This window comes from Cytobacillus firmus (genome assembly GCF_023715565.1).
GTDB lineage: Bacteria > Bacillota > Bacilli > Bacillales > Cytobacillaceae > Cytobacillus > Cytobacillus firmus_C.
In genome coordinates this window covers 1-47324 of record NZ_JAMBOJ010000036.1, presented here as the reverse complement: position 1 = coordinate 47324, position 47324 = coordinate 1, and the positions used below count along the sequence as shown (strand labels likewise).

Below are 47324 nucleotides of genomic sequence, written 5' to 3'. Positions count from 1 at the left end.
CGGTAATCATGACGGCTAGCTGTTCGCTCATAAGGATATGTATTCAGATGATGATCACGTTCTTTTTCCATGAACTCATTTAATACCAGGACAATAGAAGCCTTTATCACTGAGTCGATGTTTGAATCCATGACGGATTCTTTTAAATTGTCAAGATTTAGGTTGAACTGTAATTGAGTCATAATTAATTCCTCCAACTTGTTTTTCGTAGCTGATAACATTGTTGACCAAAGGAATTAATTTGACTCATTTTCTTTTTACACAATTATATGGGCTTGACCAACATTTTCACCTTCCTGTGTCAGAACCGGAGCCAACTTCTGACTTAAACCAAACCTTTTCACCTTCCTGTGTCGGAACCCAACTATCTGGCTACACAAAAAAACACTAACAAACGAATACATTTGTTAGTGTTTCCCATTCTACTATGACGCTTGTTGTTCATATCTTTCTTCTGCTGGAGGGTTGAATTGCCCTTCCCATTTCGCAATAACAATTGCCGCCAGTGAGTTCCCCACCACGTTAACTGCTGTACGTCCCATGTCAAGGATACGGTCGATGCCGGCAATAAAGGCAAGTCCTTCTGCAGGCAATCCAATGGTGCTGAATGTCGCCAGCAGCACAACAAAAGATACGCCCGGTACGCCAGCCATTCCTTTCGATGTAACCATCAACACTAACATTAGCGTAATTTGCTGTCCGATGCTCAATTCAATCCCAAACATCTGGGCAATAAATAAAGAGGCAATCGCCTGATATAAAACAGATCCGTCCAGGTTAAAAGAGTAACCTGTCGGAATAACGAATGAAGCAATATGTTTCGGACTTCCCGCTTTCTCCATTTTGTCCATAATTCTAGGAAGAACTGTCTCCGAGCTTGCTGTTGAAAAGGCCAAAATTAATTCCTCTTTGATCATCTTCAATAATTTAAAGATACTGAACCCGACAATTTTTGCCATGATTCCCAGAATAACAAGAACAAAGAAAATCATGGATCCATATACAGTAAGCGCCAGCTTGCCTAATGGAATCAATGAGGCGAAACCATACTTGGAAATCGTAACACCAATTAAAGCAAACACCCCGATCGGCGCGTATTTCATAAACAGGTTCGTTACATAGAACATCGCCTTGGCCGTACCTTCGAAAAATCTAAGAACCGGTTTTCCTACATCTCCGATTGCTGCGATTCCGAGTCCAAATACAACAGCAAAGAAGATAATGGCCAGCATATCTCCTTCAACCATGGCTTGTACCGGATTAGTAGGCACAATATGTAAGAACGTATCAGCTACCGACTTGCCTTCCTGTTCTTTATTAGTTTCGACATAATTTGAAATGTCACTTTGCTGCAGGCTGTCCATATTCAGGCCGGAACCTGGCTGAAAAACATTCCCGGCAACTAACCCAACCACAATGGCAACCAATGTCATGCCGATAAAATAAGCCAATGATTTACCGCCAAGCTTACCAACGGATTTTATATCTCCTACACCAGCAATAGCAACGATAATCGTGGATAATACAATAGGAACCACAATCATTTTAATTAAACGGATGAACACATCACCAAAGGGCTGTAAGAGACTTTGCGCTGATTCATTACCGTAAAAAATTCCGCCAACCACAATACCCAAAACAAGGCCAATAAAAATTTGAGTGGCTAAACTTATTTTAATTCTTTTCATAAATTACCCTACCTTCTTGTTTAGTTTTAACGTGCTGCTCAGGCAAGGGAAACAAAGCTGTCTCAAAAAAAAGAAAATCGACAATTGTCAATTCACTCTGATTCATATTCTCTTATGTTTCCTTAAACGCTGACGAGGTTAGCTTTCGGGTTAGGACTATGGAAACGTTAAGCCCTTCCATTTCACTGGATTCACCCCGTGCGGAAACTCCGCCGTAAATAATGGGTCCCCCGTTCTTAAAATAAGATTAAGCATAGAACACTAAATCATTATATTATCCCAAGATAATTTTTGTAAATAGTTAAGTATTCCCGGTATAAAGTGAACCTTCAATCAGTGTGGGGGGGGTTCATTATCCCCATTGATGTTAGTATCCTAAAAAGCAACTGATTTACCAATATGCTCCACCAATTCTGCTTAAGCATCCCCTCTATTTACCTTATTCCTCTCAAAACCTAAAAACCGGGTCCCCTGAAAGTTTAATATTCCAATATCACCTTCTGAAAGCAAACCATACTTATCCCCAGAAATATGGAACTCCAAACGATCGCCGCTTTCGAACTCGAAAGTAACCCAATACCTTGTGTGGGTACTTGAAGAATGGTGGTGATGGTTATCATGATGATGAATATTTGAGCTTCTGGAAACATCTGCTCGTTTTGAAGAAACAATAGCCGGAACTTTTAGATTTGGTAACTGCTCATTTTTTCTCCACTGTCCAATCCCTTTAAAAATGGAAAATATAAAACCGCCAATGACAATAATGAAAATAATGCCAACAAAAATGGGAACAACTTGAAACATAACATCTCCCACAAAAAATGGATCAGACATACAACATCCCGCCTTATAATCTTTTTATCTTATACGAACAAAGATATGCAAGAGTTTCATAAAGTTGATGCTTCCAAAATTGACTATGAAATAGAAATGGTTAGAAGAATATTATGCAAAATGAATGGCTGGAATGAAAAGGATCACGAATTGCGCGGGCAAACAATCATCGCTTGTCCCAAACAAATTGGTTAACATATGCTCCAAGTCCAGCGAAACATAAACCAAATTAAAAAGACAGTCTCGTCCAGGGACAAAACTGCCTTATAAAATTATACACAAGCTTCATATTCCCTTTTGATGTTATGAATAATCGTCTGAACAGGCAGAATCTCGTTAATTTCATGGACTCTTGCCCCCGCAAATACGAGACCATTCTCGCAGTCCCCCTCCATGGATGTGAACAGGGAATCCAATGTGCAAAATCGGTAGGAGCAGTTTTTCAGGCAATCGATGCATTTCTTTATTTTTACCTTTTTATTGTCAGAAATTTGTTCAGTAAAGTTATTCTTAATGGCACGGCCTTCCAATCCTACGGTGGTTTTCACCATAACGATATCTTCCTGTTTGGCATGAACGTATTTTTCTTTGAAGGATAATGGTGCATCACATTCATGACTTGCGACAAACCTTGTTCCCATCTGAACACCGGAAGCGCCTACGCGAACGGCATGCGCGATATCTTCTCCTGTCAAGATTCCCCCAGCTGCAATGACAGGGATTTTAACAGCTTCCACTACTTCCGGTAAAATATCGAATAAGGGCCTTTCGGTGCCTAAATGTCCTCCTGCCTCATTGCCTTCAACGACAACAGCAGAAGCACCCAGCCTTTCTGACATTTTGGCCAGCCTTGCAGATGACACAATTGAAATGACCGGTGTGCCAGATTCTTTGCCCCAATTGTACATATCCCTTGATATTCCGGCACCTGAAATAATGAAATCCACCTTTTCCTCAATGGCAGCCTTCATCTTTTCAGCGAAATCATTCATGGCAAATAGAACATTCACCCCAATATAGCCCTTACCCTTGATAGATGCCCTGGCCTTTCGTATATGCTGCCTTAACTCTTCTATGCTAATGCCTGTTCCTGAAATAATGCCAATCCCGCCTGCATTCGCAACAGCGGATGCCAGTCCGCTTAACGAAATCCCTACGCCCATCCCACCTTGTATAATGGGTAACTCGGGGGTCATATGACCGATTTTTAATTGTGGAAATTTCAAAAGAACTACCCCATTTCATCGCCAATTTATTTCTTCTCCATTATTGTGCGAATGGGGTTAATTGAATAGTGACAAACATAATACCTGGTACTAAAATCAGGTGGTATTTTCCTGGTATTCACAGAATGTTCAAGAATTGCTATTCGTTGAGACTTATCGAATATCGGCAAGAACTCCCTGCGGACTAGCTATTAAAATAAATAAAAGAAAAACCAATGGTCTTCTTTTATTTATTTTTATGGAAGTTGAACCATTAAAATAATATGAACTTTTATTCTTTAAACTTTGATTAAAATTTTACCTTCATAATTACGGCTTTCAATTAATTTGTGAGCAAGTTTCACATCATGCAAATTGAAGATTTGAGCAATAGGAAGGGTCAATTGTTTAGAAGCAAACAGCTCTAAAATTTTTTCAGCGACAGGTGCCAATCGCTCTGGACAATGTTTTCTCGTCGTCCCTAAGCTAAAACCTTTAATGTTTCTGCAACTACTATGGACATCGCTTGTTTTAAATGTACCAGGTTTCCCACCACTATTGCCAAATTGAACAAGTGTTCCATACAGCCCTAAACATTCAAAGCTCTTACTTGATACATCGCCAGCAACCGAATCAAAGATAATATTAGCTCCAAAGTTATGGGTTTCCTTTAATACCTTATCAACAAATGTATCGTAAGTACAAACGATATCAGCCCCTAATGTTTTCACATAATTTTCTTTAGCTAAATTACCCACAGTTCCTATAATCTTTTGAACACCAGCTAATTTTGCTAATTGTACAAGCGTTGAGCCTACACCACCTGCTGCACTATGTATCACAATCGTATCAGTTTCTTTGACTTGACCGATATCGTGTAGAAGCATATAGGATAAAATAGCAACGGTGGGCATTGATGCGGCTTGTTCAAATGGTAGACTATCTGGAATTTTAAATACTAGTTGCTCATTTGCTACAACATACTCTGCATAGGAACCAGACTTCGGGAAGGCTATAACCCGTTCTCCCTTTGAAAATTTAGATGCAGGAGATACTTCTTCAATTGTCCCCGAAACATCCAATCCAAGCGTTAAAGGAAAACTACCTTTTCCTTTATTTCCTTTACGTTTTTTTATATCTGCATAATTAACACTTGTATAAGCCACTTTTATCAAAACTTCATTTTCACCTATTGTAGGTAAATCAACATCTGAGTAAGTAAGGACACTAGCATCACCAAATTCATTTTGAATTATAGCTTTCATTTCTTTCCCCTATCCAAATCGTTATTAGAATTTCAAATTTCCACCTGCAAAAATTAAGTTCATTTAATTGAAGGTTATAAGTTTATTCAATCTATTGTTAGTTGCCGGTTGTTCCATCCCTGCTTATGAAAACATTAGCCTGAGTACGCTATGCTTTCCGTTTATTCTTCCGCCAACTTTCACTTATAAAGCCTTTTGATTAATCAAAACCGGACACTACACTTCAATAGCGGATTTGTATCTTCTCTCCTCCCCCATCCAATCACTTGCATCCCGCCATTTAACCTTTTTAGCAGCAATCCATGTAACCTCTCCATTAAGGCCATTAGGTGTCAATCAGCGGAATTTGCCAATAAAAGGTATTCTCTCTCAGCATTAGGACAGCATCATAGATAATGGAATCATCGTTTTCAGCCCTTGGCTTAAGCTGAAAATGTGTTACTTCTTCAAACAATAATTCTATTGCCGACGGGTTAAGAAACTGTCTCTGAAAAAGCATTTGTATTTTAGTATCAAGCCCGTCCCCAACCCGCATTGACCTGCTATGATCTACATAACTTTCAGTCCACATCATCAGCTCTTTTAAACAGCTATCGTGAAAATGACCATACCTATCTAAAACATCTTTGATATCGTCATTACCTTTTATTTCAACCCACTCCATATTGGCCTCCTAGAACAAACTCATAAACTTAAGAAGATTTGTCATACATTTCAAATTCCTTCTTTAACTAAATGCTACCCGGATTGGCAGCTGTGTTTGTTATTCACTTTCCTTCGTTGAAAACAAATAAAATTGCAATGATAACAGCAATAATAGAAGTGATTACAGAATATCGAAAAATAGTAAAAAAGAACTCAGGAAATGGTGTAATAATACTTGAAGTCATACCATCAACATCTGTTGTGCTTTCGATTCGCTTCATAAAGGCGACCAATAAGAAAAAGGAAAAAGGAAATGAATAGATGCTGTATCCTAATTCATATACTTCGCAACTAACAAATAACACCTTTCTCTTGTCAGACTTGCCAGAGTAGCCACATATTCCAATTGTTCCATAGAACCCCCTTTGTATTTTAGGGAAGAATCTTTAGCCGCTTCATCTCTTTGCTGGATCCATTTCCGCTGTTCTTCTCTTAGTTGGTTCATCTGATCATTTTCAAGCTGTTCTTCCAGCAACCCATAGATTTTGTTTAACTCATCATCCCACGTTCTATATCTTTCTTCCTCCTGTTTCACCATTTTTGCGGTCGTTGTCTTGGCTTCTGCGTTTCTGTCCGCTTCTTCCATTTGATTTAGCTTCTTAAGATATGTATCTTTATTGCTTTCGGGGTTTTTATTTTCATCAACTGCATCAACATCATTTGAAGCTTCAACTGAATTGTCTTTGTCATTGGACTGTGCAGTATTACTGCTGCCGTTAGATTTTTCTTCTTCCATTCCCTGTGATCCTTCAGGCTCAATTTCCGTAGTGTCGATATCTTCTTCTTGAACAGAACTGTTACCGGTTGGCTCACCGCTCGATTCCTCAGATGAGTTCCCACAAGCAGCCAATACTCCTGACATGGCTATTGATAACAGTACCGCCAAAAACCTTTTATTGTTTTTCAATGTTCTAACTCCTTTCTCTTTTTGACAAAATGTTTCTATTCATTCCTCCAAACCAATTTTATCTTTATTTATAGAAAATTATCCCAATTCGAGATTAAGGACGAAAAAAGGAGCTCCTCTTCGGAACTCCTTTCTAGATAGATTGAACATAATCCTTAATCACTCTTTGATCGGGAGGATTAATATTCGAGGGAATCTCCTGAACATGAAAAAATCGCAATCGCTCACCTCATCCTCGCCAATATTCAGTTCCCCATCAAAGTTATTGCAAATATAAGCTGCAACGACATTATATACTTCATCACCGTGAGGGTATTTATAGTAAAACTCTTCACCTGAATAAATATTAAAAAGCGAAAGATCATTCGCTGTTAACCCTGTTTCTTCAAGCATCTCTCTCTTTGCCACGTCTTCCAGTGCTTCACCGGGCTCCAGAGAACCTCCCGCCAGCTCCCAGCAATTATTATCCTCCTTAATTGTAATAAAAGCCGATTATTCTCATCCGAAATGATGACAGCTGCTCCAGTAATTACAAGAGGACGGCTTCCAACTATCTTTCTTAAATCCATTACATAACCCATAGTAATCTCCTGTTTTTAAGACTTTCTCCCTAACACTATTCGCCAATTTGGAACAGGGAGAATGGAAAAATAAAAACCGAAAAGGGAAAAGACGAGAAATTAGATATTTATCTTTTTTGCCTTAAGGATAAGTTCAGTAATTGTGGAGTAAAATTTGAAAAAAATCCTCAAAAGGTAGGATATTTTGAATTACATACAAAAGATGGCCGTGTAAAAAAGTTTGCAGTTAATACTGCAAATGAATAATCTTATACAGATACTTATATAGCTAAAACTGCTGCCTTTTAATGAGCTAACAGTGATAAAAATAGAAACGGAGAAGATTTATTTTAGGATCAGCTGCTACAAGAGCCTTAAAGGTTAAAATTATGAAGAATTTTTTTAGCTTGAAAGACCGTTATCATCTAATACTTTGGATTTTGATCATTTCTAAGTATGAAATTGGGGCTCTAATGTTAATACCAAAAATTTCAGCTTACCTATAAGAATCATGTATCGGTTGAAACAATTCTTCCGATGCTTTTCTGACAACTGCAAAATGTTCCACATTGTAATGGCCGTGAAGTGTTTCATTATGATGCTTAATAATTTGCTCAGCAGATAAAGCATCGCTGTCCGTTGTTGAATGCCCATCACCTACTAATGTAACATCCAATCCGCTAATCGTTGCCGTTCTAACAGCACTGTCTATACAATGCTGGGTTTTACAGCCCATTATAACAACATGCTTGATCTTTTGAGATTTCAGGTGATCCAGCAGTCCTGTTCCATGAAAAGAATTGGTTGCCTTTTTATCAAAGCACTTTGCTTCTGCAGGCAATTTTATATCTTCGTGAACCTGAAATCCCTTTCCTTTCCCTTCCGCAACATCCAGATCCCTAACAGCGACAACTGGAACACCTGATTGTTTTGCTTTTTCAATCACTAAATTGATATTCTCAATAAGGTGCTCTTTATTTAAAACAGCACTCTCTTCCTGGTTCCCATCAATTAACTCCTGCTGGGCATCAATAATTAATAAGGTTTGATTCAATTCACTTTCCCCTTTCAACGCCTTTAAATTTTTCTTAGAAATATTCTCCTAGTGTTTTCTCGCCAATATATTTATTAGTCATATTACCTTCCTCCTTAATACAACTTTAATTATCTAAATTTTTAGATATATATGATTATAACAGAATATCCAAAGCAAAAAAGTAAATTTCGTAAGCTTTGAAGCAATAAGAAATAGCCGCCTCAAGTAAGGCGGCCTTAACATTAATATTCCAATTCCCAGCTTAGTAAGCCCGGGCAAACCATACTGTATGCTTCGCTTCTTTTCCACAGTGGATGCATGTATCTTTCGTTGACGGCGGGTTGAACGGAATGTTTCGTGTCGTGAATTTTGTTTTTTCTTTTACACTTTCTTCACAGGCGTCATCACCGCACCATCCGGCTAAGATCCAGCCTGGGATGGCATCTTTTTGCTCAGATTGGGCAATGTGCTGTTCTAATTGCTCGATTGTATCGATATGTGTGTGCGAATGCTCTGCACGGAATGCTTTTGCTTTTTCAAATAGACGAGTCTGCATGGTTTCAAGCTCTTTTTTGATGCTTTCGATAACCGAGTCAAGCTGTACAGCCACTTTGTCCCCAAGATCACGTGCCTTCATTAAGCATTGATTTTGGTCTAAATCACGAGGACCAAGCTCTATGCGGACAGGTACGCCTTTTAGCTCCCACTCATTAAATTTATAGCCTGGTGACTGATTGGAATCATCAAGGCGTACGCGAATTCCTTCGGCCTTTAATGCAGCAAAGACTTCATCTAATTTCTCCATAATCGCAGGGTTCTTTTTCCATGGGCCTACAGGAATCAGCACCACTTGAGTTGGTGCTACTCTTGGAGGCAGCACAAGGCCTTGTTCATCACCATGAACCATGATGACAGAGCCAATCAACCGTGTCGATGTACCCCATGATGTTGTATGGACAAAAGTATGTTTATTTTCTTTGTTCAAATATTTGATATCAAAGGCTTCCGCAAACTTCGTGCCCAGGTAATGGGACGTTCCCGCCTGTACTGCTTTTCCATCCTTCATCATTGCTTCAATGCTAAACGTATCAACCGCACCTGCAAAGCGCTCGGATGGAGTTTTTTGCCCATCATAAACCGGAATCGCAAGCAAGCCTTCAACCACTTCTTTATAGATTTCAAGCATCTGCATTGTTTCCTTGCGTGCATCTTCTTCGTCCACATGTGCTGTATGGCCTTCCTGCCATAAAAATTCCGATGTGCGGATGAAAGGAAGAGTTTTCTTCTCCCAGCGGAATACATTCGCCCATTGATTGATTAAGACCGGCAGATCCCGGTAGCTTTTAATCCAATCGGAATATAAATGTCCAATCATCGTTTCAGAAGTTGGACGCAGTGCCAGGCGCTCCTCAAGCTTCTCTCCTGCCGCTTCTGTGATCCAAGGAAGCTCCGGCGAGAACCCTTCAATATGATCCTTTTCCTTTTGAAAAAAGTTCTCCGGAATCAGCATCGGAAAATAGGCATTGCGGTGGCCGGTTTCCTTAAAACGCTTATCCATCTCTGCCTGAATATGCTCCCAAATTTCATAGCCATCAGGCTTAAAGGCGATACACCCGCGAACAGGGGTGTAATCAAATAAATCTGCTTTTTGTATCGTATCCAGATACCATTTTGTAAAATTGTTGGTGTTTTGAGACATCTTCTTTTCCTCCTGAAAATATTTTTAAAACAAAAAAAGCATAAAGAGTCCTTCAAAAGGACGTCTTTATGCTGATAGACGCGGTACCACCTTAGTTCGGCTTTACAAAATCTAAAGCCCTCTAATCGTTAATAACGAAACGACCCGGTTAGCTTTTTCCTAACATCTCCGTGGCAGGTTTCAATAAGGAGGGGTGATATAGCTCTCAGCCCAGGCTATATTTTCTGTTTCACAATCCTTATTTACTTGATCACATCATTGATTACATATATATGATAATATACCAACTTGTGATGAGTAATTCAATACAGGCAGAAATAAATTCCTGACTGACCGTCCCATCCATCTATTTTCCCTCAGATCTTCTCTCTATCTTAGACGTCTTCAGGAAAAATAATTCATACACAACAGGAACAATAATTAATGTCAGCAGTGTAGATGATGTTAAACCGCCAATAACCGTTACCGCAAGGCCCTTTGAAGTAAGGGTTCCTGATGAGGTGGTCAGTGCCAGCGGGATTCATAGACAAAATCCTTTCAAGTAAGCGGAACCTATCACTTGATAAGATTATAAAAACCGGAATGAAATACGTCAACAAACAATGTGCTCACAATCATTGTTCATAAAGTCAATCAGCCAAAAATAATTTGATATGATAATATAAAAATATGTTAACCTTCTAAAAATTGAAGTTAACATTTATTTCTACTTGAAACAATGGGGGGATTTTATGTATAAGCTGCGAGGCCATCATCTCTTCTGTCTTCTGGGCTATCGGGGAATGGGCTATTCCCGGGAATACGCGGAAAATATGACGCGTATTCATCAAACCTTGAGAGACAATCCCAGGACATGGATACAGCTAGTAATAGGGCCAGATCATTTGTGTGAAAAGTATCCCAACTCAGGTGAATACCATTGTGAACACAATGATATTTACGAAAGAGATGCTGTTATTCTGGAGAAATTAGGACTTCATATCGGACAAATTCTGTACTGGCAGGACATTGAGTCAAACATCCGGAAGCATGCTCTTCCAACAGATATACAGACTGTCTGCGAAACTTGTTCCTGGCGCTCTTATGGCGTCTGCGAAGAAGGCATTCGGGATATTCTTGAAGGGCAGCGCTTACGGGAAGTAAAGTAAGCTTCTATTAGAATGCCATTCTTAAAAATGTCAGCATTCATTTATTTATCCCTCCATTAAGGCACTAGTCCATTCATTCCGGAATATAGGTATAAAAAAAGAATATATGGAGGAATGTTCGTGGCATTTGCGCCAATTTTGACAGTTGGTCAGCTAAAGTATCCAGAAGAACACCCTGCCTCAAGGGAGTTCTTTATAGCAGGAAATCAAGTTATGAGAGAGGCCGCTAAAACCGGGCAGCTTATAAAAGAATTCAATCCTAATAGAGTAAAACTCCCTGAAGAAAAAATTAAAGGCAATGGAACTCCTGTCCTTACCTTAACTGTATGGCAAGACCTGCAATCCTTATACCGGTTTACCTATTCAGGTCGCCATAGGCAAGCATTGCAGGACAGGAATAAGTGGTTTGGTCCTCTTCCGGAGAGGCAGCCTAATTATGTGGTATGGTGGACAGATAAGTTATCGGATGTTTCCTGGAAGGAAGCCTTCAAAAGATATAATACTTATATCCAGCATGGACCTGATTCCTTCGCATTTGACTTTAAGCATCCGTTCAATGAACTTGGGGAGCCGGTCTCTCTAAAATAGCTATAACAGTGAGTTACTTTTTCTTTTTATTCAATTCTATTAAATAACACATTTGCGAAATTATTAATGACAGCATTAAGACGATAATTGTTCCGAATGTGTATACCGCTTCTTCTGCCGGATCGCCTCCGACCATATATACTGAACCCAATATAATAAAGAGCAAGGCACTTGCCAGTACAGATAAGAAGAAAATACTAATATATTTTGACATGGAATCCCCCGCTATTCCGATATTTCTTCACGAGTATATTGTTTCGTTTCTTTTTGTGCTTTTCCTTTCTTTTTTAGCCCTTTAGTTTAAGAAGAGGGATTTCCCTTACTCCAGGAGATTAAGCCCTGAATGTCTTCCCAAGATGTCCGCCCAGTCCGTAATAATGTCTGAAATTATAAATAAGCGGACTCCATTCATAGGGGTTCACATGTTGATCATCCATAATGATGGATGTATGTGCATGAACTTTTAATGCCTTTGCTTCTACGATAGCAAAGCTTGGGTCATGCTCCGGCATCCTGATGTGTTCCACCCTGCTCTCAATTTGCAGGGGACATTCCAGAATTCTAAGCGGCTCCACTATTTCTGCTTCCTGCTTTGTAAGGGAGGCTGCCGAGAATTTATCCCTTTCAAAACGAAATGAATTATCCCGCTTGTATTCCGGCACTGGATTCTTGCCTGTCAGCGGTGCCAAAGCCTCTACATTCTTCCAGAGGCCGGGGCCTGGAACGTTCACCACGCACTCCGGATGATTACGAAGGTTTTCCAATGCCTTTCCCCCTTCTCCAATTCCCAGAACAATACATTCCCCTAAAGCCCATGACGAGGATAACGGGCTGATGTTGGAAGACCCATCTTCATTAAGTGTTGTTAACAAGACCACTGGTGTTCCATAGTATAAAATTTTTGGCTGAATGGGTTTAGTTCTTATTTCTTTCTTTTTCATATCTTGTTCCTCCTGAATATTTTTTCAATTATTATTGTAAGGGCTGATTATTTCAATTATCATCGAAATATGGATTACATGGAGGAATGGGATATGACAGTGAATTCTAACGTTGCAAAAGTTGCTTCTTTAATCAGTGAACCAAGTCGGGCAGCCATACTGACCGCCTTATTGGATGGCCGATTTCATACTGTAAACGAGCTCGCCCATATGGCACGGGTTAAACCGCAAACGGCCAGCTTCCACCTCAAAAAAATGCTGGATGCTCAAGTAGTGACAGCAGAAAAACAGGGAAGGCACCGGTATTATGGCATCATGAATCAAGAAGTTGCCAGAGTGATGGAATCCTTTCTATCCATTGCCCCTGCTGCAGAAATTAAATCTTTTAAACATGCCTCTGAAGATAAAGCAATCCGCTCTGCCAGAACATGCTATGATCATCTCGCTGGAAATTTAGGAGTGCAAATAACTGAATCACTAACTAAAAGAGGGTTTATCGCTGAAGAAAAGGACACATTCAGTGTTACGGAAGATGGAAAAGCATTTTTCCACTCCATGCAAATAGACCTTACCTCATTGAAGAAGAAACGCCGCTCTTTTTCCCATAAATGTCTGGACTGGAGCGAAAGACGCCATCATCTTGCAGGCGCACTGGGGAATGCAATCCTGGAGAAACTCCTGGAACGAAATTGGATCCAGCGCATCCCCAAAACCCGGGCTATCAAAATAACCCCTTCTGGATTAAAGGGACTTAAGGATACCTTTGCGATTGATATGGATAGAGAATAAAAATGGTACCCTCACTTCCCGGGTGCGGGTACCACTAGAATTCTTATTACCGTCTAATCTGCCGAACTATGATTTCTATCCAAGCCACTGAAAATTGTAAGCTAAAATTCCTAAGGTTGCCCCCACACCTGCTCCAAATCCTAACCCAAACAATGACCATACAGCTTTTCTATTCACTTGATTTTTATTTTTTACACCCAAGATCAGTACCTCCCTATAGAATGGACAGTAGCTTTCATAACAAAAAATACTGCTTTAAATTTCATGCGACTGAAAAAAAGTGTATGAATGCACCATTAAACTATTCTATGCTTAATTGGAAATTCCTTCTATAAAAACAAAAGGACAAGCTCTGAATATATCGATCAAAGCTTGTCCCCTATTTATGCTACATCTCTAAATCCGTAAATGCATAAGGCAATAAATCCTTTAATGTAAGTTCCAATATTTCTTTCTTCTCATTTGTTAAGTAGACTGGCATATCAGGCAAACAAAACTCTGCTAACACCTGCCTGCAAATGCTGCACGGCGGAAGAAAATCTGCCGTATCACCAGCTACACCTATAGCTTGAAAATCACTTTTTATGTAACCGTTAGCAATTGCAGTAAAAATAGCGGTTCGCTCGGCGCAATTTGTTGCACCTAACGAGACATTTTCCACTTTCACTCCATTAATGACAGTACCGTCTTTCAGTAATAAAGCAGCTCCAACTGGAAACTTGGAATAGGGAGCATAAGCTCTCTCCTTTATACTGCGTGCACTTTCCATCAATTTCTCTTTATTCATCTTTACCCATCCTTTACAAAGATGAATGAACTTCCCACAGTCCCCTTAGGCCAATGTGAGAATTGGCAGGAATTTCATCATATTTTTTTGAAAAGTTTGTCAATAAACTCACGCTGCAGTTTGCAGAAAAAATAAAAGCTTGATTACAAGTCTATAGTTGGTATTATTATCCTATGAAACTATCTATTGATTAAACACCATGGAGGAATGAATTTGCACTGGAGAAAATACTTTATTCTATTAATTCCAGCCCTTGTGATTTTTATAGCTTCGACCTTTATCATTCCATATAAGGAATTTTACTTAATTTATATAGTTCCCTTCCCTTTTTGGGTGATTTACTACTCTTGGGTTTATATAGAGAAGAGGAAAAAGAGGCAGTAGCTTCTTCCAGGTAACCCAAAGCCCGAATTAAATAAGAAATAAAATCGCAAGCACAAGCAGCTGATATTATAAATGCAGCAGCTCCATCCAGAATGCTTTAATATTAGACTCCATTTTCTCTTGAAAACATCTCCTATTGGCATTAAATACCAAATCTTTGTTTCCTTCGTTAACATCTCCAACTGCTATTAAAAAACTGTATTCTTAATTGTGTAATAGCATCAAATGCTGCCTTCCTGAAATACCAATCCATTTTACCCTCACCCAGTTTTTCTTCTCATCTATTCATTTCACATATAAATCCATATCCTTCACTTTTTAGCTTCGAATGTTATTGTCATGCCATTTGGTACTTAGCATTTGTATAGAGGTTGAATTGTTGTGTACACTGGGATTCTGAATATATTTAAACAATTATTCACAAAATCTATATGAAGACGAGCAGATAGGACTGAAAAGAATGTGGAAAATTTATAAGAATGATATTAGAAGTATTTTTACTAATTGGGTTGCGGCAGTATTAATTGGAGGCTTAACGCTGCTGCCTTCTTTATATGCCTGGTTTAACATTGTGGCTTCTTGGGATCCCTATAGTCAAACGGATCAGCTTCCAGTGGGAATCGTAAATGAAGATGCCGGAGCAGTGGTTCGTGATAAGAACATCCATATTGGGGATGATATCGTTAAGGAATTGAAGAAGAACGACGATATGGACTGGCACTTTGATGACCGCAAAGAAGCGATGGAAAAGGTAGAACACGGTGACTATTTTGCTGTCATCGTAATCCCGGAGAATTTTTCTCAGAAGCTGGGAACCGTCATTGAAGACAAGCCTGAAAAAGCGAAAATTGAGTATTATGTGAATGAAAAAATCAATGCCATTGCACCTAAGATTACAGATAAGGGCGCTGGCGGGATTGTCGATACGGTTACAAGCAATTTCATCTCATCCGTAAATGGCACTATTTTTGAGAAATTTAATGAATTGGGCCTGGAGATTGAAAAGGACCTTCCGGATATAAAGCGGTTCGAGGAGTATATTTTTCAAATAGAGGAAAAGCTTCCTGAAATTCATTCTTTATTAAGCAGCTCCCTTTCAGATGCAGAAAACGCTCAAAATATGATTGATAAAGCACAAGCACTCGTTCCTGATGCCAAACGTGCAACAGGCAACGGCCTGCAGACCATTAATGAAACGATGACATTCCTAAATGAGGCAGAGAATCGCCTAAATTCAATGGAACCCCAAATCCAGGAGAACCTGGAGAGTGTCCAGAATATGGCGATAAAAATAAACGATTTTGTCTCTTCGGTGCAATCCTCTGACTTGAACCTGGACCAGGGAAAGGAAATAAGCAATCAAATCAATGAGCAGATAGCGGGTTCTCTTCAGAGCCTCGAAACTATTGAATCAGCACTAAAGCAGCTGCAGGAAACCAATAAGGAACAAGAATCAAACCAAAATCAGGAGCAAATTAACAGGGCTCTGGAACAAGTCGCCTTGTTAAAACAGGAACTGCAGACGATCCAGGAAAACGGGCAAAAGGTCACTGTCTTTCTTTCAGACAAACAGCAGGAAGCAGATGAGTTCATCACCCGGCTTCAGGAACGTTCAGCTGCAACTGCAGACAGGATCGACACATTTGTGAAAGAATATAACGAAAGCATTCGGCCAGCCATCAAAAAAGAAGTGGCCAGCGCCAAGGACACATTAAACAACGCCCGGAATATCCTGACCGATATTCAATCCGCCATACCTGAGATTGAAAAAATCCTTGCTAATACGGAGGGGAACTTAGGTGAAGGAGAAAAAACGCTGAAGCACCTATTAGGAGAGTTTCCTTATGTAAACGAAAAGGTTAATCAATTAGCAGACAGGATTAGGGAAATCCAGGGTGAGACAGACATCAACGAGATCATTGAGCTGCTGCAAAATGATCCCGAGGCAGAGAAAGGTTTCTTCGAAGAACCTGTTCAGCTCAATAAAAACAGTCTATTTCCAATCCAAAATTATGGAACGGGTATGACTCCTTTCTATACCGTACTTTCGATCTGGGTAGGTGCTTTACTATTAATTTCTTTATTGGCTACAGATGTTCATCATTCTGAAGAATTTACGGAAAGACAAATCTATTTTGGCAAACTGCTCACCTTCCTTAGCATTGGGTTTGCACAGACCCTAATAGTGACTCTGGGTGATATCTTCTTGCTGGGAGTGGATGTGGCAGAACCAGTATGGTTTCTCTTGTTTGGACTGGTAAGCAGTTTAGTGTTTATATTAATTGTTTATACCTTAGTATCTGTATTTGGAGATGTAGGAAAAGCTATGGCTATTGTTTTGCTGGTGCTCCAAATTGCGGGTGCGGGCGGAACCTATCCGATTGCCCTGCTTCCTGAGTTTTTCCAAACCATTCATCCCTTCCTGCCATTCTCTTATGTAATTGACATTATGAGAGAAGCTGTAGGCGGCATAGTTTGGGAAAAAGTATACAGAGACCTCTTGGTTCTCATGATTTTTGGCATCATTGCGCTATTAGTTGGCACTTTCCTGAAGGAGCCATTGAGCAGAAAAACGAAAGCACTGATGAAGAAATCAAAGGAATCCGGTTTGTTTCATTAGAAACAGAGAGCACAATACTGTTGCAAGCTCTGAGATTTCCGCCTAGGATCATTCTAAATCGGGGAATCCTTCGGCAGCTAAACTATGGCCACACTTGTCCTTATGTTATGGGGGCGTGTGGTCGTTTTTATGTCTTTTTCATATAAACTTTTACTTTTCTATTACCAATGATAACCGACTAATTTCGCTCCAGGCTGGATAGATCCGCAAGGCAGACGTGAGCCTTCTCATAGACTTCAGCCTTAAAGTTAAGACCTCTGCTATCACTATTTTCCAATGAAGAGCCTTCCAATAAATCCCTCTCAGGTATCTTTGCATCCATATGTATGTTACAATGAAATGAGTATCACACCTTAGGGTCACCATGACTTTTCCTAGTCACCCCTTCGAAAGGGGATTAAAAAATGGAGAAAATAAGTGTCTTTCTTGATGATTATAGGCAAGCGCCGGATGGTCATGTATTAGTTGAGACCATTGATGAATGTATCGTTTTGCTTCAGACCTATGACATTGACCACTTGTCTTTAGACCATGATTTGGTAAGCAAATCAAGAAATGGTCTTATGCTTGTCCAAATGATGGTTCAAAAACAGTTATTCGCAGATCGCATAACTGTTCATTCAGCCAATTCAGGCGCCGGGAAAGCAATGTACCACTACCTAAAACAGGCACAGCGCGATTTTGAAATGCCCTCTGATATTAAAGTCCTTTTACGTCCATTACCTCTAGACTACATTCCGCCACGGTATCTGCAAAATTATTCATGATGATTTGCAGCCATCAATCAACCAATCTCCTTTGTCAAAGGAATTTTATAAATGACTTATATATAGGAAGCAGGCTCAATCGACTGCTTCCTTTTTTCGTGTCTTGTCTTCAAACAGAATAAATCCGCTCCTCTATTTCAGGGAGCGGATTGAACAGCTTTACGGCTTTTCATTAAAGTATGCCCAGGCATATTGTGCATATAGCTCTGCACCAGTTGATAAGGCGTCTTCATCAATATTAAATTTGCCGTGGTGATGTGCCCACTCTGTATCTTTCTCCGGATTGCCGCTGCCGACGAGGGCGAAGCTGCCAGGTGCCTGGTCCAGGTAAAAACTGAAATCTTCTGCCCCCATTGTGGGCTTTTCATTAAATAGCACATCTTTCCCGAAAGCTTCTGAGGCAACCTTTTGGACCAGCTGCGCACTCGATTCATCATTGATTACAGCCTGCGAACCCCGGATGTATTCCACTTCTGCTTTAGCACCGTATATAGCTGCCGTATTTTCAGCATACTGCTGCAGCTGTTTTTCAATATAATCTCTTGTTTCAGGATCAAAACAGCGCACTGTCCCTTCAATTTCTGCATTTTCAGCGATGATATTGAATCTTGTACCCACAATCATTTTCCCAATGGTTACTACTGCAGGCTGCTGGGCATCAATGGTTCTCGACACCACACTCTGCACATTCATAACAAAGGAAGAGGCGACAATAGCGGCATCAATGCAATCATGCGGCATTGCCCCATGCCCGGCTTTCCCTTTGAATGTCACTTTGAATATATCTGCTGATGCGAAGGACGGCCCGGGTGTACAGGATACTTTATGTGTCGGCATTTGCGACCAGATATGAATGCCAAAGACATTGTCCACACCCTCCATTGCACCCTGTTCCACCATCATCTTTGCCCCTTCCGCCACTTCTTCGGCTGGCTGGAACAGAAGACGGACATTCCCCGGAAGATCTTCTTTAATCTCATTTAATGCCTTGGCGGCAATCAGCAGCATGGCAGTATGAGCATCATGGCCGCATGCATGCATTTTGCCGTTTTCTGTGGATGCATAAGGAAGATCTTTATTTAATTCTTCCACCTGCAGCGCATCCATGTCTCCCCTTAAAGCTACAGTCTTTCCAGGCTTCCCTCCTGCAATTTCAGCAATGACACCGGTTGGTTCCGTTCTTCTATAATCGATGCCCAGTCCATCCAGGTACTCACAGATAAGTTGAGTGGTTTCAAATTCCTCCCATGATACTTCCGGTTTACGATGCAATGTTCTGCGCAGTTCTATTAATTCATCGCTATATGCCGCAATCATTTCTTTTAATCTGTTATGAATCATGACTTATTCCGCCTCCGTTAACTCTGCTGCTGCCTCAAAAAGAATCTGAACTGCTTCTGCAATATGCCGGGAATCTGACCATTCCTCCGGACAATGACTAAGTCCGTTTTTACTCGGAATAAACAGCATTCCTGTACTTGTGTAGTCAGCGAAAACCATGGCATCGTGTCCTGCACCGCTATTCATAAGGTATGAAGGGTATCCCAGTTTACTGCTTTTCTCTTTTAAAAGACTGACAATCTCTTTATTCATCTCTTTTGGCTGTATATATAAAGGCTGTTCAATGGTTATTTCAACACCGTTATCATGATAGGACTCGGCTAATTCCTTTACTTTCCGTATGACATTCAGGACATGCTCCTCCTTGCCAGAACGTATATCTACTGAAAAAACTGTCTGATCGGGAATTACATTCGCTCCGTTTGGATATACCTGCAATCGCCCCGTTGTCACAACCGTCCCATTTCCTTCAGCTGCTGCCAGCTCAGGAAATTGGGCGATCATCCCGGCTGCCGCAACCAACGCGTCTGACCTTCTATCCATTGGTGTGGTTCCTGCGTGACCGGCTTGTCCTTTTACGGTTACTTCCAATTGCGTTAAACCGACAATTGCTTCGACAATCCCAATTGGAATATTTTTTTCTTCTAAAATAGGACCCTGTTCAATATGCAGTTCCAGATAAGCCTTGACTGACTTCTGGTCCCTTGCTTTCGGGAGAGAAGGATCGAGCCCAATTTTCTTCATGGCTTCAATTGTGGTAATGCCATCTTTATCCTTCAATGTTTTGAAGTCTTCCTCGGTCAGCAAACCTGCCATTCCGCGTGACCCCATTAGACCGCCGCCGAATCTGGAGCCCTCCTCCTCAATAAGAGCGACAACCTCCAAAGGATATTTTGGCGCTAATCCATTTTCAGCAAAAAGCTTCGCCACTTCAAGCCCTGCCACTACTCCGGCTGGTCCATCATAGGCCCCTCCATTCGGCACGGAATCAAAGTGAGAGCCGACCAGAACACTCGGTGCATCTTTCAAGGATCCTTCAAGCTTTCCAAAAATATTGCCCAAACCATCTTCACGGACACTCAAGCCTGCTTCCTTCATTTTCTCCTTAATATACTGCCGTGCAAGCAGATCCTCCTGGCTATAAGTCAATCTGGTTGTTCCTCTGCCAGGTGTCGCTGTATATGTGCTTATGGTGTCAATATGGTTTTCAATTCGCTCCTGAACTTTATCCAGATTCACATTTTTCCCTGTTTGAACTTCACTCATTACGTTCAATCCCCTTCTTATAATAATCCGACAAATATTCCAGCCAAGACTACCGACACAATGGTAACTGTGATGAATCCCCCGACAAGCATAGGCGGAAGCATATTACTTGTCAGCATCTCCCTCTCTTTTTCATCTTCTGTCAATGATTTTATTACTTCATTTGTAATAATGTAGTCTGCCGGGAAACCATATAGAGCTGTAAGGGAAACAGCGAAGGCCATTTCCTTGCTCACTTTTAAAATTTTCCCTGCGATAAATGAGAAGATATACATTCCGATTACGCCCAGAATAATCGTACCGGCAAGCGGATAAATAATCTCTAGCATCATCCCTGGGGTAGCCTGCTTTAAGCCGTCAAAAATAAAGAGCATCAGGGCCATGATCGCAAAGCCAAAGCCATTTGCTTTTTGCAGCACTTGCTTTTCAAGAAAGCCAAGGCTTGTAGCAATAACCCCGAATAATAGACAAAGGACAAACGGGCTGACATTGACAACAGGTGCAAGCAGTGTTGAAGTCAGGTAAGCAAGATAAGATACAACAGCCAATCTTAAAAATTTGAAGAAGTCTGTATTATATTTCTCCGGCACTTTTTCAATGAGCTTCAGTCCAGGTCTAACAGTCTCTGCTGCTGCAGCCGTCTCTTCAGCTGCCTTGTTCGTCTGAAAAACAAGCTGGCCGCTTCGGTACTGCTTCAAAAGCCGCTTTCCTTCTTTTTTCAGGACGATGGATGTAAGCGGGTATCCCGCAAATCCCTGCATCACATAAATCACAATTGCAAAGACCGATAATGAAGCAAGACCTGCTTCTTTTGCTCCTTCAGACATGATTAAGGCAGATACTACACCTCCAACTAAAGGAGGAATCGCTACAATCATCGTTTTATATCCAAAAATAAATGTTCCAATTCCAAATAAGATGGCGATAATCCCTAAGATCCCTGATAAAGCAATTACAATGGTCTTCCACTGATTTTTCAATTCCTGAATGGATAGCAATGTTCCCATATTGGTAATTAATAGGTACATCATCATCGTTGCAACAACCGGCGGAACCCCTGCCAATGCTACGATATCCTGCGGAAAGAATGTCCAATATCCAGCAAGGAACAGAACGGCACAGATAAAAATGGATGGCACCCATGCCTTAGTCCGGACTGCAACCAGATCTCCTATGAATAAAATAAGTAAAAGAATAACTAACGCTAACATCTGTGACATAAATCTTCCCCCTCTTAGTTGATTACCTATTCATTCGTGTTGCGAAAATATATAATGGTTAGAATAATAATACAATTTTACTATTCAGTCAATTTAAATTATTTTACTTTTTTTTATAACCGTTATCAAACTATCTTCTGTATGACTATATCACCAGGAACAATTTAGCAAAATAATAAAACTAAAAAAACCCGCCATTTATGACGAGTTTTCTCTATTTTGATAAAATTGATAATACTAGTTTCAGGGGTAAACATAGTCCGAATCTGTAATGAATATATCTCCCCTTTCATATGTTTTAATCCAACGCCTTTATGGTCACCTCCGCTGCCTCTGCAATCAAAGCGTTATCAAATTCAGCATCCTTTGAATTCCTGCTTGAGAGGATTGTCATGATAATAGGTTCTCTGTCCGGCGGCCAGACAATCGCAATGTCATTTCGTGTGCCATACCCTGCTGCACCACTCTTATCAGCCACCTCCCAGCCGCTTGGCACACCGGCACGGATTAATGGATCCCCAGTAGCGTTCCCTCGCATCCAATCGGTTAAAATGTTTCGCTTTTCCTCAGTTAGAAAATCGCCAATTAAAACTTTCTGAAGGCTTGCTGCAAGTGCCTTTGGTGTACTTGTATCCTGGTTGTCCCCCGGCTTTGCCTCATTCAAATCAGTCTCGAAACGCTCAGGCTTTGTGACTGTATCCCCCATTTCCTTTAAAGCTGCTTTGAATCCTTCAGGTCCACCTAATTCCTCTAATATTAAGTTGCCTGCGGTATTGTCGCTAAACCGGATTGCCGCTTCACAAAGCTCTCTTAAAGTCATGCCAGTTTCTACATGCTTTTCTGTAACCGGAGAATATGTAACCAGGTCATCACTTGTGTATGTAATGATTTTATCCATTTCCTCCAATGATTTTCTCTCCAGCAATATGGCAGCTGCCAGCGGCTTAAATGTAGATGCGTAAGCAAATCTTTCATTAGATCTGTAAGCAATTTTCTTTTTTGTTCCTGTGTCATATGCATAAATTCCAAGCCGTGCGTCAAATTTCTTCTCCAGTTGTTTGAATTTTTGACTTGTATTTAAAGAAGTTTCTTTAGATTTTCCTGCTGCACTGGCATCTGTTTGAGAATTGCCATTTGCACAGCCAGTCAGGGCAAAAAGAAAAAACAGAGCCAAACAGACTAGCCGGGCTCCTATTAACCTATTCTTATTAACATGCTTCCTCATATTTATACCTCTTTCCTCTAAAAGTTTTTCTCAAGCCATTCTTTTAAAATAAATATTGACTACGAGTGTAATCTAATACTACATATGTAATCTTAATTTGTCAAACCGTGCTTTAATCAGAGATTCTATGATCTCTCTAATTTGTTAAAGTAGAAATAGGATGCTAGAATGGTTGGTATTCATTTTATCTATGGAATTAAAACTGAATGTCAAAAAGTGCGAGGAAGGTCTGAGAATGATCACAAACTCACAGTCTTTAGCTGTTTTTTTTGAATGTCTGCTGGTGTCTTCCTTTACAATCGGAGTCATTCTTCTTTTTAAAAAAATTTTCAAGAAGTATTTAACAGCACAAACTCACTATAACCTTTGGTTTCTTTTATTGCTTGCTCTGCCACTGCCTTATATTCCATTACAATTCATGCCATTTGCGGATTCATTCTCTTTTTGGAATAACAACAATAGCAGCCTTCATTCCCAAACTGCTCCTGCTGCAGATACTTCTATAAGTCAAATTAATTGGATGGAGGACTTAACCGTTTCAGTAGAACGCTATAATTTAGCCTTCTTAAGTAATGCTGTCTTCTACACTTGGATTTCCGGAGTGGCTATTCTAACTGTATTTATGCTGTTCGCAATGCTTAAGATCAATAAAGTAAAGAAACACACCAATTGTGTTAGAAATAATGAGCTTTTATCCTTATTCGAACACTGCAAACACAAACTGAAGATTACAAAATGCATTATTGTCGGAGAGTCATCTCTCGTTAAAACCCCCATGACGTTTGGACTTTTTAAAACATATGTGGTTCTCCCCCGTCATTTTGATCAATGGCTTACTGAAAAAGAGATAGAATATATTTTTTTACATGAACTGAAGCACTATAAAAATAAAGACTTTGCGGTCAACTATTTAATGATGATTCTTCAGATATTATATTGGTTTAATCCACTAGTTTGGCTTGCTTTAAGGAGAATGAGGCTGGATCGCGAAATCGCCTGTGATGCAGGGGTTTTAAATATCCTGGATGAGCCTGATTATATTGAGTATGGAAACAGCATTATTCATTTTGCCCATAAAACCTCAAGGGCAGTGACAGTCGATTTGGCAAACCACTTAAACGGGTCAAAGAAACAAATCAAAACGAGAATCGGAAAAATTGCCTGTTTTAAACCGGAATCAAAACGGCTGAGATGGAAAAGTGCGGCTGTACTCATTTTGGCAGGGATATTTATTGCAGGCCAAGCTCCATTTATCTCTGCTATGGGTCGTGAAAATAGCAGCTATAACTTGAAAGATGAAAACATTATTTATGAGGATTTAGGCAATTACTTTGAAGGATATGACGGAAGCTTTGTGTTGTATGATAATGAAGCAGATCAATATCTTATTCATAATAGACATCAAAGCACATTAAGGGTTTCGCCAAATTCCACTTATAAGATTTATAGTGCTCTGCTGGGTTTAGAGTCAGGCACCATTACGGTTGAAAACTCATCGGCAAAATGGAACGGACTTACGTATCCGATTGAGTCCTGGAATACGGATCAGGATTTAACTTCTGCCATGAGAAATTCCGTAACATGGTATTTTCAGATGTTAGACAAGCAGATGCAGTCTGGTACGATTCAAACTTTTTTAGACCAAATCAATTACGGAAATCGCGATTTATCTGGTGGAATAAAGGAATATTGGCTGGAATCCTCCCTTAAAATTTCTCCTGTGGAACAAGTTCAGCTGCTTAAAAGCTTCTATGCAAACCAATTTGGATATAAAGACAACAATATCCAGGCAGTGAAGGATTCCCTTAAACTAGAGAGAAAAGAGGGAGCCCTCCTTTCAGGAAAAACTGGTACTGGCACTGTAAATGGAAAAAACATCAATGGATGGTTTATCGGATATGTTGAGTCAGGGCAGGACACATACTTTTTTGCAACGAATATCCAGAATGATAATTACTCTAGTGGAAGTAAAGCAGCAGAAATCACATTATCTATATTGAAGCAGAAAGGCATTTATTAATTCGTTATATCTCATTAATTAAGGAGGATGGTCATATGACTGAGAGGATTCCCAGCATTTCAGAATCCGAGTGGGAAGTCATGACAGTTCTTTGGCACGGTGCACCTAAAACAGCTAATGAAGTCATTCAATCCTTGCAAGAGCGTACAGACTGGAAGCCCAAAACAATCCGGACTCTTCTGGACAGGCTTGTCCATAAAAATGTAGTTGGAGTAAATAAAAATCAGCGAATCTATACCTTTTTCCCGCTTTATTCACAGGATCAATGTCAGCGGGCAGAAGCTCAATCCTTTATTAAACGAATTTATGGAGGAACGGTAAAATCCTTGCTGGTCCAATTCATTCAGGAAGACTCCCTGACTGAGGAGGATATTAACGAACTCCGGACAATTTTGGCAAAAAAACAAAAGAAAGATCATTAAGTTACAGCGAAACCCTCACAATTGTGGGGGTTTTTACGTTCCCTAAAAGAACAGACAAATCCCATCAATAAAAATAGCCCCCTTCAGCAGGGAGCCTTTGATTTGGAAGACTATAGTAATTTTCTGTGTGCATGAAATAAAGTGCTTAGCATAATTTTAAGCTAAAATAATACCTCTAAGCCCTGTCACATATTATAGTCCGCCACATTCAGGCGGCTTTTCCCTTTCTCCTTCAGCGAAATCGCAGCCTTCTGCAACTGATTCAAGGCCATATTCTGTAATGCTTTCATCCTTCGAATCCTGATTATGCAGGGTGCCTCTTAATTCCTTTCCCAGTCCTTCTTTATTTTCTTTCATGAGTTTACCTCCGGCCTTTTTATTAAGAAGTTTTCTCTTAGAGGCTTCAGGTTATTCATGCAGAGGTATTCGTGGGATGGGAATTGCAGCGTGCAGCACAGCTTTTTCCTGAGCATTAGAAAAGCCAAATCCACAATGAAAATGACTTTTACGATCTAGAGTTCAATCTGTTTAATGATTTTTGCCGGATTTCCGCCCACTACAACATTAGCCGGGACGTCTCTAGTAACAACAGCACCTGACGCAATCACTGCATTATCCCCAATTGTTACACCGGGATTAATGACGGCACTTCCCCCGATCCACACATTGTTTCCAATCGTAATCGGCTTTGCATATTCCCTGCCTGAATTTCGTTCTGCAGGATGAAGAGGGTGTGTTGCCGTATAGATATGTACTCCTGGCGCAAGCATGCAATTATCTCCAAAACGGACTTCACAGACATCCAGAATGGTACAGTCGAAATTCGCAAAAAAGTTTTCTCCTACATGGGTATTATAGCCATAATCAAATCTGATATTGGGCTCCATATATACGTTTTCACCACTTGACCCAAGTAACTCCTTTAATAACTTTGTCCTCTTTTCACTTTCTGTCTCCAGAGTCTGATTGTACATTCTGACCATTCGTCTTGCTTCTTCACGTTCCTTTAATAAAATTGGATCGGCAGGATCATACATTTCTCCGGCCAGCATTTTTTCTTTTTCCGTTTTCATTTAATAACCTGCCTTCAAGATAATTTTCAAATGAAGAACTGAAAAAAGGACAGTGTACCTGTCCCCGTATCCCTTTAGCGTGGCGCTTTAGGCGGCTGGCAAACGTCACATTTGCGCTGGTGATTATTTTTGAATTTCGTAAATGATTTTTCAAACTGGCTGCCGCATTCACATTGAAAAAGCAGCTTTTGAGAAAAGCCATGATATTCCGTTGATAGCAGCTTACTATCCGAGTTCTTTTCAACAAATTCGTTAATTTTACTGATGGTCCATCGTTTATTCATTACTTTACACCTCCATTATGAGCACAGCTCATAATTCCTAAGTTTCTCATTATAACATGGGCCTGGGACAAAGGAACAGGTTCATTGTCCCCCATAGCAGTTTTAGCATCTTACATATTTCCGTTTAAAGCCAATCCTTCCTCTATCCACTTCCTTTTGGATATTTTCTGAAGCCTGCAGGATCGTGCTTTTTTTCTTGCCCTTTTTCATTTCGATCGGACCAATGGCTTTTGCAATCTCAACCGCCTTTTCATGGAGCGGCAAAAAAGAAACACCCATGGTATAGACAAAATTATTCATAGCAGATTTCGTACGCTCCGGAGAGTCGTGGATGGTATCTTTCACTTTATCAAGCATTTTAGACAGCTTCTCTTCGGAAAATTCAGCATCCGGACGATTCCCCAAAAGCCAGCAATAGCAGCTCCAGCCGCCGGACATCCGCAGTTCTTCCCCGCTTTCAATCCATTTGTCGGCAACATCCTGTGCAATATCTGTTTCAGCTAACGTAACGGCTACCACATAATCGGACAGCATATAAAAATAAGCAGCATCCATCCAGCGGTCAAAATCCGCTTCGGTCATGGCTTCAGGATCTGCAATTACGCCTGCAAAGTACATGGCATCATAATTCCCTGTGGCGTATAGCTCCTCCGCCAAAGGCTGATTTCTTTTTATTTTCTTAGCTATCGGTTTCATTGCACCTGTTGCAACGCCAAAAAGCGGCTCTTGTGCGCCGTTTGATATGTATATTTTCTTGGTCCTTTCCTTGCCGAGAGCCTCCAGCTCCTGCATAACTGTCTGTAAATCCATCTTTAAACACTTTCCTTTCAATTTTATAAGCTCACCTAGTATGAGCATCTCCTTAGATGATGCTACGTATAACTATTCTCTTTCTGTACTTTTCTTCCCTGTTTTCACATGAAAATAGAGCTGCCAATATGACAGCTCTATTTTATCAAACTCCTTACGATTCACTCAGCTCAGGCTTCCCGGCTTCCAGAAGCACCTGATCCCGTCCTAAAATGACAGCTAACAGAATAATGAATGCCCCTGTTCCCACAAGAAGCCATTCGATGGCAATGACATCTGCAATCGGGCCAAATATCAGCATCCCAATTGGCATCATAGAGGTAGAGATCATCCCCATGACACCAAATACTCTGCCTAAATAATTCTCTTCAATTTTTTCCTGAAGCAACACAGTTACCGGTGTATTAAAAATTGGCATGGCAATCCCGAATAAAGCCATGAACAATAAATAAATCCAGAAAATCGGTACGATGCCAAGTGCCAGGGTGCAGATCCCCATGATGAGACTGGCAAGGGTCATGGTTGTAATTTTATTTGGATATCCACCCCAGGAAGCAATAATTCCACCCCCAGCCATCATGCCGACTGAAAAGGCAATTTCAATTGCAGTTAAAAGCCACACATCTCCGCCAAAGGTTCGGGTAACCTGCAGCGGTGTCAGGAAGGCAGCAGGTGCCATTAGGACGAAGAAGATCGCAAAGAATAGAAAGAATTTTTTCAGAAACGGGCTGCTATTGACATATTGCAGCCCTTGTTTAAAGTCGCTGAAGTAGCTCGCTGTCTGTTCCGCTGCTGCTTTTTCATGCACTGCAACTTTGACAAAAGCCATCAGGGTTATAATGGCAATTACCGCTGTGATGACATCGATGAAGAAGATAACTTCAAGTGAGGCCATTGCAATTAAAGCGGCACTGACCATTGGTGAAACAAACATAATGACAGCCTGTATGCTTCCATTTACCCCATTCACTTTTGTCAGCTTCTCCTTCGGGACAATCTGCGGAAGAATCGCCCCGACTGCGGGAGTCTGGATTCCTGTTCCAAGGGCACGAATTCCTGCCATGACAAACAGCAGCCAGATGGATTCATATCCCATTAAAAACAGAATAGCAAGTATCAATGTGGAAAAGGCAATAAGGCCATCCGCAAAAATAATCAATATTTTCCGGTTGTACCGGTCTGCCCAGACACCCGCGACCGGTGATAAAAAGAAGGTCGGAATGAACCCGCAAATAATGTAGAGAGTCATCATCAAACCGGATTCTGTCGTTAACGTAATATGCCACATAATGGCATATTGAACAAGGGACGATCCAAAAAGTGAGATCGTCTGACTGCTTAAAAATAGAATAATATTCTTCAGCCAATTCTCCTGCAGATTAGTATTTATTGTATTCATTGCTAATCACTCATTTCTATATTTAATAAAAACAAGCTTTGCCTGTATTCAGCTGATCATTCCGTTCTATACATTCTATTTCTGAAGACAGCAAAAAAGAGAAGAAATTCATCTCCTCTTTAGAAAATACCGTTAAATATAGGTTTCCTTAAACAGACAGACCAATCCCTTTGCTCTGAACACAGGCAGAGCTTTCAAACGTATTCAATTAACGATTGAAAAGCGGGCTTCTTAGTCTGATTGATGCTGTCAAAAGGAAAACCTCCGTTTCATTAAAATTACACTTATCATACCAGCAAAGTCCGGTTCAGGCAATCATTTTTATTTAAAAGTGCGCTAGTCCATAGATCAGCGCATTTATATTTATAAAGCTTCACCCTCGGTCTGTTTCTTGCCCGGAGCAAACCACCCAAGCAGTGCAATGGCCACCAATACGCCATAGAAGACGATTGTCCAGCCTGTACTATGAGGAAAATGATGATCAAGTCCATCTGCAGGAGTCGTCATTGGCTATGCACTTTCATTCTATTCATTATCATTATGCCTTAAAACCGTTCCATTAAGTCTGGCTTACGCCATCTGGCCGGGGCAGGGACTGCGTTAACTGCTTTGATAGGCGCCATTACTTGGGGGGAAGCTTTCAGCAGCCTCAAGATAGCCGGCATCATGCTGATTATCGGCGGTATAATTTTATTAAATTCATCTCATAGTGCCAAAACAGCAGAAGAGCCTTCATGATGAGTACTTCCCAAGCTTAATTTATATGTACTAGTTTATCTAATATCTTTTAATGCCCTCAACGTCTTATCTCTTATCTGGACACGATTGACATAATCCTTTGCAACGAGTTCGGTATAAAGTAAGTCAAAGAGCAGGAAAAGCGGCAAAGTTGGAGAAATATTCTGCCCCATATGCATACTGCTTTTACCCATAACGATAAGGGATAAATCTGCTAACTTGGAGAGCTCAGATGTTTTATCACTTGTGATGGCAAGGATTGATGCTCCTTGCTTCTTAGCCATTTTAATTGCGTCAATGACTTCTTTTGTTTTTCCTGAAACAGATATTCCAATTATAAGGCTTCTGCCTGAACTTAATGCAGCATCCATCACGGCTTGATGAGGGTCAGTAATCGATTCAACCTGAATCCCAATCCGGAAAAACTTCCACTTGAATTCCTGTGCTGCTATCCCTGAGTTGCCGATACCGTATACATGCACTTTCCCTGCATTGTTCATAAGAGAAACAGCTTGTTGAATATCAGCATAAGTCATTTTCCTAAAAGTCGTTTCAATGATTTCCAAATGGTTTTGATAAAGGTTAGAAAAGTAATCAATTTTTTTGATGTCGCTATTCACTGCCGGTTTGTTCCTTAAATCAATATATCTTTTTAATTCGTGTTTAAATTCATTAAAACCTGAAAAGGAGATCTTTTGACAAAAACGTGTGATGGTTGCCGGGGAAATGTGAATTTTTTTAGCAATTTGATTGATAGATAATAGGCTGATCTCATCAGGATTTTCAATAATATATTTTGCTAACTCCGACTCAGAGTTTGTGAATTTTTCCATGGTGCAGGCTATGCCATGCAAAAGGTTTTCACCGAGATACTCCATATTATTTCTCCTCTTTTAGATAATCCTTATGTCCATTATACAAGATGATGACCATATTTTTGATTAAAGGACGAAAAATTATGAACTGCCTATAACTAGCCCAATAAAGCAAAAAACTGAAAATACCCCAGATATTATCCAGAGTTATTTTCAGCCGAGTCTACTTTTTCATAGCATCTACGAATCTTTTCGTGATGATCTGGGGTCTGGTAATCGCACCGCCTACCACAACCGAGTGAACATTAATATCCAGTACCGAGCGGGCAATTTTTGGGGTTGAAACATTGCCTTCTGCCAAAACCTTTGCATGTTTCACTTCTTTTACAATTTGCTTGATCACCGCGTAGTCATGATCATCGATTTTCAAGCCCTCTGTCTCTTCTGTATAGCCATATAATGTGGGTGCGACAATATCAAAGCCTAGCTTATCAGCAAAAATAGCTTCTTCAACTGAAGAAACATCCGCCATCAGCAGAATATGAGGATACTTTACCCTTACTTCCTGATAAAATTCCTCCAGACTCTTTCCATCCGGACGGATCCGGTTCGTTGCATCTGTAGCAATGATTTCAGCACCAGTCTCAGCTATAGCATCTATCTCTTTCAAGGTTGGTGTAATAAAGACAGGATGGTCGTTATATACCTGTTTGATAATGCCGATTACCGGAAGATCGACTTGTTCTTTTATTTCGCGGATATCAGGGACAGAGTTAGCCCTGATGCCAACTGCCCCTCCCTCCTTTGCGGCTAATGCCATACGTCCCATAATGAATGGACTATGAAGAGGTTCCCCTTCTAAAGCCTGGCAAGATACAATTAGTCCATTTTTTATCTGATCCAGCACTTGATGCATTTAAAACACGTCCTTGTTATTATTACTGACCTAAATATTCTTCTACTTCGTTTTTAACTATGGTGACTTGAGGTCCATAAATAATTTGAACACCAGTTCCTTTTTTCACAATTCCTTTTGATCCAGTCTGCTTAATGACTTCGTCTTTTACAAGAGAATCATCTTTAACGCTTACACGCAGACGAGTCGCACAGCAATCGACAATATCAATATTATTTGTTCCGCCTAACCCTTCTACAATCGTTCTGGCACGATCTGTAGCTGAAACTTGTTCTGCTGCCTGTTCCTCATCCTCACGTCCAAGAACTTTGAAGTCCTTTTTCCTGATTAAGAACTTAAACGTAAAGTAATATAAGAAGAACCAGGGAATACCCACCAATAGCACATATGGCCAATTCGTTTTATCAGCACCTTGAAGAATTCCAAATAAAATGAAATCAATGAATCCGCCTGAGAAGGTTTGACCGACAGTAATATTGAAAATGTCTGCCATCATAAAAGCAAAACCATCGAAAATGGCATGCACTAAATAAAGAAGTGGCGCTACAAATAGGAAGCTAAATTCAAGCGGTTCTGTGATACCAGTCAAAAAGGATGTTAACGCTGCTGATAACAAAATTCCCGCTACCACTTTTCTATTTTTCTTTTTAGAGCAATGATAGATGGCTAAAGCAGCTCCTGGGAGACCAAACATCATTGTTATAAAACGGCCAGACATGAATCTTGATACCCCTTCGTAATATTGCTCAGTCGAAGAATCACCCAGCTGGGCAAAAAAGATATTCTGTGTACCGCTGACCAATTTTTCGCCAATCTCCAGCGTTCCGCCAAGAGCTGTTTGCCAGAATGGAAGATAGAAAATATGATGCAACCCAAGCGGTCCAAGCATACGTAAAATAAAGCCGTAGAAAAGTGTGCCAATTTCTCCGGTATCTGTAACTAAAGATCCAAGCTCATTGATCAAAGCTTGGAAATATGGCCAGACCACGAATAAAATGGCTCCTACAAATATTGAGGCAAATGAAACAACAATAGGAATAAAGCGAGATCCACCAAAGAATCCCAATACCTGAGGCAGCTGAATTCTATTGTATTTATTATGCAGTACCGCGGCAGTTATCCCGACGATAATTCCGCCAAATACACCCGTTTCTAAAGTTTGAATACCAACAGCCATTCCTTGACCTGCCCCTGCCAGGTTATCCTTCGCTAAGTCTCCAGTTAATGAGAGCAAAGCACTAATAGTAGTGTTCATTACAAAATAACCGATCATTGCTGCTAAACCAGCTGTCGCTTTATCTGTACGCGCTAATCCAATGGCTACCCCTACCGCGAAAATGATCGGCAAATTGGCAAAAACTATAGAACCGGCCGCACTCATAATTGTAAAAATAGCTTGAAGCCAGCTGATATCCAAAAAAGGATAAGCTGAAACCGTATTCGGATTAGATAGTGCTCCGCCAATTCCTAATAACAAACCTGCTGCCGGCAAAACCGCAATTGGAAGCATGAATGATTTTCCAAACTGCTGTGCTCTTTCAAACACTTTATTCATTAATATTGCCCCCCTTTTTATCTCGATGTTTAACCTCCTACCCGTATCATATATTCGAAACTACCTCAGTACAACGAATCTGAAATCGCTTTCAACGCTTTTCATTATTCTTGCACCAATACTGAAAATACGTTCATTTTAAAGTACTTTCTTGTTTCTTTGAATCTATGTAATTGACATTAAATTAATCGAGTTTAATGCCTAGTATAATGTAAGTTACTGAAGGTCATTATTTAGCTGGATGGGTAAAGAGTAAATTGAGGGAATGTTATAATCTGCAGGTTCTTCAGATGAAAATTCGTCTATAATTGGGGAATAAAGAGGTAATTTAATTAAAAGGAATTGGAGGCTACAAATGAACCATAGAGCATTAAAGCGACAGTATTAGTTCATAAGTGATCAGCAACCTCCAAAAATATCTTTAGAATTGGGAGGCTACATAACAGAATGAACCCTGACCCGCCAAATCATATGATGAGCCCCGTCCCCCCAATAATCCTTAAACAAATAATCCGGTTCTCCAAACTTTTTTTCCCATATCTTTTGTGAATGTTTATAGCCCGAATCCAGGCAGAACTCTTCCACACCTCTATTCTTTAGAGTTAAATACATTTCAGTTAGCAATTGATTGCCTATGCCTGAATTCTGATAGTCAGGATGTACAAATACTGTTCCCACTTCATAAAGACTGCCGAGTGCTCCTTCTGTACATTTGTTTATGAGCTCACTTGCAGGGCCGTATTCAATCGTTCCGATAATCTTCTCACCAGCTAAGGCAATTAAAAAAAACCTATCTTTGCCGCCGCTTAACAGATCATGCTGCAGATAACTATTCTTGGCTTCTATCTCTTTTTCCACGTCTTCGTGCAGATCCCCTATACCTTCTTTATGAAATGTATCGGTAATCACTGTTCTAAAGAATTGGTCCAGCTCTTCTATATCCGCAGCCTTTGGTCTTCTTATCTGGACTTTAAACATATTAAACTCTCCCTTGCAGCCTTTTCTCCTTTATCCTGCCTTGCATAACCAAAGTGCCCCTTTAAATCAGGAGGCACTCTATGAACAACGCTCTGTTACGGACCTTATCTTATTCAGTCACCGCCTCCACCGCAGCCGCCTCCATCTTCTCCAAAACTACTACAATTATCCGAGCTGCTGCTATAATCTCCTATAAAATAATGGGAGGAGGAATTCCCGCTGTCATAAGTACTTTTAGATGGTTTGGAACCACTAATACCAATCAAAATAACAAGTAAGAAACCCGTTATAATTATTCCTGACATTTCCATCACCCCTTATCTGAATATACGGATGAGGGTTTATTTAGTTTCAGAAAAATTTACAAAAAAGCAGACTTTATTAATCTCCGGCAAGCTTTGCCGAAAAAACTAGTAAGGTGCTTTTGATTAAATTGAAATGAGGATTTTAACATGAAAGAAATACTGGTTTATAGATATGAAGATGTTATTCACGCCCCCATTGATCTGGTTTTTAAATACGTGGATGAAGATGAAAAAATAAAGCTCTGGAATACCATGCTGATCGAAAACATTTATGACAATGAGGAAAATAAACCAGTCCCGCAGCCCGGGACAAAGTTTGTCACCGTTCAGAAATTGGATAAAAAAATTCTTAAAATTGATTCCGAACTGATCGAATATGAGGCTCCTTATAAAGTGGTTATGCACTCCCATTCCAAAGAGGGATTAAGCATTTCAAGGTACCTCTTATCAAGGGAGCATGATGGGACGCGCCTGATTGTAGAGGCAAGCCTGATTCCGAGCAGCCTCTTTTATAAGCTGACTACCAAGCTTTTAGGCTGGACAGCTAAATTTGTGTTTGAAGAGCAATACGAGAATTTGAAGAGATATGTAGAAAATGAAGCGGAAGATGATTAAAAAGGTGTCCTCAAACGGGACACCTTTTACCATTCTACTCTTCCTTTTTAACCCAATTATCATCACCATTTTTCTCATATTTCTTCTTCACTGCACTCCACGCTACCTTAAAGGCTGTTTCTTCTTCGTCGTACTCTTCACTTGCAGAGTTAAACGCTTCTTTAAATATTTCCTGGGCGTGATGAGGAAGATTATCTTTGACAGAGTCCGGCAGATCGCTTAGTTTATCGTATGGCATTATTCACTTCCTCCCTTGTATATGTTCTAATAGGTATTTTTCCTGATAAGGTTTGTTTTAAACACCTGCCAAAAGCAAATAATAGCCGTTGCCAGCAGAATGAGCTTTTATAGTTTTAAAAGACTACTCCTTGATCGGCAGCACCGTCGAATCCTTGATCTCCCTCAAAGCCAGGCTGGTCTGAATCTTTGTAATCCCCAATTCATTGAGCTTCCTGATAAACATCTCAAGTCCCTTGCGATCCTTGCAGGCGACCTTCAGCAAATAATCATACTCTCCTGTTAAACAATGACATTCTAAAACTTCCTTCATGGATTCCAGCGTCTTTTCAAGGGACTCCAGTTTATCAGCCTGGTGCATATTCGTGCTCATAAACACGAAGCATAATAAATCAAAGCCAAGCTTCTCATGGTTTAGGATAGCAACATGCTCCTGGATATACCCTTCCGTTTCAAGCCGCTTGATTCTGGCATGTACAGCCGGAGCCGACAGATTCACTCTTTTCGACAGTTCCAGATTGCTGATCCGCGCGTCCTTTTGGAGCAAATCCAAGATTTTTATATCCAGGTGATCCAATACCCTGCTTACAATTGATTCCACTGTCCATCCGCCCTTTTCAATTATTCCAAATTCAGTTCAAATCAAACGCTCGAAATGAATATTTTATTCTAATCCTCTAAGAAACATTTAATTATTTCGAATTAATCCCATTATACAAAATTATCTTTTGGTTTTTATAAAAAATGCTAAAATTATTCATATAAACAATGTCATTGTGCACAATGGCTCTGAAAAGGAGCTAAATGACGTGAAATATTACCTGCTTCTGCTATTAACCAGCTTACTTTGGGGTGGAAATTTTATTGTTGGAAAAACGCTTGTGGATCATGCATCTCCTATTACCTTAACCATTTTAAGATGGGCCATTGCCATTATCTGTCTCGTTCCTCTTGTTTGGCATAAAGAGAAACGGCTGCTTCCGCCGAAAAAAGCCGTTCTGCCATTATGGATGATGGGCATCACGGGCGTAGCATTGTTTCAGGCACTTCAATTCATGGCACTGGAGAAAACATCAGCCACCAGCGTTGGTTTAATATCTACTTTAAATATGTTCTCCATTGCTGGCTTCTCTTTCATTTTTCTAAAAGAAAAAATAAACACACTGCAGCTCATGTCCATGTTCCTTTCATTGTTTGGCGTACTGCTGGTCCTTTCAAAAGGAAGCCTGGAAACGCTGGTCTTACTGCAGTTTAATACCGGTGATCTTTATATGATGGCTGCAGTGGGCATGTGGGGAATCTATTCAGTCTGCAGCAAATGGGCCTTGTCATTCGTTTCACCAATGATGTCCATTCTTTACTCCGGCATATTTGGCCTCCTGGTGCTTTTGCCGTTCGGTACTGCTGATCTTACCGTTACAGATGTCAGTGGCTCATTTCTTTTAAACATTCTGTATACAGGACTAATTTCAACAGTCTTATGCATGGTGCTCTGGAACATCGGGATCAGCAAGCTTGGAGCAAGCACTTCAGGACTGTTCCTAAACTTTAATCCGATTTTCACAGCCCTCTTAGCTTTTATCTTCTTGGGAGAGATCATGAACTGGACACAAGCCACCGGAAGCATCATTGTCCTTGCGGGTTGTTTCTTATTCTCCGCACTTAAAAAGAGGCCTGGAAAAACAAAAATGGGGATATCTGCACCTGTGTTCCTAAGGGAGCCAGTTAAGCAAAGATAAAAATAGTGTCTGTTCCATTAATGGAGCAGGCACTTGGCATACTTTGTATTATGTACTATGGGCAGTGCAGCTAGGCATTTGCCTCAATAAAATTCATTTAATAAAGAACTTTTATTCACTGCTAAGTGATTGAATAATCCCAGGAAGCTGAGAGTTATAGCTATGAAGCAATTCTTCATTTCGGACGGGTTTCTCTTGAACAAACTCTCTCCACTCATCTTCAAGCTGCTGTATTGTTTTTCCGTAAACAGTATGCAGTTCTTTAGCTAAATTCGGCTGATCATATATTTTCAGGAAGCTTTCTATGCCATATTCAGAATTAAGGAAGCTCGTTAATGAAGCAGATTCACTATACGCCAGCCACCTTAAAGAGTAAGAATCTTTATTTAAGTTTGAAGTTGAGTTGAAAAGATTTGATCATTTTGCATCAGAACCTCCAGAGGCAGGAACACTTCCTGCGTCAATAAATAGTTCGTGATGTCATCGATATCTCCCTGAAAATTAGGAAACACCTTTTTGTCCGAATAGGAATCATGCATGAAAATGGCCAGACCTTCTTGTGTAATATTATCATTACTATGTCCCCAAAATACATGGGTCATTTCGTGCACAAGAGGGTAATTTCTGTTTTCCGCCAAATAAAGGTGTATAGTATTTCCGCTTGAATAACTAATTTTCTCCTCATTATATAGATGTAAATATACTCTAGAAGGAAAAGGAATTGAAATAGATTCTTTTTTCAGCTGATCGTAATAATGGAGAGTTTCTTCTTTAATTGCTTTTAATGTATATCTTCTGGAAAATCGCCTTTATTAAACATAACAATTTCTATTTTATTATCATCCGCTGTAAATTTCACAAGATCTTTTTCTACATCAGAGACTGCTTCCTGGAAGTTGTCCACATTAGTTTTCGGCACGCTGCAGCCCGCCATTAAAAACAGCAAAAATACAATGTTGCTGACTTTTATTAGTCTTCTCAAACCATCCCAGCCTCTTAACCATTTAGTGAACTGTTAAGTTTCCTGCAAGATAAATAGCCATACAGATGCTAATCCCCCATAGCAGAATTAAAATCAGGTAAAATATTTTCCTCCATAATCCTCCCCTGAAATAGACATGCACTAAAAAATAATAGATTAGAAAACTCCCCAAAATAAACCACAGGAATTCCATGGTTTTTTCCATTGAAGGCAGCGGATTTGTCATATTAGTTAAAACCATACCTCCGAAAATAAATAGACCAAAACCATATAATAACTTTTTCAGGCTTGCTTCCTTTTGAGTTTTCAAGACATCCACCTCTTTAACTAATGGTACGAACTCCCAGGAAGAAAGTTTCACAAATGTTTACTTTTTTGCATTTCCTTAACGGATATAGCATATAAATTAGCAAACTCACTAAAATCAACATTCTTATACCTGATAAGGGGGTGCTTAACGCAATGCGGTATGCACCCCCAATTAATATTTTCCCGACTTATTTTAAACCTTTTATCATGTTTGCAGAATTTCTTAATACAATTCTTTAGAGGTGATTAAAAGTGCCAAGAGTACAATATACAGACAGCGATGTGGCATTAATGGCAAGGATGATGAGGGCAGAGGCCGAAGGTGAAGGAAAACTCGGGATGCTGATGGTTGGGAATGTAATCGTCAATCGGCGAAAAGCAAATTGCCTCGACTTTGAAGGCTTAAGAACCATCCCGCAGGTCATTTTTCAGGTACAGGGAGGGAATTATTCTTTTGAAGCTGTACAGAAAGGAAATGTCTTTTATAACAGAGCAAGAGGCGTGGAAAAAAAATTGGCCAAACAAACCTTAGATTATTGGAGACAGCATCCATCCAAATTTGCACTCTGGTATTTCAATCCATACGCTGCATGTCCGCCAACCTGGTACGACCAGCCTTTCGCAGGTCAATACAAAAAACATTGCTACTATGAACCAAAAGCAAATACATGTGAAGGAGCTTATACTTGGTGAATAAGCCCCCATTATTGGGGGATTTTTTTACTTCTTATATGTTTTTTTTGAAGGGCTTCTGAATAATAATTATCTATAACCAGCATGGGTTCCTGTATAGATTCCAGGAGACTTTCTATATCGACAGATTCCTGTTCCGCTTCTTTGCTGACATTTCGATACACAGAAATTACTGCTTCCATTTTTTCTTTTTCTTCATCGCTAATCCGATATGACTTGTTCTTCAAAAACTTATTAGTCATGTCATCTAAAAACATATCAGCGTGAGACAAGCTATATTGAAGCAAATTCCATTCCTCTATCTTATCCTCCATATGTATTGTGTACATACCGGACAAATAGGACTTAATACTGCTGCTCTCACCTCTTACAACCCTCCATGTATCAAACAATTGTTCCTGCATTTCATCTTCTTGTTCAATAGGTATCTGCATAAATTCCTCCAGCCGGTGAGCCAAATTATCCCCAATTACAGATATAGTCCGCACATGCTCGTAATTTTTTCCCTGACTTTGTTTAATATGATTTCTGTAACCGAGATTTATAAAAATACTATATACACAATAGAACACTAATAACATTAGTATCATTCTCTTAAGATACTTTTTCAAATCCCTCTTCTTCATGTGATCCTCCTCTGTAACTTCCTTTACAAAAATAAAAAAGCCGCCATTCGACAGCTGAACTAATAGACAAAATTGATTAACACTGCTCCCCAATAAAGAAAACTCATACCCAGAAAAACGAATGCAAATGTGGATAACAATTTGGGTAATTTACCGTATGTATAAATGAGAGCACACCCTACTGCGATGTGAATAAAAACAAAAAGAAACAGGTACATTTTTCCACCTCTTTTTCAAATGGTATCATGTATTAATTTGGAAAGTAACCCCATTATGAAAAAAAGCCGCCACTGTCCGAAAAACGGCTATTTCTTATCATTCATATAAAGGGATCCATAACATATACGCCACCCATAAACACTATCCAGATGAGAACCGGTAAACCTAAAGATTTCAAAGCATACCTCCAGCCCCCGATTTGTTTTCGCTGTAATAATTTATCCGTAACAAAAAATAATAAAGCTGCAGCTAATCTGAATCCAAGCAGAATTAATCCAAAAAGCAAGTGAATGAGTAATGAAATATAAAATTCCAGTTTCCTGTTGGTATGATTCGAAATAAATAAAGCTATCCAGTCACTAATAATAGAAGTTACTGTGCCATAAACCAGGATGACCGGAAAGCTATACATAAGATAAAAGGGAGTGGACACTAACACCCCCTGAAAGTACTCTCCGGCTGAATTAACTTCTCCGCCAAACGGATCTACTATAATCAGGCCTAACATAACGGCGAACAGCGATCCTGTTATGGATGCAGCTATTATCTTTCTTGTAAGCATTTTACTGATAATGTGTTTGATAAGAGATCACTCCCCGTTATGAATTTGCATGGATAATACATGTGGTCTTTTCACCAAATGTAGCCTTTATCGCTTTTTGCCTTTCCTTCATATATATCACGTTTGATCATTTTTGGAAATATTAACAATTCTGCGAATGACCTCGGCAACATCACCAGGATGGCCGATAATCAATAGATAACCCTCTTTCACCATTGACAGGCGCTTTAATGTCTCCTTAATTTGATTCCCCCTGCACAATAAAACAAAGTGCCTGCATCTGACTGCTGTAAGCAGTCTGACACAGGCACTTATCCGAATTTATTTAACACCCTTCACAAGCTCTCTCATTGAGTTCAGCTTCGAGGTCAATTCAAAGAACCATTCTTCATCTCCAGTGGAAAGAGCAAGATCAATCAGGAAATGAATCTGTTCCTTGTTGGCCACATTCGCTGCCGGCATTTTCGTAACCTGTTTGCTCTGCAGCGGAATGATTTTGCCTTCAATGGTTTTATTGTCACTCGAAATCACCTTTGTCTTAATTATTCCTTCTTCAAGGTTTTCGATATAGCCAATGATTAGCTCCCCTTCACGGGACTTGCCTTTAACCCAATCCCCTGCTTTTAAAAAGGCATTCTGGTTTGACATCATATTCTCCCACCTCTTTGTTTGATCTGTAATTTTTTTTATTACATTTTAATGATAGAAAGCTTGTTAGCTCCCAATTAATTTTCTTTATAGATTAAATCAACAATATCTTTTATGGTATAGTGCTTCAAATATTCACCGAGATGTTCCTCTGCGCCTAAGAAGATGCTGATCAGAACTCTTTGCATATTGGCACCCACTACACACGCCTCATTTGAATTCGGACACTTGGGCTGAAGGGCACCTTCAGATGTAATCTTATAAATATCCCAAAGATTCACTTCACTTAAATCCCGGGCAAAAATAAATCCGCCGCCCGTTCCCTCTTTTGATTTGATAAATCCGTGTTTTTTTAATAAACTTAGGACTTTTCGGATGCGGACCGGGTGGACACATGCGCTTTCAGAAATCGCATCACTTGTTGACATGCGATCCAACTGCAGAGCGAGATACGTTAAACTGTGAATGGCAAGAGTAAAATCGCTATTCATGGCCGGCCTCCTATATTGTGCTGTATACTGTCATGTTATGATTTACAGATTAGCTTGTCAAGAAATCAAAGCAGTTCCTAGTTAGCCAACCTTTGCAGTTCATTGAACGAAAACGTACGGAATTTTCGCGGAAGGAAGCTTCGGATTTCATCCTCGTTAAAGCCGACCTGCAGTCTTTTTTCATCCACCATAATCGGTCTCTTCAGGATTTGCGGGTTATCAATGATTAATTGATATAACTCTTTCAGCGGCATGGAATCTATATTCACGTTCAGCTCCTTGTAAGTCTTTGATTTAGTTGAAATAATCTCCTCAGTCCCATTCTCAGTAAGGCGAAGAATCGATTTTATTTCATCTACTGTAAGAGGCTCTGTTACAATGTTCCGCTCCACATATTCGATTTGATGTTCCTCAAGCCAAGCCCGTGCTTTCCGGCAGGAACCGCAGCTGGATGATAAAAATAAATTCACCATTATAACACTCCCTCGATTGATATTTTTATAAATGTAATATTTTTTTTTACAGTTAATATTCAAGAGTAATTATTTTTCTTTCTCCAAAGGATATACTGTAATGATAATCATTACAGTTAAATATGTCAATACCTCTTATATACAAAAGGGCTTTCCTATTTTCTTTTTTGAAAGCCCTCATTCACCATTATTCAGCTGTAATCAATTCATAATGAAAAAATTTTTCATCACGCTTAAATCCAATTTTTTCATAAAGTCTTTGTGCAGAGAAATTATCAGGAGCAGTACTGAGGCTGATACTCACTGCTCCTGTTTCAGCAGCAAGCTCTTTCGATTTGTCTATAAGTATTTCCCCAATTCCCTGCTTCCTCGCCTCTGCATCAACATACAAATCATTCAAGATCCATGCCTTTTTCATAGATATTGAAGAAAAAGTCGGGTAAAGTTGAGTGAAGCCAAGATACTTACCTTCATTCCGCACCACAAATATGACAGAATCTTTTTTTGTTAATCGTTCTTTTATGTACCCGGCTGCCGCTTCCGTATCCGCTGTTTGGTTATAAAACACACGGTATAAATTAAACAAAACGGACACTCCTTCTAAATCCTCCAGTGAAGCTTGATAGATCTCCATCTTCGTTACCACCCTTTCTTCTATAATGTTTATAAACGCCAAAATAAATTGACCTAATTTCTTAGGGCACAAGATAATTTTCATTTCCCGCTCCACCGAAAGAACCGCACTGCAAGCACAACAGACACAATAGAAATTCCTATCAGTACAGCCGCCTCAAAACCATATTCTGTAATGGGCGCTTCCTTCCATGTCCCTCTCAGCAATTGAATCACATAATAAAGCGGAAGAACTTTAGCTGCATATTGCAGAACCGTCGGCATCATCTCAAGCGGAAAGGTCGCTCCAGAGAGGAATAGCATCAGGTTCAGAAACAGAGAACTGATTGCTGCTGCCGATTGTGTATTTTTAGCCAGGGAGGTCAGGAATAATGCAAAAGGAAAAAAAGCAAGGATACTGATCAGCAATGATAACATTGTACTGCCAATATAAACCGGCAGAGTAAGGTCATAAAGAAGCATGCCAAAGACCATGAGAAGAAAGGCGGATATGGAAAAGATGACAGTCCCTTGAAAGGTGTGGGCAGCGAGGATTTTCCATGGCTGAAGCGGTGTTGACTGATACCTTCTCAATACACCTGTTTCCCGGTAATTGGTTAAAACGGTTCCCAGAGTGAAAAAGGATGTGGTTACGATGTTGACGCCTATCCATGAAGGAACAAAATATTCCGCAAAAGTCTTTTGGCTCATGTTGTTCCCGACAAACATAGAACCGAACAGCCAAATCATCACAACTGGGAACAGGAATGTCCAAAACACGCTCAGACGGTCTCTAAAAAACATTTTCGTTTCAAGGCCGGCAAGTTTTACGATGGCTTTCATCCGATTTTCTCCTTTTCTACGTACTGGACAAATAAATCATCGAGTGATCCCTTCTCAAACTTGAAGTCTGAAAGAGTTATCCCCTTTTCCTGGCAGTGAGTGAAAATGTGATAAGCTGTTGTCTGCTGATCATCACAGTACACTTTGTATTCGTCCAGATTATTTTCAACTCGTTCAACACCAGGGAGGGATTGTAGATATTCACGGCTAAGTCCTGAACTCTTAAAGTCCAGACAGTCTGCCGCCCCTTCATTCAGCAGTTCATGTGGTGTATTCAGGGCTTTCAATTGACCGCTGTAGATCATTGCCACCCGATCACAAAGCTGCTCTGCCTCCTCCATATAGTGTGTGGTTACCACAATGGTGCTGCCCCTATCTCTTAACAGCCTGATCAAAGACCATATTTCTCTCCTTGCTGAAGGGTCCAGCCCCATGCTCGGTTCATCGAGAAAAAGGATTTCCGGTTCATGCAGAGTGGCTAAGGCTAGTGTTACCCGCTGTTTCCAGCCGCCGGATAGATCATCAAATTTCACATTCATTTTTTCGTTTAAACCAAGCAAGTCTATTAAATAGTCTTTTTGCGTCCGACCTTCGTAAAAGGATGAAAAGAGATCCAGCGCTTCTTTTACTTTCATTTTCTTCTGAATGGATGTGGCTTGAAACTGCACTCCGATTTTCTTATTTAATTCACGGAGCTGCTTGCTTGGCACAAGTCCAAGCACTTCGACTTTTCCCCCGCTTGGTATAGAAATTCCTTCAAGTATTTCAAGTGTTGTTGTTTTTCCTGCACCGTTTGGCCCGATAATCCCGAAAATCTCACCTCTGTAAACAGTAAAGGACAGATTCCTTACTGCCCGGGTGGCACCAAAACTTTTAGATAAATTTTTAACAGAAATGACACTTTCCATCTCAATCCTCCAATCAACTTTATATATTCAGTATAGGATCAATATTTCCAATTGTTTCCAAATACTTAACGACACGCAGGATAGATAAGATAAGATGCATTTTTCTGCTTCCGACTTGCAATAACAGTCCGTGATGGTGTAAAAAAATGCCTGCATCACTTATGATAAAGTGAACAGGCATTATTACTACTTGATAGATACTGCAATTCCCAGGGTCTTTAGGGCTCCTTCAGCTTTTTCAATCTTATAGACAGTTTGTTCCTCCTGCCAGGCAAGAATTTGATCGCGTGAATGCTCGCTGATTGTGTCAAATTTGCCAGATCCATACTTTTTAGGAGGCGGCAGCATGTTGCTTTCTAGGAATTCTACAATTTTCTTGGATTCGGTCTGCAGGATATCAGAATCCTCTGTCCGTGCACGAGATGTAAATGCCCATCTTCCCTCATTCCAGCTAAGGAAAACGGAACCCGCCCCTGCATCCTGGTAACCTGTGATGGAATATCCAAGATCAACCGACTCTCCTCCAATTTGCTCAAAATTCTGGTATGAAATTTGTTCAGAGGCTGCTTCCTCACTTTCATAATTCTGTCCGGACAGAACCGCAAGGATGGAGTCATCACTTAACTGGTCCAATTTAGCGTCGTTTATAGGAATTACTTCTTCTGTCTGGAAAATGACAACCTGATAAGAATCTTGATCAGAATCAGTTTTGGCTGTTAAGTGATAACCTTCGTCTAACTTCAGTGTTTCAGGAAGTTTAATTGGAACATCAGTGCTCAATTGCTTTTCTATTTCAGCTATTACTTCCTCTGGAGTTGATGCTTCCTTTTGAGCTGGTTCCTCCTTTTTTTCAGGCTCCGCGTTTTCATTTTCCTGATCGCTGTTTTCGATTTTTCCTTCATCTGTTTGTTCCTTAACGGGCGGATCACTGGTGCATCCTGTAAGAAAAATCAGTAAAGTCGCTATACAAATTGTCTTCATCTTCATGATTTCTCACCTCCTAAATAGGTTATCCCTAATGTCTATTTGCAAAACAGCCATGATATTCAGATTCCGTCTGTATATCCTTCGTGACTTGTATACCACTGTCGATTCTTACTCCAGACATTCGAGATCCTTATTCAGCTTCTTCGATTCGTTTTTGAAGTAAAGATAAAAGCTAATCCAGCCAATTGCGTAAACCAATAGTGAGATGGCAAGGTAAATGAAAAAGTTCTTCACCCCAATCGGAATCCAGCCAACCCAACGCCCTAGAGTGAAATAAACAACCGTGATGGTAAGATAGTGCAGGGCTGTCTGAATGGGCAGGCTGAGTGAGCGGATTTCAAAATATAACGGAGTAACCGTAAACAGCCAGCCGCTGATAATAAATCCTAATGCGTTTAGGATAAATGCCTGGCCGTCCAAAGTCGCCTGGCCGCCAAAATAAATTAAGGCTATGGCCGCCGCTGTAGAAATGAATCCCCCAAAAAATATGCCAAGCATGCTTCTGTACAAAAATGTCCTCACTTCTTCTCCCTCCTATTCATCTTTAAAACTTCCTTTATCTGTCCAACATAATGGCGTGAAGCATACTCTTTCTCGCCCGATTTAAAGTGAACACAGAGTGTCCCGTTAAAGGATGGCTCAAAGTGGCTCATGGCGTACAGGTTTGCTATGACAGACTTGGATATTCTGATAAATCGGTGGGATGGGAGAGATTGTTCAAGCTCATACAGTTTTACTTTCACCTTGAAAATTCCTTGTGAAGTGGCTGCTGTAACTGCGTCGCCTTCTGATCGGAAGTAGTGGACTTCATCAGGCTTAATTAAGTGCTGGTTCTCTCCATCCTTCCCGACAATTAAGCCGGTATCATTCTTCTTGAGGTATTCGAGGATTTGCTGGATGACAGGGGTGATTTCTTTACAATGGATAGTCACAGAGGTTTCTTCATTGTGCGGATCGATGTCTAGCAGGATTTTCAAGGAGCTGGCTCCTCCTCTCTATAACTTTATAGATTTAGTATAGGCGGCTAATTTCCATTTGTCACCAGCATAAAGGCGACACGCCAGATAGGGACGGTAAGTGGCATTGAAACACGTCCATCCTGCAGGCATAAAAAAACCTGAACCCACTAAGGGTTCAGGCATTTCCTTGATTTCAACCGGCATTGACGGACGGGGAACCGCTTTCAAGTCTTTTTTTTGTATCTAAATTCGCCAAATATAAATGCCAAGAGCAGCTAATCCGAAAAAGATAATAACAACATATATTAAGGTTAAATTAGTTGTGTTCTGTTTTGTTGAACTTTCGTAGTTCTCATCAGCCTTACCTGTCAGCAGCAAAGTCGCAACCACAGCAAAAATTAAGATGACCAGAACCAGACCAAGCATTATTCCCATACTGCACACCTCTTCTTATACATTTTAAGAAAATTCCATAACTATATATTATCGCAAACTGACCAATAAACCATCCATTTTCATTATATAAATATGGGGCTCCCCCAGCTGAGCATTTCTTCCAAATATTCCCCTTTTAACATCTTGCCTCAGCCTCCTTACGGCTCCTTTTTAAGATGTCCTCATCTTCTAAAATATTTCTATTAATCTACTTAGGCATTTTCTTAAAATCTCCCCTATGTATTGCGATACTTTCATATAATAGCTGATGATTAAAAATATGGAAAAATTATGTTAGTATTATCAAAGACTCATTTTTGCGGGAGATAAAGATGAAGAAAATTATTAGATTACTCATGGGAATAGGCTTTACTATTTACATATTTGTATTAACAGTACTGCTCTTTTTCATGTCGAGAGGATTCTGGTCAGACATGCCATTAGTCGAATATATGAAGCAATCCTCAAACCTCTTTCCTTTTGGCTCTTTTCGTATAAATTGTTGTTTTTCGCTTATCAATGTTGTCCGTTGATTGCAGTGAGAGGATGCTCTCTTTCCACGGGGCGGCCGGTGAGCCTCCTCGACGCTACGCGTCTGTGGGGTCTCACCTGTCCCGCTACTCCCGTAGGAGTCTCGCACCCTCCACTACAATCAACTCAGTAAATATAATATAAATAGCAACAAACTTTGCGAAA

The 47324-nt window shown here is 40.1% G+C and carries 57 protein-coding genes, 4 pseudogenes, 1 riboswitch and 1 other annotated feature; of the genes and pseudogenes, 13 read left to right on the top strand and 48 right to left on the bottom strand.

The window, feature by feature from the left end; translation table 11 throughout:
• The 3 genes from M3205_RS15355 to M3205_RS15345 form a co-directional block, all read right to left on the bottom strand.
• A partial coding sequence (locus M3205_RS15355; protein ID WP_251170728.1) for a transposase occupies window positions 1-182 on the bottom strand: 182 nt, incomplete at its 3' end.
• Between the two features lie 243 nt (window positions 183-425).
• A complete protein-coding gene (locus tag M3205_RS15350) occupies window positions 426-1688 on the bottom strand; it encodes a cation:dicarboxylate symporter family transporter (protein WP_251170727.1) in 1263 nt (420 codons plus the stop codon).
• A gap of 112 nt (window positions 1689-1800) precedes the next feature.
• Window positions 1801-1952: riboswitch (cyclic di-AMP (ydaO/yuaA leader) on the bottom strand.
• A gap of 153 nt (window positions 1953-2105) precedes the next feature.
• Window positions 2106-2522, bottom strand: a complete 417-nt coding sequence (locus M3205_RS15345) for a DUF2500 domain-containing protein (protein WP_251170726.1) — start codon at window positions 2520-2522, stop codon at window positions 2106-2108.
• 45 nt (window positions 2523-2567) lie between these two features.
• Here M3205_RS15345 and M3205_RS15340 point away from each other — a divergent pair, with 45 nt between their 5' ends.
• Window positions 2568-2717 carry a hypothetical protein gene (locus tag M3205_RS15340; RefSeq protein WP_251170725.1) on the top strand — a complete coding sequence of 50 codons (150 nt, stop codon included), beginning with the start codon at window positions 2568-2570 and terminating at the stop codon, window positions 2715-2717.
• Between the two features lie 77 nt (window positions 2718-2794).
• Here M3205_RS15340 and M3205_RS15335 read toward each other — a convergent pair whose 3' ends face one another.
• The 3 genes from M3205_RS15335 to M3205_RS15325 form a co-directional block, all read right to left on the bottom strand.
• Window positions 2795-3748, bottom strand: coding sequence for an NAD(P)H-dependent flavin oxidoreductase (locus M3205_RS15335; RefSeq protein WP_251170724.1), 954 nt, complete (start codon window positions 3746-3748; stop codon window positions 2795-2797).
• 278 nt (window positions 3749-4026) lie between these two features.
• On the bottom strand, window positions 4027-4992 hold the full coding sequence (locus M3205_RS15330; protein ID WP_251170723.1) for a quinone oxidoreductase family protein: 966 nt from the start codon (window positions 4990-4992) through the stop codon (window positions 4027-4029).
• A gap of 325 nt (window positions 4993-5317) precedes the next feature.
• Window positions 5318-5656 carry a hypothetical protein gene (locus M3205_RS15325; protein WP_251170722.1) on the bottom strand — a complete coding sequence of 113 codons (339 nt, stop codon included), beginning with the start codon at window positions 5654-5656 and terminating at the stop codon, window positions 5318-5320.
• Window positions 5657-5727: 71 nt separating this feature from the next.
• Between M3205_RS15325 and M3205_RS15320 the strand changes: the two genes are divergently transcribed.
• Window positions 5728-5958 (top strand): hypothetical protein, encoded by a 231-nt coding sequence (locus tag M3205_RS15320; RefSeq protein WP_251170721.1) that lies wholly within the window; start codon window positions 5728-5730, stop codon window positions 5956-5958.
• Window positions 5959-5968: 10 nt separating this feature from the next.
• Here the strand turns inward: M3205_RS15320 and M3205_RS15315 are convergent, their stop codons facing one another.
• The 5 genes and pseudogenes from M3205_RS15315 to M3205_RS15295 all read right to left on the bottom strand — a co-directional run.
• On the bottom strand, window positions 5969-6604 hold the full coding sequence (locus M3205_RS15315) for a lysozyme inhibitor LprI family protein (protein ID WP_251170720.1): 636 nt from the start codon (window positions 6602-6604) through the stop codon (window positions 5969-5971).
• A gap of 133 nt (window positions 6605-6737) precedes the next feature.
• Window positions 6738-7185, bottom strand: a pseudogene (locus M3205_RS15310) (NUDIX hydrolase).
• Between the two features lie 475 nt (window positions 7186-7660).
• Window positions 7661-8218, bottom strand: coding sequence for a cysteine hydrolase family protein (locus M3205_RS15305; RefSeq protein ID WP_251170719.1), 558 nt, complete (start codon window positions 8216-8218; stop codon window positions 7661-7663).
• A 244-nt stretch (window positions 8219-8462) separates the two neighbouring features.
• A complete protein-coding gene (proS, locus tag M3205_RS15300) occupies window positions 8463-9899 on the bottom strand; it encodes a proline--tRNA ligase (RefSeq protein ID WP_251170718.1) in 1437 nt (478 codons plus the stop codon).
• Window positions 9900-9952: 53 nt separating this feature from the next.
• Window positions 9953-10167: a binding site (T-box leader), on the bottom strand.
• Between the two features lie 78 nt (window positions 10168-10245).
• Window positions 10246-10419, bottom strand: a pseudogene (locus M3205_RS15295) (efflux RND transporter permease subunit); the annotation flags it as partial.
• A gap of 211 nt (window positions 10420-10630) precedes the next feature.
• On the opposite strand from M3205_RS15295, the gene M3205_RS15290 reads away from it, so the two are divergent.
• Window positions 10631-11047, top strand: a complete 417-nt coding sequence (locus M3205_RS15290; RefSeq protein WP_251170717.1) for a DUF1284 domain-containing protein — start codon at window positions 10631-10633, stop codon at window positions 11045-11047.
• A gap of 120 nt (window positions 11048-11167) precedes the next feature.
• Window positions 11168-11635 (top strand): DUF3291 domain-containing protein, encoded by a 468-nt coding sequence (locus M3205_RS15285; RefSeq protein WP_251170716.1) that lies wholly within the window; start codon window positions 11168-11170, stop codon window positions 11633-11635.
• Window positions 11636-11648: 13 nt separating this feature from the next.
• On the opposite strand, the gene M3205_RS15280 is transcribed toward M3205_RS15285, so the two are convergent.
• The gene (locus M3205_RS15280; protein ID WP_251170715.1) at window positions 11649-11849 is read right to left on the bottom strand and encodes a hypothetical protein; all 201 of its coding nucleotides are present in this window, start codon (window positions 11847-11849) and stop codon (window positions 11649-11651) included.
• Between the two features lie 118 nt (window positions 11850-11967).
• Window positions 11968-12576: a flavin reductase gene (locus M3205_RS15275; RefSeq protein WP_251170714.1), complete on the bottom strand. Its 609-nt coding sequence runs from the start codon at window positions 12574-12576 to the stop codon at window positions 11968-11970.
• A 93-nt stretch (window positions 12577-12669) separates the two neighbouring features.
• Between M3205_RS15275 and M3205_RS15270 the strand changes: the two genes are divergently transcribed.
• A complete protein-coding gene (locus M3205_RS15270) occupies window positions 12670-13365 on the top strand; it encodes an ArsR/SmtB family transcription factor (RefSeq protein ID WP_251170713.1) in 696 nt (231 codons plus the stop codon).
• A gap of 75 nt (window positions 13366-13440) precedes the next feature.
• Here the strand turns inward: M3205_RS15270 and M3205_RS25655 are convergent, their stop codons facing one another.
• Window positions 13441-13566 (bottom strand): hypothetical protein, encoded by a 126-nt coding sequence (locus M3205_RS25655; RefSeq protein WP_285886430.1) that lies wholly within the window; start codon window positions 13564-13566, stop codon window positions 13441-13443.
• 187 nt (window positions 13567-13753) lie between these two features.
• Complete coding sequence (locus tag M3205_RS15265; protein ID WP_251170712.1) at window positions 13754-14152, bottom strand: cytidine deaminase; 399 nt, start codon at window positions 14150-14152, stop codon at window positions 13754-13756.
• A gap of 844 nt (window positions 14153-14996) precedes the next feature.
• Between M3205_RS15265 and M3205_RS15260 the strand changes: the two genes are divergently transcribed.
• Window positions 14997-17156 (top strand): YhgE/Pip domain-containing protein, encoded by a 2160-nt coding sequence (locus M3205_RS15260; RefSeq protein ID WP_251170711.1) that lies wholly within the window; start codon window positions 14997-14999, stop codon window positions 17154-17156.
• 178 nt (window positions 17157-17334) lie between these two features.
• Here the strand turns inward: M3205_RS15260 and M3205_RS15255 are convergent, their stop codons facing one another.
• Window positions 17335-17478: a hypothetical protein gene (locus M3205_RS15255; RefSeq protein WP_251170710.1), complete on the bottom strand. Its 144-nt coding sequence runs from the start codon at window positions 17476-17478 to the stop codon at window positions 17335-17337.
• 82 nt (window positions 17479-17560) lie between these two features.
• On the opposite strand from M3205_RS15255, the gene M3205_RS15250 reads away from it, so the two are divergent.
• Window positions 17561-17923: a cyclic-phosphate processing receiver domain-containing protein gene (locus M3205_RS15250; protein WP_251170709.1), complete on the top strand. Its 363-nt coding sequence runs from the start codon at window positions 17561-17563 to the stop codon at window positions 17921-17923.
• 159 nt (window positions 17924-18082) lie between these two features.
• On the opposite strand, the gene M3205_RS15245 is transcribed toward M3205_RS15250, so the two are convergent.
• The 4 genes from M3205_RS15245 to bla all read right to left on the bottom strand — a co-directional run bounded on the left by M3205_RS15245 (window position 18083) and on the right by bla (window position 22975).
• Window positions 18083-19264 carry a M20 family metallopeptidase gene (locus tag M3205_RS15245; protein ID WP_251170708.1) on the bottom strand — a complete coding sequence of 394 codons (1182 nt, stop codon included), beginning with the start codon at window positions 19262-19264 and terminating at the stop codon, window positions 18083-18085.
• Between the two features lie 3 nt (window positions 19265-19267).
• Entirely contained in the window at window positions 19268-20530 is a 1263-nt protein-coding gene (locus M3205_RS15240) for a Zn-dependent hydrolase (protein ID WP_251170707.1), read from the bottom strand.
• A gap of 17 nt (window positions 20531-20547) precedes the next feature.
• A complete protein-coding gene (locus tag M3205_RS15235) occupies window positions 20548-21750 on the bottom strand; it encodes a hypothetical protein (RefSeq protein ID WP_251170706.1) in 1203 nt (400 codons plus the stop codon).
• A gap of 298 nt (window positions 21751-22048) precedes the next feature.
• Window positions 22049-22975, bottom strand: a complete 927-nt coding sequence (bla, locus tag M3205_RS15230; RefSeq protein WP_251170705.1) for a class A beta-lactamase — start codon at window positions 22973-22975, stop codon at window positions 22049-22051.
• Between the two features lie 235 nt (window positions 22976-23210).
• On the opposite strand from bla, the gene M3205_RS15225 reads away from it, so the two are divergent.
• A complete protein-coding gene (locus M3205_RS15225) occupies window positions 23211-24995 on the top strand; it encodes a BlaR1 family beta-lactam sensor/signal transducer (RefSeq protein WP_251170704.1) in 1785 nt (594 codons plus the stop codon).
• A gap of 35 nt (window positions 24996-25030) precedes the next feature.
• The gene (gene blaI / locus M3205_RS15220) at window positions 25031-25417 is read left to right on the top strand and encodes a penicillinase repressor BlaI (RefSeq protein ID WP_251170703.1); all 387 of its coding nucleotides are present in this window, start codon (window positions 25031-25033) and stop codon (window positions 25415-25417) included.
• A 192-nt stretch (window positions 25418-25609) separates the two neighbouring features.
• On the opposite strand, the gene M3205_RS15215 is transcribed toward blaI, so the two are convergent.
• From M3205_RS15215 to M3205_RS15190, 6 genes and pseudogenes are all read right to left on the bottom strand, one after another.
• Window positions 25610-25774 carry a hypothetical protein gene (locus M3205_RS15215; RefSeq protein ID WP_251170702.1) on the bottom strand — a complete coding sequence of 55 codons (165 nt, stop codon included), beginning with the start codon at window positions 25772-25774 and terminating at the stop codon, window positions 25610-25612.
• A gap of 155 nt (window positions 25775-25929) precedes the next feature.
• Window positions 25930-26490 (bottom strand): sugar O-acetyltransferase, encoded by a 561-nt coding sequence (locus M3205_RS15210; RefSeq protein WP_251170701.1) that lies wholly within the window; start codon window positions 26488-26490, stop codon window positions 25930-25932.
• A gap of 74 nt (window positions 26491-26564) precedes the next feature.
• A complete protein-coding gene (locus tag M3205_RS15205; RefSeq protein WP_251170700.1) occupies window positions 26565-26774 on the bottom strand; it encodes a hypothetical protein in 210 nt (69 codons plus the stop codon).
• A 102-nt stretch (window positions 26775-26876) separates the two neighbouring features.
• Complete coding sequence (locus tag M3205_RS15200; protein ID WP_251170699.1) at window positions 26877-27584, bottom strand: DNA alkylation repair protein; 708 nt, start codon at window positions 27582-27584, stop codon at window positions 26877-26879.
• A gap of 154 nt (window positions 27585-27738) precedes the next feature.
• A complete protein-coding gene (locus M3205_RS15195) occupies window positions 27739-28983 on the bottom strand; it encodes an MFS transporter (RefSeq protein ID WP_251170698.1) in 1245 nt (414 codons plus the stop codon).
• A 363-nt stretch (window positions 28984-29346) separates the two neighbouring features.
• Window positions 29347-29469 (bottom strand): annotated as a pseudogene (locus M3205_RS15190) (TerC family protein); the annotation flags it as partial.
• A 1-nt stretch (window position 29470) separates the two neighbouring features.
• Between M3205_RS15190 and M3205_RS15185 the strand changes: the two are divergent.
• Window positions 29471-29721, top strand: a pseudogene (locus tag M3205_RS15185) (DMT family transporter); the annotation flags it as partial.
• Window positions 29722-29756: 35 nt separating this feature from the next.
• On the opposite strand, the gene M3205_RS15180 reads toward M3205_RS15185, so the two are convergent.
• The 5 genes from M3205_RS15180 to M3205_RS15160 all read right to left on the bottom strand — a co-directional run bounded on the left by M3205_RS15180 (window position 29757) and on the right by M3205_RS15160 (window position 34290).
• Entirely contained in the window at window positions 29757-30599 is an 843-nt protein-coding gene (locus M3205_RS15180; protein WP_285886426.1) for a MurR/RpiR family transcriptional regulator, read from the bottom strand.
• Between the two features lie 160 nt (window positions 30600-30759).
• The gene (locus M3205_RS15175) at window positions 30760-31452 is read right to left on the bottom strand and encodes an N-acetylmannosamine-6-phosphate 2-epimerase (protein WP_251170696.1); all 693 of its coding nucleotides are present in this window, start codon (window positions 31450-31452) and stop codon (window positions 30760-30762) included.
• 22 nt (window positions 31453-31474) lie between these two features.
• The gene (locus M3205_RS15170) at window positions 31475-33007 is read right to left on the bottom strand and encodes a maltose/glucose-specific PTS transporter subunit IIC (RefSeq protein WP_251170695.1); all 1533 of its coding nucleotides are present in this window, start codon (window positions 33005-33007) and stop codon (window positions 31475-31477) included.
• Between the two features lie 435 nt (window positions 33008-33442).
• The gene (locus M3205_RS15165) at window positions 33443-33985 is read right to left on the bottom strand and encodes a GNAT family N-acetyltransferase (protein ID WP_251170694.1); all 543 of its coding nucleotides are present in this window, start codon (window positions 33983-33985) and stop codon (window positions 33443-33445) included.
• 113 nt (window positions 33986-34098) lie between these two features.
• Window positions 34099-34290: a hypothetical protein gene (locus M3205_RS15160; protein WP_251170693.1), complete on the bottom strand. Its 192-nt coding sequence runs from the start codon at window positions 34288-34290 to the stop codon at window positions 34099-34101.
• A gap of 147 nt (window positions 34291-34437) precedes the next feature.
• On the opposite strand from M3205_RS15160, the gene M3205_RS15155 reads away from it, so the two are divergent.
• Complete coding sequence (locus M3205_RS15155) at window positions 34438-34905, top strand: SRPBCC domain-containing protein (RefSeq protein ID WP_251170692.1); 468 nt, start codon at window positions 34438-34440, stop codon at window positions 34903-34905.
• Between the two features lie 34 nt (window positions 34906-34939).
• Here M3205_RS15155 and M3205_RS15150 read toward each other — a convergent pair whose 3' ends face one another.
• Window positions 34940-35143 (bottom strand): ChaB family protein, encoded by a 204-nt coding sequence (locus M3205_RS15150; RefSeq protein ID WP_251170691.1) that lies wholly within the window; start codon window positions 35141-35143, stop codon window positions 34940-34942.
• Between the two features lie 123 nt (window positions 35144-35266).
• Window positions 35267-35743 (bottom strand): Lrp/AsnC family transcriptional regulator, encoded by a 477-nt coding sequence (locus M3205_RS15145; protein ID WP_251170690.1) that lies wholly within the window; start codon window positions 35741-35743, stop codon window positions 35267-35269.
• 208 nt (window positions 35744-35951) lie between these two features.
• On the opposite strand from M3205_RS15145, the gene M3205_RS15140 reads away from it, so the two are divergent.
• Window positions 35952-36881 (top strand): DMT family transporter, encoded by a 930-nt coding sequence (locus M3205_RS15140; RefSeq protein WP_251170689.1) that lies wholly within the window; start codon window positions 35952-35954, stop codon window positions 36879-36881.
• 386 nt (window positions 36882-37267) lie between these two features.
• On the opposite strand, the gene M3205_RS15135 is transcribed toward M3205_RS15140, so the two are convergent.
• The 3 genes from M3205_RS15135 to M3205_RS15125 all read right to left on the bottom strand — a co-directional run bounded on the left by M3205_RS15135 (window position 37268) and on the right by M3205_RS15125 (window position 38182).
• Window positions 37268-37519 carry a hypothetical protein gene (locus M3205_RS15135; protein ID WP_251170688.1) on the bottom strand — a complete coding sequence of 84 codons (252 nt, stop codon included), beginning with the start codon at window positions 37517-37519 and terminating at the stop codon, window positions 37268-37270.
• Between the two features lie 143 nt (window positions 37520-37662).
• The gene (locus tag M3205_RS15130) at window positions 37663-37863 is read right to left on the bottom strand and encodes a hypothetical protein (protein WP_251170687.1); all 201 of its coding nucleotides are present in this window, start codon (window positions 37861-37863) and stop codon (window positions 37663-37665) included.
• A 22-nt stretch (window positions 37864-37885) separates the two neighbouring features.
• Window positions 37886-38182, bottom strand: a complete 297-nt coding sequence (locus M3205_RS15125) for a hypothetical protein (protein ID WP_396105826.1) — start codon at window positions 38180-38182, stop codon at window positions 37886-37888.
• 242 nt (window positions 38183-38424) lie between these two features.
• Between M3205_RS15125 and M3205_RS15120 the strand changes: the two genes are divergently transcribed.
• A complete protein-coding gene (locus M3205_RS15120) occupies window positions 38425-38865 on the top strand; it encodes a cell wall hydrolase (protein ID WP_251170685.1) in 441 nt (146 codons plus the stop codon).
• 11 nt (window positions 38866-38876) lie between these two features.
• Here the strand turns inward: M3205_RS15120 and M3205_RS15115 are convergent, their stop codons facing one another.
• The 12 genes from M3205_RS15115 to M3205_RS15060 form a co-directional block, all read right to left on the bottom strand.
• On the bottom strand, window positions 38877-39491 hold the full coding sequence (locus M3205_RS15115; RefSeq protein ID WP_251170684.1) for a hypothetical protein: 615 nt from the start codon (window positions 39489-39491) through the stop codon (window positions 38877-38879).
• A gap of 319 nt (window positions 39492-39810) precedes the next feature.
• A complete protein-coding gene (locus tag M3205_RS15110) occupies window positions 39811-40272 on the bottom strand; it encodes a hypothetical protein (protein ID WP_251170683.1) in 462 nt (153 codons plus the stop codon).
• A 321-nt stretch (window positions 40273-40593) separates the two neighbouring features.
• Complete coding sequence (locus tag M3205_RS15105) at window positions 40594-40923, bottom strand: IDEAL domain-containing protein (RefSeq protein ID WP_251170682.1); 330 nt, start codon at window positions 40921-40923, stop codon at window positions 40594-40596.
• 74 nt (window positions 40924-40997) lie between these two features.
• A complete protein-coding gene (locus tag M3205_RS15100) occupies window positions 40998-41411 on the bottom strand; it encodes an RrF2 family transcriptional regulator (RefSeq protein ID WP_251170681.1) in 414 nt (137 codons plus the stop codon).
• 77 nt (window positions 41412-41488) lie between these two features.
• Window positions 41489-41884 carry a transcriptional regulator SpxA gene (gene spxA / locus M3205_RS15095; RefSeq protein ID WP_251170680.1) on the bottom strand — a complete coding sequence of 132 codons (396 nt, stop codon included), beginning with the start codon at window positions 41882-41884 and terminating at the stop codon, window positions 41489-41491.
• A 187-nt stretch (window positions 41885-42071) separates the two neighbouring features.
• Window positions 42072-42518, bottom strand: coding sequence for a GNAT family N-acetyltransferase (locus M3205_RS15090; RefSeq protein WP_251170729.1), 447 nt, complete (start codon window positions 42516-42518; stop codon window positions 42072-42074).
• An 80-nt stretch (window positions 42519-42598) separates the two neighbouring features.
• On the bottom strand, window positions 42599-43339 hold the full coding sequence (locus M3205_RS15085; protein ID WP_251170679.1) for an ABC transporter permease: 741 nt from the start codon (window positions 43337-43339) through the stop codon (window positions 42599-42601).
• Window positions 43336-44247: an ABC transporter ATP-binding protein gene (locus M3205_RS15080; RefSeq protein WP_251170678.1), complete on the bottom strand. Its 912-nt coding sequence runs from the start codon at window positions 44245-44247 to the stop codon at window positions 43336-43338. The genes M3205_RS15085 and M3205_RS15080 overlap by 4 nt, the downstream gene beginning before the upstream one ends.
• A 186-nt stretch (window positions 44248-44433) precedes the next feature.
• Entirely contained in the window at window positions 44434-45234 is an 801-nt protein-coding gene (locus tag M3205_RS15075) for a hypothetical protein (protein WP_251170677.1), read from the bottom strand.
• Between the two features lie 108 nt (window positions 45235-45342).
• Entirely contained in the window at window positions 45343-45756 is a 414-nt protein-coding gene (locus tag M3205_RS15070; protein WP_251170676.1) for a DUF3021 domain-containing protein, read from the bottom strand.
• Entirely contained in the window at window positions 45753-46211 is a 459-nt protein-coding gene (locus M3205_RS15065) for a LytTR family DNA-binding domain-containing protein (RefSeq protein ID WP_251170675.1), read from the bottom strand. The genes M3205_RS15070 and M3205_RS15065 overlap by 4 nt, the downstream gene beginning before the upstream one ends.
• A gap of 225 nt (window positions 46212-46436) precedes the next feature.
• Window positions 46437-46628, bottom strand: a complete 192-nt coding sequence (locus M3205_RS15060; RefSeq protein WP_251170674.1) for a hypothetical protein — start codon at window positions 46626-46628, stop codon at window positions 46437-46439.
• Window positions 46629-47324 lie beyond the last annotated feature (696 nt).

What these genes read in the sequence shown, in the direction of transcription:
- M3205_RS15255 (WP_251170710.1), bottom strand. Translation starts at nt 17,478, where the DNA reads ATGGATGCAAAGATACCTGAGAGGGATTTATTGGAAGGCTCTTCATTG.
- M3205_RS15160 (WP_251170693.1), bottom strand. Translation starts at nt 34,290, where the DNA reads ATGTCAGGAATAATTATAACGGGTTTCTTACTTGTTATTTTGATTGGT.
- M3205_RS15265 (WP_251170712.1), bottom strand. Translation starts at nt 14,152, where the DNA reads ATGAATAAAGAGAAATTGATGGAAAGTGCACGCAGTATAAAGGAGAGA.
- M3205_RS15085 (WP_251170679.1), bottom strand. Translation starts at nt 43,339, where the DNA reads ATGAAAGCCATCGTAAAACTTGCCGGCCTTGAAACGAAAATGTTTTTT.
- M3205_RS15100 (WP_251170681.1), bottom strand. Translation starts at nt 41,411, where the DNA reads ATGAATAGCGATTTTACTCTTGCCATTCACAGTTTAACGTATCTCGCT.
- M3205_RS15330 (WP_251170723.1), bottom strand. Translation starts at nt 4,992, where the DNA reads ATGAAAGCTATAATTCAAAATGAATTTGGTGATGCTAGTGTCCTTACT.
- M3205_RS15325 (WP_251170722.1), bottom strand. Translation starts at nt 5,656, where the DNA reads ATGGAGTGGGTTGAAATAAAAGGTAATGACGATATCAAAGATGTTTTA.
- M3205_RS15350 (WP_251170727.1), bottom strand. Translation starts at nt 1,688, where the DNA reads ATGAAAAGAATTAAAATAAGTTTAGCCACTCAAATTTTTATTGGCCTT.
- M3205_RS15205 (WP_251170700.1), bottom strand. Translation starts at nt 26,774, where the DNA reads ATGAATAAACGATGGACCATCAGTAAAATTAACGAATTTGTTGAAAAG.
- M3205_RS15345 (WP_251170726.1), bottom strand. Translation starts at nt 2,522, where the DNA reads ATGTCTGATCCATTTTTTGTGGGAGATGTTATGTTTCAAGTTGTTCCC.
- M3205_RS15225 (WP_251170704.1), top strand. Translation starts at nt 23,211, where the DNA reads ATGATCACAAACTCACAGTCTTTAGCTGTTTTTTTTGAATGTCTGCTG.
- M3205_RS15320 (WP_251170721.1), top strand. Translation starts at nt 5,728, where the DNA reads ATGCTACCCGGATTGGCAGCTGTGTTTGTTATTCACTTTCCTTCGTTG.
- M3205_RS15240 (WP_251170707.1), bottom strand. Translation starts at nt 20,530, where the DNA reads ATGAGTGAAGTTCAAACAGGGAAAAATGTGAATCTGGATAAAGTTCAG.
- M3205_RS15200 (WP_251170699.1), bottom strand. Translation starts at nt 27,584, where the DNA reads ATGGATTTACAGACAGTTATGCAGGAGCTGGAGGCTCTCGGCAAGGAA.
- M3205_RS15150 (WP_251170691.1), bottom strand. Translation starts at nt 35,143, where the DNA reads ATGCCATACGATAAACTAAGCGATCTGCCGGACTCTGTCAAAGATAAT.
- M3205_RS15275 (WP_251170714.1), bottom strand. Translation starts at nt 12,576, where the DNA reads ATGAAAAAGAAAGAAATAAGAACTAAACCCATTCAGCCAAAAATTTTA.
- M3205_RS15210 (WP_251170701.1), bottom strand. Translation starts at nt 26,490, where the DNA reads ATGAAAACGGAAAAAGAAAAAATGCTGGCCGGAGAAATGTATGATCCT.
- M3205_RS15195 (WP_251170698.1), bottom strand. Translation starts at nt 28,983, where the DNA reads ATGAATACAATAAATACTAATCTGCAGGAGAATTGGCTGAAGAATATT.
- blaI (WP_251170703.1), top strand. Translation starts at nt 25,031, where the DNA reads ATGACTGAGAGGATTCCCAGCATTTCAGAATCCGAGTGGGAAGTCATG.
- M3205_RS15215 (WP_251170702.1), bottom strand. Translation starts at nt 25,774, where the DNA reads ATGAAAGAAAATAAAGAAGGACTGGGAAAGGAATTAAGAGGCACCCTG.
- M3205_RS15180 (WP_285886426.1), bottom strand. Translation starts at nt 30,599, where the DNA reads ATGGAGTATCTCGGTGAAAACCTTTTGCATGGCATAGCCTGCACCATG.
- M3205_RS15280 (WP_251170715.1), bottom strand. Translation starts at nt 11,849, where the DNA reads ATGTCAAAATATATTAGTATTTTCTTCTTATCTGTACTGGCAAGTGCC.
- M3205_RS15340 (WP_251170725.1), top strand. Translation starts at nt 2,568, where the DNA reads ATGCAAGAGTTTCATAAAGTTGATGCTTCCAAAATTGACTATGAAATA.
- M3205_RS15165 (WP_251170694.1), bottom strand. Translation starts at nt 33,985, where the DNA reads ATGTTTAAAGTCCAGATAAGAAGACCAAAGGCTGCGGATATAGAAGAG.
- M3205_RS15175 (WP_251170696.1), bottom strand. Translation starts at nt 31,452, where the DNA reads ATGCATCAAGTGCTGGATCAGATAAAAAATGGACTAATTGTATCTTGC.
- M3205_RS15250 (WP_251170709.1), top strand. Translation starts at nt 17,561, where the DNA reads ATGGAGAAAATAAGTGTCTTTCTTGATGATTATAGGCAAGCGCCGGAT.
- M3205_RS15060 (WP_251170674.1), bottom strand. Translation starts at nt 46,628, where the DNA reads ATGGGAATAATGCTTGGTCTGGTTCTGGTCATCTTAATTTTTGCTGTG.
- spxA (WP_251170680.1), bottom strand. Translation starts at nt 41,884, where the DNA reads ATGGTGAATTTATTTTTATCATCCAGCTGCGGTTCCTGCCGGAAAGCA.
- M3205_RS15260 (WP_251170711.1), top strand. Translation starts at nt 14,997, where the DNA reads ATGTGGAAAATTTATAAGAATGATATTAGAAGTATTTTTACTAATTGG.
- M3205_RS15155 (WP_251170692.1), top strand. Translation starts at nt 34,438, where the DNA reads ATGAAAGAAATACTGGTTTATAGATATGAAGATGTTATTCACGCCCCC.
- M3205_RS15170 (WP_251170695.1), bottom strand. Translation starts at nt 33,007, where the DNA reads ATGAATAAAGTGTTTGAAAGAGCACAGCAGTTTGGAAAATCATTCATG.
- M3205_RS15235 (WP_251170706.1), bottom strand. Translation starts at nt 21,750, where the DNA reads ATGTCACAGATGTTAGCGTTAGTTATTCTTTTACTTATTTTATTCATA.
- M3205_RS15090 (WP_251170729.1), bottom strand. Translation starts at nt 42,518, where the DNA reads ATGGAGATCTATCAAGCTTCACTGGAGGATTTAGAAGGAGTGTCCGTT.
- M3205_RS15245 (WP_251170708.1), bottom strand. Translation starts at nt 19,264, where the DNA reads ATGATTCATAACAGATTAAAAGAAATGATTGCGGCATATAGCGATGAA.
- bla (WP_251170705.1), bottom strand. Translation starts at nt 22,975, where the DNA reads ATGAGGAAGCATGTTAATAAGAATAGGTTAATAGGAGCCCGGCTAGTC.
- M3205_RS15270 (WP_251170713.1), top strand. Translation starts at nt 12,670, where the DNA reads ATGACAGTGAATTCTAACGTTGCAAAAGTTGCTTCTTTAATCAGTGAA.
- M3205_RS15115 (WP_251170684.1), bottom strand. Translation starts at nt 39,491, where the DNA reads ATGAAGAAGAGGGATTTGAAAAAGTATCTTAAGAGAATGATACTAATG.
- M3205_RS15075 (WP_251170677.1), bottom strand. Translation starts at nt 45,234, where the DNA reads ATGAAGATGAAGACAATTTGTATAGCGACTTTACTGATTTTTCTTACA.
- M3205_RS15080 (WP_251170678.1), bottom strand. Translation starts at nt 44,247, where the DNA reads ATGGAAAGTGTCATTTCTGTTAAAAATTTATCTAAAAGTTTTGGTGCC.
- M3205_RS15290 (WP_251170717.1), top strand. Translation starts at nt 10,631, where the DNA reads ATGTATAAGCTGCGAGGCCATCATCTCTTCTGTCTTCTGGGCTATCGG.
- M3205_RS15105 (WP_251170682.1), bottom strand. Translation starts at nt 40,923, where the DNA reads ATGATGTCAAACCAGAATGCCTTTTTAAAAGCAGGGGATTGGGTTAAA.
- proS (WP_251170718.1), bottom strand. Translation starts at nt 9,899, where the DNA reads ATGTCTCAAAACACCAACAATTTTACAAAATGGTATCTGGATACGATA.
- M3205_RS15110 (WP_251170683.1), bottom strand. Translation starts at nt 40,272, where the DNA reads ATGCTTACAAGAAAGATAATAGCTGCATCCATAACAGGATCGCTGTTC.